General features: G+C 42.0%; 62 protein-coding genes. 33 read left to right on the top strand and 29 right to left on the bottom strand.

Going from position 1 to position 57,671, the window contains the following annotated elements:
• Positions 1-66 precede the first annotated feature (66 nt).
• From FFM78_RS02880 to FFM78_RS02870, 3 genes are all read left to right on the top strand, one after another.
• Positions 67-657 carry a GNAT family N-acetyltransferase gene (locus FFM78_RS02880; RefSeq protein WP_137636930.1) on the top strand — a complete coding sequence of 197 codons (591 nt, stop codon included), beginning with the start codon at positions 67-69 and terminating at the stop codon, positions 655-657.
• A gap of 118 nt (positions 658-775) precedes the next feature.
• Positions 776-1,831 (top strand): LLM class flavin-dependent oxidoreductase, encoded by a 1,056-nt coding sequence (locus FFM78_RS02875; RefSeq protein WP_137636929.1) that lies wholly within the window; start codon positions 776-778, stop codon positions 1,829-1,831.
• Positions 1,828-2,505 carry an NADPH-dependent F420 reductase gene (locus FFM78_RS02870; protein WP_137636928.1) on the top strand — a complete coding sequence of 226 codons (678 nt, stop codon included), beginning with the start codon at positions 1,828-1,830 and terminating at the stop codon, positions 2,503-2,505. The genes FFM78_RS02875 and FFM78_RS02870 overlap by 4 nt, the downstream gene beginning before the upstream one ends.
• Before the next feature lie 116 nt (positions 2,506-2,621).
• On the opposite strand, the gene FFM78_RS02865 is transcribed toward FFM78_RS02870, so the two are convergent.
• The 5 genes from FFM78_RS02865 to FFM78_RS02835 all read right to left on the bottom strand — a co-directional run bounded on the left by FFM78_RS02865 (position 2,622) and on the right by FFM78_RS02835 (position 9,423).
• On the bottom strand, positions 2,622-4,013 hold the full coding sequence (locus FFM78_RS02865) for an amino acid permease (protein WP_137636927.1): 1,392 nt from the start codon (positions 4,011-4,013) through the stop codon (positions 2,622-2,624).
• An 810-nt stretch (positions 4,014-4,823) separates the two neighbouring features.
• Positions 4,824-5,324 carry a hypothetical protein gene (locus FFM78_RS02855; RefSeq protein WP_137636926.1) on the bottom strand — a complete coding sequence of 167 codons (501 nt, stop codon included), beginning with the start codon at positions 5,322-5,324 and terminating at the stop codon, positions 4,824-4,826.
• A gap of 361 nt (positions 5,325-5,685) precedes the next feature.
• Positions 5,686-6,375, bottom strand: coding sequence for a 2,3-diphosphoglycerate-dependent phosphoglycerate mutase (locus FFM78_RS02850; RefSeq protein WP_137636925.1), 690 nt, complete (start codon positions 6,373-6,375; stop codon positions 5,686-5,688).
• Between the two features lie 326 nt (positions 6,376-6,701).
• On the bottom strand, positions 6,702-7,922 hold the full coding sequence (locus FFM78_RS02840) for a MalY/PatB family protein (protein ID WP_137636923.1): 1,221 nt from the start codon (positions 7,920-7,922) through the stop codon (positions 6,702-6,704).
• Between the two features lie 466 nt (positions 7,923-8,388).
• The gene (locus FFM78_RS02835) at positions 8,389-9,423 is read right to left on the bottom strand and encodes an AI-2E family transporter (RefSeq protein WP_137636922.1); all 1,035 of its coding nucleotides are present in this window, start codon (positions 9,421-9,423) and stop codon (positions 8,389-8,391) included.
• 414 nt (positions 9,424-9,837) lie between these two features.
• Between FFM78_RS02835 and FFM78_RS02830 the strand changes: the two genes are divergently transcribed.
• Both FFM78_RS02830 and FFM78_RS02825 read left to right on the top strand, forming a co-directional pair.
• Positions 9,838-10,125 (top strand): transposase, encoded by a 288-nt coding sequence (locus tag FFM78_RS02830; protein ID WP_003688751.1) that lies wholly within the window; start codon positions 9,838-9,840, stop codon positions 10,123-10,125.
• Positions 10,126-10,148: 23 nt separating this feature from the next.
• Positions 10,149-11,027 (top strand): IS3 family transposase, encoded by an 879-nt coding sequence (locus FFM78_RS02825; RefSeq protein ID WP_010011610.1) that lies wholly within the window; start codon positions 10,149-10,151, stop codon positions 11,025-11,027.
• Here the strand turns inward: FFM78_RS02825 and FFM78_RS02820 are convergent.
• The 3 genes from FFM78_RS02820 to FFM78_RS02810 form a co-directional block, all read right to left on the bottom strand.
• A complete protein-coding gene (locus FFM78_RS02820; protein WP_137636921.1) occupies positions 11,013-11,612 on the bottom strand; it encodes a DUF805 domain-containing protein in 600 nt (199 codons plus the stop codon). The two genes, FFM78_RS02825 and FFM78_RS02820, sit on opposite strands and share 15 nt — an antisense overlap.
• A 62-nt stretch (positions 11,613-11,674) precedes the next feature.
• Positions 11,675-12,295: a hypothetical protein gene (locus FFM78_RS02815; RefSeq protein ID WP_137636920.1), complete on the bottom strand. Its 621-nt coding sequence runs from the start codon at positions 12,293-12,295 to the stop codon at positions 11,675-11,677.
• On the bottom strand, positions 12,292-12,498 hold the full coding sequence (locus tag FFM78_RS02810; protein WP_137636919.1) for a hypothetical protein: 207 nt from the start codon (positions 12,496-12,498) through the stop codon (positions 12,292-12,294). Before FFM78_RS02810 ends, FFM78_RS02815 begins: the two co-directional genes overlap by 4 nt.
• A gap of 621 nt (positions 12,499-13,119) precedes the next feature.
• Between FFM78_RS02810 and FFM78_RS02805 the strand changes: the two genes are divergently transcribed.
• The 4 genes from FFM78_RS02805 (at position 13,120) to FFM78_RS02790 (ending at position 16,787) form a co-directional block, all read left to right on the top strand.
• Positions 13,120-14,229, top strand: coding sequence for a hypothetical protein (locus FFM78_RS02805; RefSeq protein WP_137636918.1), 1,110 nt, complete (start codon positions 13,120-13,122; stop codon positions 14,227-14,229).
• Positions 14,226-14,768: a hypothetical protein gene (locus FFM78_RS02800; RefSeq protein ID WP_137636917.1), complete on the top strand. Its 543-nt coding sequence runs from the start codon at positions 14,226-14,228 to the stop codon at positions 14,766-14,768. Before FFM78_RS02805 ends, FFM78_RS02800 begins: the two co-directional genes overlap by 4 nt.
• A gap of 35 nt (positions 14,769-14,803) precedes the next feature.
• Positions 14,804-15,634 (top strand): 5-bromo-4-chloroindolyl phosphate hydrolysis family protein, encoded by an 831-nt coding sequence (locus FFM78_RS02795; protein WP_137636916.1) that lies wholly within the window; start codon positions 14,804-14,806, stop codon positions 15,632-15,634.
• A gap of 64 nt (positions 15,635-15,698) precedes the next feature.
• Positions 15,699-16,787, top strand: coding sequence for a toxic anion resistance protein (locus FFM78_RS02790; RefSeq protein ID WP_137636915.1), 1,089 nt, complete (start codon positions 15,699-15,701; stop codon positions 16,785-16,787).
• Positions 16,788-17,363: 576 nt separating this feature from the next.
• Here FFM78_RS02790 and FFM78_RS02785 read toward each other — a convergent pair.
• The 7 genes from FFM78_RS02785 to nudC all read right to left on the bottom strand — a co-directional run bounded on the left by FFM78_RS02785 (position 17,364) and on the right by nudC (position 24,689).
• Positions 17,364-18,029 carry a type 1 glutamine amidotransferase gene (locus FFM78_RS02785; protein ID WP_137636914.1) on the bottom strand — a complete coding sequence of 222 codons (666 nt, stop codon included), beginning with the start codon at positions 18,027-18,029 and terminating at the stop codon, positions 17,364-17,366.
• A gap of 228 nt (positions 18,030-18,257) precedes the next feature.
• A complete protein-coding gene (locus FFM78_RS02780; RefSeq protein WP_137636913.1) occupies positions 18,258-19,634 on the bottom strand; it encodes an SLC13 family permease in 1,377 nt (458 codons plus the stop codon).
• A gap of 92 nt (positions 19,635-19,726) precedes the next feature.
• On the bottom strand, positions 19,727-21,199 hold the full coding sequence (locus FFM78_RS02775; RefSeq protein WP_137636912.1) for a UbiD family decarboxylase: 1,473 nt from the start codon (positions 21,197-21,199) through the stop codon (positions 19,727-19,729).
• Positions 21,200-21,348: 149 nt separating this feature from the next.
• Entirely contained in the window at positions 21,349-22,053 is a 705-nt protein-coding gene (locus FFM78_RS02770) for a YczE/YyaS/YitT family protein (RefSeq protein WP_137636911.1), read from the bottom strand.
• The gene (locus tag FFM78_RS02765; RefSeq protein ID WP_137636910.1) at positions 22,046-22,477 is read right to left on the bottom strand and encodes a MarR family winged helix-turn-helix transcriptional regulator; all 432 of its coding nucleotides are present in this window, start codon (positions 22,475-22,477) and stop codon (positions 22,046-22,048) included. The genes FFM78_RS02770 and FFM78_RS02765 overlap by 8 nt, the downstream gene beginning before the upstream one ends.
• Before the next feature lie 128 nt (positions 22,478-22,605).
• The gene (asd, locus tag FFM78_RS02760) at positions 22,606-23,697 is read right to left on the bottom strand and encodes an aspartate-semialdehyde dehydrogenase (protein WP_137636909.1); all 1,092 of its coding nucleotides are present in this window, start codon (positions 23,695-23,697) and stop codon (positions 22,606-22,608) included.
• Positions 23,698-23,840: 143 nt separating this feature from the next.
• On the bottom strand, positions 23,841-24,689 hold the full coding sequence (nudC, locus tag FFM78_RS02755) for an NAD(+) diphosphatase (protein ID WP_137636908.1): 849 nt from the start codon (positions 24,687-24,689) through the stop codon (positions 23,841-23,843).
• Between the two features lie 560 nt (positions 24,690-25,249).
• Between nudC and FFM78_RS13955 the strand changes: the two genes are divergently transcribed.
• From FFM78_RS13955 to FFM78_RS02720, 9 genes are all read left to right on the top strand, one after another.
• Positions 25,250-25,891 (top strand): Cys-Gln thioester bond-forming surface protein, encoded by a 642-nt coding sequence (locus FFM78_RS13955; RefSeq protein WP_223876994.1) that lies wholly within the window; start codon positions 25,250-25,252, stop codon positions 25,889-25,891.
• Between the two features lie 150 nt (positions 25,892-26,041).
• Positions 26,042-27,742, top strand: a complete 1,701-nt coding sequence (locus FFM78_RS13950; RefSeq protein ID WP_223876993.1) for an MSCRAMM family protein — start codon at positions 26,042-26,044, stop codon at positions 27,740-27,742.
• Entirely contained in the window at positions 27,693-29,168 is a 1,476-nt protein-coding gene (locus FFM78_RS13945) for an LPXTG cell wall anchor domain-containing protein (protein WP_223876992.1), read from the top strand. Before FFM78_RS13950 ends, FFM78_RS13945 begins: the two co-directional genes overlap by 50 nt.
• A 28-nt stretch (positions 29,169-29,196) precedes the next feature.
• A complete protein-coding gene (locus tag FFM78_RS02745; RefSeq protein ID WP_137636907.1) occupies positions 29,197-29,469 on the top strand; it encodes a hypothetical protein in 273 nt (90 codons plus the stop codon).
• A gap of 40 nt (positions 29,470-29,509) precedes the next feature.
• Complete coding sequence (locus tag FFM78_RS02740) at positions 29,510-29,758, top strand: hypothetical protein (protein ID WP_137636906.1); 249 nt, start codon at positions 29,510-29,512, stop codon at positions 29,756-29,758.
• A gap of 55 nt (positions 29,759-29,813) precedes the next feature.
• Positions 29,814-30,134: a DUF961 family protein gene (locus FFM78_RS02735; protein WP_137636905.1), complete on the top strand. Its 321-nt coding sequence runs from the start codon at positions 29,814-29,816 to the stop codon at positions 30,132-30,134.
• Positions 30,135-30,169: 35 nt separating this feature from the next.
• On the top strand, positions 30,170-30,553 hold the full coding sequence (locus tag FFM78_RS02730) for a YdcP family protein (RefSeq protein ID WP_137636904.1): 384 nt from the start codon (positions 30,170-30,172) through the stop codon (positions 30,551-30,553).
• 93 nt (positions 30,554-30,646) lie between these two features.
• Complete coding sequence (locus FFM78_RS02725; RefSeq protein ID WP_137636903.1) at positions 30,647-30,907, top strand: hypothetical protein; 261 nt, start codon at positions 30,647-30,649, stop codon at positions 30,905-30,907.
• A gap of 33 nt (positions 30,908-30,940) precedes the next feature.
• Complete coding sequence (locus FFM78_RS02720) at positions 30,941-32,308, top strand: FtsK/SpoIIIE domain-containing protein (RefSeq protein ID WP_137636902.1); 1,368 nt, start codon at positions 30,941-30,943, stop codon at positions 32,306-32,308.
• Between the two features lie 25 nt (positions 32,309-32,333).
• On the opposite strand, the gene FFM78_RS02715 is transcribed toward FFM78_RS02720, so the two are convergent.
• Together FFM78_RS02715 and FFM78_RS02710 are read right to left on the bottom strand one after the other, a co-directional pair.
• Positions 32,334-33,191, bottom strand: a complete 858-nt coding sequence (locus FFM78_RS02715; protein ID WP_137636901.1) for a nucleotidyl transferase AbiEii/AbiGii toxin family protein — start codon at positions 33,189-33,191, stop codon at positions 32,334-32,336.
• Entirely contained in the window at positions 33,188-33,781 is a 594-nt protein-coding gene (locus FFM78_RS02710) for a type IV toxin-antitoxin system AbiEi family antitoxin domain-containing protein (RefSeq protein ID WP_137636900.1), read from the bottom strand. The genes FFM78_RS02715 and FFM78_RS02710 overlap by 4 nt, the downstream gene beginning before the upstream one ends.
• A gap of 470 nt (positions 33,782-34,251) precedes the next feature.
• On the opposite strand from FFM78_RS02710, the gene FFM78_RS02705 reads away from it, so the two are divergent.
• The 12 genes from FFM78_RS02705 to FFM78_RS02655 all read left to right on the top strand — a co-directional run bounded on the left by FFM78_RS02705 (position 34,252) and on the right by FFM78_RS02655 (position 45,517).
• The gene (locus FFM78_RS02705; RefSeq protein ID WP_137636899.1) at positions 34,252-35,457 is read left to right on the top strand and encodes a replication initiation factor domain-containing protein; all 1,206 of its coding nucleotides are present in this window, start codon (positions 34,252-34,254) and stop codon (positions 35,455-35,457) included.
• Positions 35,432-35,755 (top strand): hypothetical protein, encoded by a 324-nt coding sequence (locus tag FFM78_RS02700; RefSeq protein WP_137636898.1) that lies wholly within the window; start codon positions 35,432-35,434, stop codon positions 35,753-35,755. The genes FFM78_RS02705 and FFM78_RS02700 overlap by 26 nt, the downstream gene beginning before the upstream one ends.
• Before the next feature lie 16 nt (positions 35,756-35,771).
• Positions 35,772-36,809: a DNA cytosine methyltransferase gene (locus tag FFM78_RS02695; protein WP_137636897.1), complete on the top strand. Its 1,038-nt coding sequence runs from the start codon at positions 35,772-35,774 to the stop codon at positions 36,807-36,809.
• A gap of 121 nt (positions 36,810-36,930) precedes the next feature.
• A complete protein-coding gene (locus FFM78_RS02690; RefSeq protein WP_003678268.1) occupies positions 36,931-37,152 on the top strand; it encodes a hypothetical protein in 222 nt (73 codons plus the stop codon).
• Positions 37,153-37,177: 25 nt separating this feature from the next.
• Positions 37,178-37,681: an antirestriction protein ArdA gene (locus FFM78_RS02685; RefSeq protein WP_137636896.1), complete on the top strand. Its 504-nt coding sequence runs from the start codon at positions 37,178-37,180 to the stop codon at positions 37,679-37,681.
• Between the two features lie 67 nt (positions 37,682-37,748).
• Positions 37,749-38,129 (top strand): conjugal transfer protein, encoded by a 381-nt coding sequence (locus tag FFM78_RS02680; protein WP_137636895.1) that lies wholly within the window; start codon positions 37,749-37,751, stop codon positions 38,127-38,129.
• Positions 38,126-40,579, top strand: coding sequence for a conjugal transfer ATPase TcpF (gene tcpF / locus FFM78_RS02675; protein ID WP_137636894.1), 2,454 nt, complete (start codon positions 38,126-38,128; stop codon positions 40,577-40,579). The genes FFM78_RS02680 and tcpF overlap by 4 nt, the downstream gene beginning before the upstream one ends.
• Positions 40,580-42,619 (top strand): CD3337/EF1877 family mobilome membrane protein, encoded by a 2,040-nt coding sequence (locus FFM78_RS02670; protein ID WP_137636893.1) that lies wholly within the window; start codon positions 40,580-40,582, stop codon positions 42,617-42,619. It begins immediately after the preceding gene.
• A complete protein-coding gene (locus FFM78_RS02665; protein WP_137636892.1) occupies positions 42,616-43,611 on the top strand; it encodes a bifunctional lytic transglycosylase/C40 family peptidase in 996 nt (331 codons plus the stop codon). The genes FFM78_RS02670 and FFM78_RS02665 overlap by 4 nt, the downstream gene beginning before the upstream one ends.
• A 52-nt stretch (positions 43,612-43,663) precedes the next feature.
• The gene (locus tag FFM78_RS02660) at positions 43,664-44,221 is read left to right on the top strand and encodes a hypothetical protein (RefSeq protein ID WP_223876998.1); all 558 of its coding nucleotides are present in this window, start codon (positions 43,664-43,666) and stop codon (positions 44,219-44,221) included.
• Between the two features lie 26 nt (positions 44,222-44,247).
• Positions 44,248-44,430, top strand: a complete 183-nt coding sequence (locus FFM78_RS13940; RefSeq protein WP_223876991.1) for a hypothetical protein — start codon at positions 44,248-44,250, stop codon at positions 44,428-44,430.
• Positions 44,345-45,517, top strand: coding sequence for a conjugal transfer protein (locus tag FFM78_RS02655; RefSeq protein ID WP_223876990.1), 1,173 nt, complete (start codon positions 44,345-44,347; stop codon positions 45,515-45,517). Before FFM78_RS13940 ends, FFM78_RS02655 begins: the two co-directional genes overlap by 86 nt.
• Before the next feature lie 200 nt (positions 45,518-45,717).
• Here FFM78_RS02655 and FFM78_RS02650 read toward each other — a convergent pair whose 3' ends face one another.
• From FFM78_RS02650 to FFM78_RS02610, 9 genes are all read right to left on the bottom strand, one after another.
• Positions 45,718-46,764 (bottom strand): zinc-binding dehydrogenase, encoded by a 1,047-nt coding sequence (locus FFM78_RS02650; RefSeq protein WP_137636891.1) that lies wholly within the window; start codon positions 46,762-46,764, stop codon positions 45,718-45,720.
• A 175-nt stretch (positions 46,765-46,939) separates the two neighbouring features.
• Complete coding sequence (locus tag FFM78_RS02645; protein WP_137636890.1) at positions 46,940-47,581, bottom strand: NAD(P)H-binding protein; 642 nt, start codon at positions 47,579-47,581, stop codon at positions 46,940-46,942.
• A gap of 18 nt (positions 47,582-47,599) precedes the next feature.
• Entirely contained in the window at positions 47,600-48,616 is a 1,017-nt protein-coding gene (locus tag FFM78_RS02640) for an alpha/beta hydrolase (protein ID WP_223876989.1), read from the bottom strand.
• A gap of 59 nt (positions 48,617-48,675) precedes the next feature.
• A complete protein-coding gene (locus FFM78_RS02635; RefSeq protein ID WP_137636889.1) occupies positions 48,676-49,062 on the bottom strand; it encodes a DUF2255 family protein in 387 nt (128 codons plus the stop codon).
• 12 nt (positions 49,063-49,074) lie between these two features.
• On the bottom strand, positions 49,075-50,034 hold the full coding sequence (locus FFM78_RS02630) for an aldo/keto reductase (protein ID WP_223876988.1): 960 nt from the start codon (positions 50,032-50,034) through the stop codon (positions 49,075-49,077).
• A 111-nt stretch (positions 50,035-50,145) separates the two neighbouring features.
• Positions 50,146-50,442, bottom strand: coding sequence for a YciI family protein (locus tag FFM78_RS02625; protein ID WP_137636888.1), 297 nt, complete (start codon positions 50,440-50,442; stop codon positions 50,146-50,148).
• Positions 50,443-50,454: 12 nt separating this feature from the next.
• Complete coding sequence (locus tag FFM78_RS02620; protein ID WP_137636887.1) at positions 50,455-50,916, bottom strand: MerR family transcriptional regulator; 462 nt, start codon at positions 50,914-50,916, stop codon at positions 50,455-50,457.
• Positions 50,917-51,140: 224 nt separating this feature from the next.
• Positions 51,141-51,956 (bottom strand): oxidoreductase, encoded by an 816-nt coding sequence (locus FFM78_RS02615; RefSeq protein ID WP_137636886.1) that lies wholly within the window; start codon positions 51,954-51,956, stop codon positions 51,141-51,143.
• A gap of 138 nt (positions 51,957-52,094) precedes the next feature.
• On the bottom strand, positions 52,095-52,502 hold the full coding sequence (locus tag FFM78_RS02610) for a MerR family transcriptional regulator (protein ID WP_137636885.1): 408 nt from the start codon (positions 52,500-52,502) through the stop codon (positions 52,095-52,097).
• A 107-nt stretch (positions 52,503-52,609) separates the two neighbouring features.
• Between FFM78_RS02610 and FFM78_RS02605 the strand changes: the two genes are divergently transcribed.
• Complete coding sequence (locus FFM78_RS02605) at positions 52,610-53,368, top strand: SDR family NAD(P)-dependent oxidoreductase (protein ID WP_137636884.1); 759 nt, start codon at positions 52,610-52,612, stop codon at positions 53,366-53,368.
• 47 nt (positions 53,369-53,415) lie between these two features.
• Here FFM78_RS02605 and FFM78_RS02600 read toward each other — a convergent pair whose 3' ends face one another.
• The 3 genes from FFM78_RS02600 to FFM78_RS02590 all read right to left on the bottom strand — a co-directional run bounded on the left by FFM78_RS02600 (position 53,416) and on the right by FFM78_RS02590 (position 56,519).
• Entirely contained in the window at positions 53,416-54,387 is a 972-nt protein-coding gene (locus FFM78_RS02600; protein ID WP_137636883.1) for an AraC family transcriptional regulator, read from the bottom strand.
• Between the two features lie 25 nt (positions 54,388-54,412).
• A complete protein-coding gene (locus FFM78_RS02595) occupies positions 54,413-55,258 on the bottom strand; it encodes an SDR family NAD(P)-dependent oxidoreductase (RefSeq protein ID WP_137636882.1) in 846 nt (281 codons plus the stop codon).
• A 118-nt stretch (positions 55,259-55,376) separates the two neighbouring features.
• Positions 55,377-56,519: a low temperature requirement protein A gene (locus FFM78_RS02590; protein ID WP_137636881.1), complete on the bottom strand. Its 1,143-nt coding sequence runs from the start codon at positions 56,517-56,519 to the stop codon at positions 55,377-55,379.
• Positions 56,520-56,826: 307 nt separating this feature from the next.
• Here FFM78_RS02590 and FFM78_RS02585 point away from each other — a divergent pair, with 307 nt between their 5' ends.
• The gene (locus FFM78_RS02585) at positions 56,827-57,219 is read left to right on the top strand and encodes a sigma factor-like helix-turn-helix DNA-binding protein (protein ID WP_137636880.1); all 393 of its coding nucleotides are present in this window, start codon (positions 56,827-56,829) and stop codon (positions 57,217-57,219) included.
• Positions 57,220-57,298: 79 nt separating this feature from the next.
• Positions 57,299-57,496, top strand: coding sequence for a helix-turn-helix domain-containing protein (locus FFM78_RS02580; protein WP_137636879.1), 198 nt, complete (start codon positions 57,299-57,301; stop codon positions 57,494-57,496).
• Positions 57,497-57,671: the final 175 nt, after the last annotated feature.

Below are 57,671 nucleotides of genomic sequence, written 5' to 3'. Positions count from 1 at the left end.
CTATGCTAATTAAAAAGTTACTCTATTTGACCACAACACTTACCCCAACAGCAAAGGATAATTGTGATGCAAATTAATAAAATTAGCACCATTAAACGTGATCTTCGACCTGATATCAGTGCCATTTTTGTTGAAGGCTTTTATGAATGGCTAAAATTTTTTTCAAAAGACAAAACTAAACTGACGCGGACATTCACCCATATTTTTAATCCTAAAACCTTCTATGCGGCGACCGAAGATAACGTTGTTTTAGGTTTTGCGGCTTGTACCGACGGAAGCGTACCTTCGATTAAATTACAATCACATGAATTTCGCCGCCATTTAGGCTTACTTCGAGGAACAGTTGCCTACCAAATTTTAAAACGTGAATTTGAAGATAAACCATACCCATTCACAATTACGCCAGGAATGGGCACAATCGAATTTGTGGCCACCGCTGGCCGCTCTCGTGGACGCGGTGTGGCCACAAAAATTATTCAGTATATTCATGCCAATACCGACTATACGACTTACGTATTGGAGGTCGCTGATTCAAATCTTAAAGCATTACGCCTTTATGAAAAATTAGGCTACCAAGTATTTAAAAAAATCCCTGAACCGCACGCGAAACGTAGTGGTTTTAATTTTTATCTTTATATGCAGTATACTAAGCGTTAATAATGTTGCCACAAAAATTAAATTATTTCAGTCAAAAAAGATTGCATTCCCAGCGAAAATAGCATATCATTATGCCACTAACTTACTAAAAGTAAGTAATCGAATGGAGGCAAATCTTATGGTCAACGTGGCAAAATTAGAATTTGGAATTGAAACTTTCGGAGATATTGTGGCAAATGAAGATGGCAGTCTAAAATCAGCGGCAGAATCGATCCGCCAAATTATCTACGAAGGTAAAATTGCTGATCAGTACGGAATCAATGTGATCGGTGTCGGTGAACATCATCGACCGGACTACAGTGTTTCTAGCCCAGAAACTGTATTAGCCGCAATCGCTGCAGTAACTAAACAAATCAAATTAGCAACTGCAGTGACCGTTTTAAGTTCTGATGATCCTGTGCGCGTCTATGAACGGTTTGCAACACTTGATGGTTTATCTAACGGGCGCGCGCAAGTGATGCTTGGTCGCGGTTCCTTTACTGAATCTTTCCCCTTATTCGGTTACGACCTAACCGACTATGACGATCTTTTCAACGAAAAATTAGAACTATACGGCCAATTACGCCAAGAAAAACCGGTAACATGGTCGGGCAAATTCCGCGCCGCATTAAAGAATCAAGAAGTATACCCTAAAACAGAACATGGCGAATTAGAAACTTATATCGGTATTGGTGGCTCACCGGAATCAATTATTCGCGCTGCCCGCTCTGGCTATAAAGTGATCCTAGCGATCATTGGTGGCCAAGCTGATCGTTTCAAACCATACCTTGATCTTTACCACGAGGCCGCTAAACAGTTAAACATGCCGGTCTATCCCGTCGCTGTTCATTCACACGGTTTTATTGCGGATAATGGGGCTGAGGCCGTTGAAGTTGCCTTTAAAAATATCAAGGCCAATTTTGATCGGATCGGCCTTACCCGCGGTTGGGCACCAATGAGCCGTGAGCAATTCGACAACGAAACTAAAGTTGGCTCTTTTTACGTTGGCAATCCTGAAACTGTGGCGCAACGTATTGCACGAACCATTGACTTGTTAGACCTTGGCCGTTTTGATTTAGTTTATGGTGCTGGTAATCAAACGGCAGCACAGCGAGAAAGAATGATCGAGCTTTACGCCACAAAAGTCATTCCCCGCGTCAAAGAAATTTTACAGGCGAAGGCGGTGGCTAAATAATGACGATCAAACGTGTCGGTATTTTAGGCGCCGGTAAAGTTGGTATCACGCTTGCCGGTCTAGCATTAAACGCCGGTTATGAAGTACGGATCTCCGGCTCCGGAACAGTTGATAAAATTGCGCTAACGATCAAAATGCTAGTGCCCGGTGTTATTGCCGCTGAAAATGACGAAGTAGTGGCCAACAGTGATATTGTTATTTTGGCGCTGCCTTTAAGTCGTTATAAGAATATCGCGGCCACGTTACTCACGGATAAGCTTGTTATCGACGCCATGAACTACTGGTGGGAAACCGATGGCATTCGCGAGGAGGTTCTGGCGCCTGATTCAACTTCCAGTGAACAAGTCCAGGCTTACTTTAAGGACAGTACGATCGTTAAAACATTCAACCACATGGGCTACCATAACTTGCAAGAAGACGCCCGACCCCAGGGTGATCCCCGCCGCAAAGCTTTGTTTGTCACTGGTAATGACCATACTGCCGTTGATGACGTCGCACATTTTGTTGATACGCTAGGTTTTGATCAAGTGATTCACTATAACATTGCCGCTGGGATCATGACTGAACCCGGTAGTCCTTTGTTTGGTGCTAGTCTCGACTACCAAACGCTAAAACATACCATCGATCATTTTGACCAAACTGAATTCGGCAAAAAAATTACTGCCGCAAAGTAACATTAAAACCAATTAAAAACCGTTATGAATTAAGCGTTAGGTAACAACCAATTAATTCGTAGCGGTTTTTTAGCTTATTTTAAAGTTGTCGTTTATATTCCCGATCAAAGAATAAGTTAGTTTATCTTCGGTTCCCGTCGATGCCGCACTAAATAGACGATGGCAGCCAATAGCAAAACGGCCGCCCCAACGAGTACCGATATTCGCGTATCCGGATTGATGAACATAAATACCACGATCACCAACAACATGACTAATGCAAAATAATTAGTCATTGGATAAAGTGGTAGTTTAAAAGGATGCGTCACCATCATTTTAGCATTGCCCCGTCGAAAACGCAGTTCGGCCAACAAAATGACAAACCACGGCACCATTCCCGGCAAAACTGAAGAACTGAAAACAACGACAAACAGGTTGGCGGTGGACTTGCTATAAATCGAAGCAACGGTATCGACGATAAAGCCTAACAGTATGCCACCGGAAATACCTAAAATGGCCGCATCCGGTACAATTCGTTTAGACAAACGTCCTAGCAACTTAGGAGCATCCCCTTCATGTGCCAGCTTAAACAGCATACGACTGGAAGAATAGATCCCAGAATTAGCACCAGAAAGTGCGGCGGTCAAAACGACAAAATTGATCACTGAAGCGGCGGCAGTAATCCCAACCTTTGCAAAGGTAGAAACAAATGGTGAACCAATGCTACTTAACTGATTCCAGGGATAAATTGTCACGATCACAAAAATAGCCCCAACATAAAAAATCAAGATTCGAAAAAGAACCGATTTAACTGATTTAACAATGGCTTTTTGCGGATTCGCTACTTCTCCGGCCGAAATTCCTAGCAATTCAATGCCTTGATAAGAACCAACAATAATTGACATTGAAAAGAAAAAGCCTTGAACGCCACCCGTAAAGAAACCACCATGCCGCCAAAGATTGCTCAAACCAACGGGCTGGCCGCCATTGCCCCAACCTAGAAAAATAATGGCCAAGCCTAAAACAATCATCATAATGATCGTCACAACTTTGATCATCGCAAACCAAAATTCCAATGACCCATAGGCCTTGGCGCTGGCCAAATTAGCCACAACTAAAAATAAAATGATAATGATACCAGCAATAAAAGCGTTGGTATGCGGCCACCAATACTTCAAATATTCGGTTGCAGCCACCACTTCGGACATCCCCACAACGATGTATTCAAAAACATTCGCCCACTTAGCCAGATAGCCAGCTAACGGGTGCACATATTCGGTCGCATAATCAGCAAACGACCCGGTACCTGGATTAATATAAATCATTTCGCCTAGCGCACGCATAACAATATAAAGGATCAACCCCACAAACATATACGCCAAAATCACTGACGGCCCAGTCCACTTGATCGTTGAAGTCGCGCCCATAAAAAGACCGACGCCGATCGCACCGCCTAAGGAGATCATTTCCATTTGATTAGCTGTCATTGAACGGCGTAATCCCGGCGTCTGTTCTATTTTTTGTTTCATTTTTGCCTCCAGATAAGTTCCGAATTTAGTAAAGCCTTAGCTAAACTTATTAACAGTCTAGTCAAATAACTTATACAGTGCTGATTTTAAATAGTTGAACTAACAAAAAAGTGCAGAATGATTGCACTCATTGATACCCATGATCAACATTTGTTGCTTGGTGGTCACGCTAAACTAGCCAGTAAGTTTATGATAAATAAATTGCGCCAGCAAAACTAGTCGCCAACAACACCTTAAATTTAAATCTATTATGTATATTATGCCGTTAAAGCATAATAATTATCTAAGTCACCGCTCATAACGGCCACAAATGCACATGTTAAATCTATGATAATTCATTCACACTGACTTGCCCAGTGCGACTTGTTTTACTGCTCCCAGCTGGACGACCATCTTCTGGAGCGTTTACTTGATCTTACTGGTAACAAACGCTTCGACAACGCCCATAATACCATAAGCAATAAACGAAAGCGTTGTGGCGTCCTGATTTAACTAGCAATGATCAATTAGACCCTTGACTAAATTTTTGGTTCATATAGATTCGGCCACGGGGTTTACAACCGTGCCGGTTCTACGGCAAAGGAACTGACTGTGCTGAAAAGTATTTCACATTATGACCTGTACAACCAGCCAAAAGCAGTTGCGCCGACAATGAAAAAATTGACTGCCTTTTTCAACCAATATCTGTAACGCCTAGCCGGAGTTATACTATTTTATAAGAATTTTCTGAAAATTAGTTACTATATAAAATAGGCATCTCCCTTTAAAGAGCATGCCTGTTTTTATAAAAACACTAGCTTAATGCATCCATCATATTCCTAGCAAAAAGTATAATAGCCCTAGACCACAGCAACTGATCATTGCTGCATGTAGATGTAAAAATTGCTGACGTTGCTCGGGCGAGCGTAGCTTTACATGATACGCCTCCCGCTGTTCTGCTGTGGCCTGTTGCCACAACTCCTCAATAATATTTGCTCGCCGCATAATCGCCACAAAGAACATAATCGCCAATATAAACAGCAACAACGTGAAAATAGGTCCTGCCACACTATCCGTCAAATAAGCATTGAACAACAAAGCTATATCGATAACTAGCAACAAAAAGCATACCGTAAATACGCGAGTCAATTGATAATAGCGTGCTGACTTATCAGCTAAATAAGCTTGTTTGTGTGACTGATTAACGAACCGTTGGCGCCCAGTCAAGCCTGCTGTTTTAAACATTCGATTAGTTTTAGCATTACGGACTAAGTTGATCACAATATAGATAAAATCAATAAAATATAGAACAAAAACGAGCGTACGCAACATAGACAAAGCCTGCTTTCTCTTTATTAATTGTCACCAAGAAAATTGGTAAGCAAAGACCAGAACAAAATAACGACGTCCAAACTAACCAAAAAGATGACTTGCTGGGGTAAACACTAATTAAGTCATTGTAACATGACATTACATAAAATATTTCACTAATATAGTTAATACTTTATTGGAGAAAACGATAAAGATGACAGATTAAAATAGAACCTATTGCACATAAAAAATTCAACCACGGCAATTCCCCCAGCAAATCGCAGAAAGTTTAATATGCAGTGCTCAAATAACGTTCGTTTGACTAAAGCCACAAAAATAGGCATTCTCCCATAAAAGGAGAATGCCTATTTCATAGCAATTACTAGTTTAATTTCTTCTTGCTAACCACGTTTAACTTAGCGTCCAAGTCGTAAACAACTGGTTCGCCAGTTGCCATTTCAACGTCCATGATGTCAGCATCAGAGATGTTTTCAATGTACTTCGTCAAAGCGCGTAGTGAGTTACCATGAGCGGCGATGATGACGTTTTTGCCGTCTAATAATTTAGGCGCAATTTCGTCTTCCCAGAATGGGATAACCCGTTCCAAAGTAACTTTTAAGTTTTCGCCGCCTGGAATAGCACGTGGGTCTAAGTCAGCATAACGACGATCTTGTGCTGCTGAACCGGCATCACTTGCATCCAACAATGGTGGCAAAGTATCGTACGAACGACGCCAGATATGAACTTGATCGTCACCGTATTTTTCAGCGGTTTCTTTCTTGTTCAAGCCTTGTAATGCGCCGTAATGACGTTCGTTTAAACGCCATGTCTTCATTTCTGGGATCCATAATTGGCCAGCACCTTCCAATGCGTAATGCAAAGTCTTGATGGCACGTGTCAATACTGAAGTGTAAGCTTGATCAAACTCGATGCCTTCTTTTTTCAATAAAGCACCAGCGTTTTGGGCTTGGCGTACGCCTTCTTCGCTTAAATCAACGTCGACCCAACCAGTAAATTGGTTGGACAGGTTCCATTCACTTTGACCGTGACGGATAAAAACTAATTTAGCCATGTGGTGACTACCTCACTTTTAAGTTTATTTCTTATTCATTGTACACTGCTTAGATCAAAAAATCTAATTTGGTAGCGCTTTTTCAATGACCTTTTTCAAAAATAACTTTAATTCGCCCTTAACTTCCCGTAGACTGAAAGTAAAATCAGCTTTTAAGGAGATCGATCTTTTGCGAAAAGTTAGTTATCTTATTTGGACGCTTAGCTTGCTTTACTTCATCATTTACGCCACTAGTGCATCATTACGCGCGGCCATTAACCAAAACGCCAGCCTCTCCATTTTACATGGCGGGCTGGGCGTTATTTTTCTTGGTGGTATTTTTGGTTTTATTCTGTTGCGCTTATGGCGCGTGTTTCATTAATTTTAGTCAAACTGGTAATAATGTTGGCAACAGCGGCGTGGACAAATTTAGGGTCGGTGGCCAGATTCAAACGCACGAAACCAGCATCATTTTTACTGAACCATTGGCCAAAATCAACGGCTAAGTGGCAGTCATCTTGAATAAATTCTTTCGTTAGATCAATGGGAACCACTGCGCGGAGATCCAACCAAGCAAGGTAAGTCCCTTCGAGATCGGCCACTTTGATCGCTGGCACTTTAGCGGCTAATTCATCACGTAAATACTTGTAATTACTTCGAACTACCTCCAGAACCTGATCCAGCCAGTCCCCACCATCACGGTAGGCCGCTTCCGCTGCTACTTGACCTAAGGCACTGACCTCAGTTTGATTGATCTGTTGATGGATCTTATCGTAGCGTTCACGCAATTCTTCACTGGGAATGATCACGTGAGAATTAAGCATTGCGGCCAAATTAAATGATTTTGAAGGTGCCGTCACTACAATCAGGCCGTTGCGGTAACGTCCGTGCGCCACTGTTAATGCGGAAACAAATGGCTGCTGACCGATAATAATATCCTGATGAATTTCATCGGAAACCACCAAAACATGATGGCGATGACAAATTTCCAATAATTGTTTTAACTCGGCTTCGGTCCATACTCGGCCCACAGGATTGTGCGGTGAACATTGAATCAATAATTTGACCTTGTTCGCCACGATCTTCGCTTCAACATCAGCAAAATCAATTTCGTAATGACCAGCCTTATTGATCAGTTCTGAAGTGATCAACTGACGATGATTATCTAAGACAGCATTATGGAATGGGTAATAAACTGGCGTCAAGATCATAACTGCATCTTGCGGTTTAGTGAACGTATTGACTAAACCATAAATAGAGTTGACCACGCCGTTATCGAAACGGAGCCAGTCTTTTTCCAACTTAATGTTGTGTCGTTGTTTCATCCAATTAAAGTACGCTTCATAGTAGGAATCTGGGGTATAGGAGTAACCATATACACCATGATTAACGCGCTCCGTTAAGGCCGTTGTCACCGCTTCAGGGACCTGAAATTCCATATCAGCGACCCACATTGCAATTAAATCCGGATCACCATAACGTTGATCCAACGCATCCCACTTCAATGAGTTGGTACCTGTCCGTTTAACTGCATATTTTTCAATAAATTCCGCTGTTGTTAATTTCATTTTAACGACCATCCTTTCAAAGGCGTGTTTATCAAACCACTCGTGTTTTAGGCATTAGCTACATTTACCGGTAAGAAATCCTGGCAAATGTGACTAAACGGAAAAACAAGCTTTCTTGATAAACACGTTTACGTTTAATCCCATACGAGACAAATAGCGTAATAAAAAAACTCCCGCCTGTACAATTTTGTACTAGGACGAGAGTTTTGCTTTCGTGTTACCACCTAAATTTGCTGTTACTTCGCAATAACAGCCTTTGCCACATCATTAATGTGCTGCAACTTAACGTTTGCAAATCCGGATGTGTAGCCCACTTGGACCCACACCAGCTCAGAGTTCATCTTCATCTAACTTAATTTTACCTGTTTCCACTTGACCAGGCTCGCTGAAAAATCAGTTAAACTACTCTTCTCGTCAACGCTTTTTTATTGATTAGTCATTATCATAGGTCAAATCTCAGCAGAAGTCAATTCTTAGCGCTTTTTAATTTTTTAGCGGAAATTGACTTAACGCCAAGAATGTCCAAGAAGAAAGTGAAAATCGGAATTCCCACGATCAGGCCCCAAGTTCCGAAAAGTCGTTCACCAATCAAAAGGACGACAAACGTATAGAAAATTGGCAATTTAGTTCGGCTTGCCATGAATTGCGGGTTTAAGACGTAGGTTTCTAAAGTGTGGATCAGTAAGATCAACACTAAAATGTAAGCCACGTACTGAATTCCACCAACCGAATAACCGATCAACGCCAACGGAATACACGAAATAATCACACCGGCAACGGGGATCATGCTCAATAAGAAGACCATGATCGCCAAGCTTGGTAACTGTGGCATCCTCATGAAGCCTAGAAAAATTGTCGTCAAAATCGTGTTAGTCAACGCTATAAAAACTTGAGCCTCGATCACCACACCAAAAGTATTAACAAACTTCTGGGCAAAATAATAAATGTCTTGGAAGAACCAGGCGTAGCGGCTAGTGAGAAATAGTCGCGAAAACTTGAACATTCGCTGACTTTCCACGGTAAAAAAGAAGCTGAGAATCAGGGATAAGAAGAAAGTGATGCCCATGGTCCCAATACTAGTCAAATAATTAAGGGCAACCGTAATCCCACCTTTAAATTGATGCATCAAATCAGACGTTTTAATGTAACTGTTAAGCCATTTAAAGACTTGATTAGTATTGTAATCAGGCTTCTGATAGAATTTATACACTGAATCAACCATTTTAACCGTTTGGGCCGCGATGACTGGCAAATATTTAGTAATCGCCGAATACAGTAGAAAGATCGTCAATGCGTAAACGACGACCACGATCAGTGCTGCCGGAATCTTGATCCACCGTTGCACAAATTTCACCAACTGCAACACCAAAAAAGTAAAAATAAACGTTAATAAAATAATGCTCATTATGCTTCGTGCTAAAAAGAGTACCGTTATGATCAGTAATAATACAACAATCCGCCGCAACTCCACGTTTGCCAAAAATTTTTTCCAAAGTGACACCTAACATCACATCCTTACTGGCAATTGTACAAGAAACCGGGCCGGGATGCGAACAGAAATGTTCGTACCTGCATACTTGTATACCGTCATTATTTTACTGGAGCTCATTAATATCAAGTCCGTATCACTTTGATAGCGCAATTAGTAACCCTTTAAAAGTCGTAAAAAAACTAATTATCTAATTGGCATAGATTAAAATGATGGTCGCTAAATATAATAATTGTTCAAATTAACATTCGGCGCTACTTAGTCAAGTACAATGCCAACATAGTTTCAACCAGTGGACGTTCACTTTTAATTACGTCACTCATCCAACTCTGTAGGATCGTTGGTTGGGCCTAGAATAAAAAGTGTACAAGTTAAATAGAGACTCTGATTTAGTATAATTAAGGAAGTAAATTGGAGGATCAAATAATGACGAAGCACAGTTATGACAAGGAATTTAAGGAACAGGCCGTTCAGTATTACTTAGATAACAAGGATCACATGACCATGAATGAAATAAGTAAGAATCTAGGTATTGGGGCTAGTACATTACATAAATGGATTAAGCTGTTTACTGAGACTGGGGAGTTTGGCCGTGGCTCTGGTAATTTTGCCAGCGATAAGGACAAGGAGATTGCACGACTAAAGCGTCAACTTCGTGACGCTGAAGGAGCGATCGAAGTGTTAAAAAAATCAATCGGGATTCTGAGCAAGTAACTACCGAAAAGGTATACCAAGAAATGGACGTTCAGCACGCTTTGGAATCCCACCCTTCCATCAATGGTATGTGTGATTATGTTGGAATCTCAAGAAGTGGTTACTATCAACGAGAAAAGCGTCATAATCACCAATCACCGCGAAAGCTTCGGAAGAAGTTTATTCAAGGTGAAATTAAAGCAATTTGGCTCAAAAGCCTTTGTATTTACGGTGCCGGCAAAATCACCCAAGAACTTCGCTCAAAAGGATATAAGATCGCTGAACGAACTGTTGGTAAGTATATGCGTGAACTTGGCATTCACGCCGTTTACCTAACCCCTTGGACGACTACCACTCGCAATTCTAAGTTTGATAAACAGCTAATAAATATTTTAGACGAGCAGTTCAATCCATTGCGACCAAACGCCGTTTGGTGCATTGACACCACTTATATTCCAGTTCATGACGGATTCGTTTATTTAACCAGTATTATGGACTTGTACTCCCGACGGATCATTGGTTGGGACTTATCTGAAACCTTGGAGGTATCGAATGTCATCCCACTTATTGAAAAGACTAAGCACAGTCGCCATATTAGCAAGCCATTAATCATGCACAGTGATCGTGGTAGTCAGTTTACGTCTGAAGCTTACAATCAAGTTACAGCTAACATGACATTAAGCTATTCAAAGAAAGCTTATCCTTGGGATAATGCCTGCATTGAGTCGTTTCATGCCTTGATTAAGCGTGAATGGATAAATCGGTTTAAAATCCATTCATACTCCGAAGCTAAACGACTAGTTTTTCAGTACATTGAAACGTTTTACAACACAGTTAGAATTCACAGTCACTGTGGATTCAAATCACCAAAGCAACTTGAAGATGAGTATCAAACTCAAATTCAAAATTTAGTCGTGGCATAGGACAAAAAAGTCTCTATTTAAATTGTCTATTTTATTGACAGGGGACCAGGTAGTAGTTGTTGACTCATCGGAACTAGAACTGGGCTGCGAATCTTCAACAAGGCTTGCATCATCATGACTAGTTTGCTGTTCTACTGCCGGTGTAATTTGCCTATGACCAAATAGCTGACTGGGCAAAAACATAATGGTCAAAAAGGCCAGCTCGATCAGCCAACTGAATAAACCATTATGAAATATACTAACCACTATAAGCTTAGCAATATACCACCAAAACGAAAGACCAATATCACGTAATCGCCGGATAGTCAGCGCCAGCTGAGGTAGAAAACAACCAATTCCCCAAATAGCCAGCAGAACAACTGCTATAAAGAAGATTGTTGGGGCCGCCGAATTATTTAAAAATATTGCCACAAAGGAAGCATAAACTAAAGCTCCTAAAATAATGCTGATCAAAAAGTTAATCAACCACGTAATCGTATACACACGTCTACCTGTTATCCCTTTAAATTTAACATAACTGCGCCAAAAGATAGCATATGTCGTTTTGATTTCTTTTAAGGTTAATTTTTGCTTTGTTGACTTCATCACTTACACTTCTTTTCTACTGTATTTAGCCCGGGCAAGCCAAGCACTTTAACTTATCAACTTTAAATATGCTGGTGTTTTTGCCGGAAGAATACACGTGCTAACCAGCTCATACTATTCTTATTCCTAGTGCCAGCAATAGAAAAATTATGCAATAAATGATAGCGCCGGCGTCCCTTTTGAAAATAGAAAACTACACCATCTATTTTTGACTGAACGGGCCAATAAAATGGTTTTGAAAATTGCTGTAGTAGTACTTCAACAAAAACAAAATCAACAGGAAAATTAATCTGAATAAACTTCGCCATTGCCACCGCATCATATCCAGTTGCTTTGCGATCACCCCAGCTACCTTTAGTAGGTTGTTGCGTCAGCTGCTGCCATTGTTGTTGCTGTTTTTTGGACAAGCGGTTTAATGCTTGAGTAAAAGAGGCGCTAAAATCATTTTGGCGAATAATAACGGCCTCTTCAGCATTAATTGGGTAAGCAACTCCGACTTGCAATGTGGCCGGTTTGCGTTGAAACTCAATCAATAAATGCCGCGCAAGAAACGCCCGCCGCCAATCAAAGCCCAATTTAATCAGTAACGCCGCCACCCACAACAGCGAAACTGGCTTGCTGATCAACGCACCTGCTAGCAGGTAAAGCGCACCTAAGTAGCCGCCGATACTAGTTTCGTTCACTCCAGAAAGCCAAAAAATAAAAAGCCTTGAAACAGTATGATAACAGCTATAACTAAAATACCTAACCAGACGATTATCGTTATTAGATCAGCGATAATTGATTCCATATCCAATGCGTGTTTTAACACGTGTGGCTTAGGTAAAACTTGTTCAAGTTGCTTCCGTAAAGTTGGCAGATCAGTTGAAAACTTATTCACTGACATTATTTTTACCCCGTTCCTTTATTTTTCTTAAATATCTGATTAATGAATGATTATCTCTGGAAACGAACCTCTAAAGAATAATAAGCTTCGCTGAGCACAATCGCGTTTACCAATCATATAATCTACGACTAATTTAATCGTTTGCTACCAAATAATTGGTCTAAAAGACCATAACCCCGAGCAAGTACCAAATTCATTATCTAGCTACCTTATCGTTGCTCAGTTAAAACGGTAATGGGCCAGCCAGATAATCTTCCTCTTCTTACATAAAGCGTTAATAATTTTTATATTATAATACCGCAAAACACTTTCACTTACACTAGCAAATAATTCATTTTTCTGTTCATTAATTCAAAAAATTAGCTATTTTATTTCCGCTTAAGTCCAAATAATTGGAAAAATAAGGTTATTCTTTCTAAATTTTTGCCGTGTTTACCAAAGTTAATATCAGTTATAACTGTCACCAACAAACTGAAGCGGTGATCACCGCTAAATCAGTCTCATTTAAGTGCTAATTGCCTAAGTATTTTTTTACAATCGCCATTTAATTTGGTAATATTTCATTAATAGAAAACTAATATTTAAAAATCAGTAACAAAATATTGGCCGAGGAGCATTTAAATGAATACGCGTTTATCCTATCAACCAGACAGTTACAAAGCTTATATAACTCGCTGGAACTTGCTTTGTCTATTGGGTATGTTGTTTGGCAGTTGGATCATTGACCTTAGCCTGCTACATGCTTATAATCTCCTACAATTATTACTGGCGATTCTTTTTTTCTGGACTCTGCTGGGCATTGTTTTAATTCGCATTTTTTGGGTGCATCATAGTTTAGCACAAGCTAATTATCAAATTGCTGCAATCAACCAACAACAAACTGGGGTCTGGCTACACCTAAATACCCAGGAAATTTATGTTGCCCTAACTTGGCTTACTATTAGTGAGGCCCCTAAGGTTGTGACCCTTCGCTTTAAACACGCCTTGCGCTTTGATCATCACGGTCAACCACATCCGCTGCCCGACGGAAAACTGGTTTTAGCCCGACGCTTATTTGCGGATACTGATTTAGAATCTTTTATTGCCGCACTATACACGATCAAGCGGGGAAAAACAGTTGCCATCAATAAGAAATACTCGCCGCAGCCAGCCCGGCCAATTATTCACCTACCAAAACGCACCTGGTTTGGCTTAGGTGGTACTATCTTACTCAGCCTGCTACTAATTACGTTACAAGCCAATCACGTCAGTCAAAAAAGGCAGGCTCGTGAAAATGCCCGCTATATTCAAGTAAATTATCAGCCCGGAAAAAGAATTCATGCTCATAATATGAATGTCACCATCAACAATGCCTATCGGGCCACCAGTGAGAACAATCATGCTGTTGTTATTTTAAATTGTCGCGTTGCCGCTACCAATGATCAAGATTATTCATTGATAGGTAGCGACGATTTTGAGCTTTATAAAAAATGGTCTTTACGTGCTAAAAACAATGAAGATAGTTACGATAGCGGTGTCGGTCATAGTTATGCTGCAATCTTAATTGACCATAAACCAAAGCAAGTTATCAATACCCTGGATGCCGGCTTTGATTTAACGGAAATGCCATCTGAGTCGCTGACCTTCAACATTGTGTTGAAGTTACCACAAACAAACAAATTCGACTTCTTTTTCAATGACGCTGACTTAGTGGTCCACATGAAAAAATCAGACTTGGCGGTGATCAAATGAAACGCGCACTTATTTATTTTCTGAGTGGATGCCTGCTTTTATTATTACTTGTTCGTCCAGCACATGCAGCACGAACACAAACTTTTAACGGCAATCCCATCGAGATCAAAGCTAATGGTACTCACTACCGTGTATTAGGCTATGATATTGCGTCAACACCATTACCAAAATTTGCTTATGACGATCATGAAGAAGTTGAACGCTACTTAATTGTTCACATGCAGGCCATTCGTGGCGACCAACAAGAATATACTGATACCATTCGCGCCTATAATTTTGAAATTTGGAATGGACCTAATCACGTTTATCCCAGCGATGCCAAATTAAGCACCAAAAAATATCCCCAACTTACTAAACAATTATTAACCGAAGCAACCGAAGCAAAATTTAAAATCAAACCTGGGCAAACCCGTAACTTCGATACTATCTTTGTTATCAATCCTGTAAATTCAATTAAATTATCATTTGATGATGACGAACACAGTCAATACGTCTGGCTGCATCACGTGACATCAAAAAACAATGTTACTGCGGATTAGTACCACTACATTAAAGAAAGAGGGCCACATTACAGATGCCGAATCCCGTTCAGGCGCCACGTCGTCTCAGTCTTTGGTTTTTGACGATTGGTACCGCCATTTTAACCATCGTGGCAACTTTAAGCCCAGCATATAGTTTGCAGTTTTATTTTTTGACCATCTTGATACTACAGTTATTTTTTAACGGTCGCAGAGCCTGGCTGCTGTACGCGCCATTGCTGACCCTAGTCGCTATTCCATTAAATATTCTTGCTAGTGGCACAGCGGACGCGCGGATTTATAGCGAGCTTAATATTCTCAGCATGCTTGGTCTATTACTACTCGGCGGGCTTAGCGAAGTGATCATCAAACTAGTTCAGCAACGGCAAGTCAAAACATATGCCCCGCAAATTAACCAAGCCAGCGATGAGGGGCAATTATTTTTTAGTGATGCCGCCTTACATGCTGCTGGTTTAAGTGACCCAGAAAGTAACTTCTTTAAAAAACAAGTTCGTAAGCACTATCAACAGGTACAGCTGCTAGCTGATTTGCAACCACAGGCTCAAGTACTAATTCCTAACTTTAATGCCGATTTAGCACTCATACAGCAACTTTTTCGCGAATTAGTCAACGCACCACAACAAATGCTAAAAATTGATGACTTTTTATACCAGCATTTACCTGACTACGTCAATCTAGTGGACGGATTACTCAACATGGCAAATAATTCTGTCCAAACCGCGGCCGACAAAGCAATGTTGGCCGCCACAAAAGAAAAATTGGCCACCTTCCACGAGTTATTTGCTGCTGATTATCTTTTAGTCACGGAAACTGAGCGACAGCATTTACAACAAGACTTAACGACATCAACCAGCAAGAGATCTTAATTTTGGTACGATCAATATTGAAGGCCAACATTTTACTTGTTGATTACGAAAGGAATCGATTAACATGTTAGAACCTAAAGAAAATAGTTCGCTGCTTACACCCGATTACGCTACCACGATCAAGGCCAAGCTATCACCACAAGAATTACAACAGGCCGCTACTTATGCAGCTAGCTTACAAGTTGAACGGCAAAATACAGTTCTGACCTATGGCAAAACGGCACAGCAAGAATTATCTAACCTTAATAATAACGTTTTAGCACAAGTTAAAAGTAAAGATCTTGGTGAAATTGGCACCAGTCTGCACAACCTAGTTAACAGCTTAAATGAAGCCGATCCCGACAAATTAACCGCACCCCGCCTATTACGTTTTTTTACTAAATTACGTACCTCAATTTTTGAAATGACAGCAAAATACCAAGAAGTGAGCAGTCAAATTGAGCGCGCAGCAAGCCAATTAGAAACCCAAGAACAAACGCTACTTGATGATAACGATCTACTTGATCAAATGTACGCCGCCAACATGGATTTCTACCAAAAACTAAATGTTTTGATCGTCGGGGCACAATTAAAAAGTGCTGAACTGGCAACAGAATTAACCAAACTGCAAAAAAATAGCGCCGCTACTGACCAAATGACGGCACAACATATTCAAGACATAATTGCACTCCAAGATAGATTGAGCAAACGTAGCGCAGATCTTTTTTTAACTCGGGAGATTACGATCCAGCAGGCACCACAAATTCGCCTCATCCAAAATACGAATGCAATTTTGGCAGAAAAGATCCAGTCTTCACTGACCACTGCCATCCCATTATGGAAAAATCAAGTCATGATCACGTTAACTTTGTTAAATCAAAAAAATGCGGTTACCGCGCAAAATGCGGTTGCCGATGCTACCAACGACTTATTAAAGAAAAATAGTACACTATTAAAGCAGTCAACCTTAGATGTCGCACAAGCCAGTCAACGCGGCGTAGTCGATATTGCGACATTACGTGAGACCCAAGCCAACTTATTGCAAACTATTGAAGAGGCACTAAAAATTCAGCAAGATGGGCATAATAAGCGCCAAGCGTTAGAACAAGATCTACAAACAATGGAACAAGAGTTACAGACGAAATTAAGTGCCACACCAGATAATAAACGGTAAGTCTATGTAAAAACAATTATTTTACTTACCAGTTACAGCCGAATTAGACAAAACAGAACGGCTTTTTTTAAGCCTGACGTCAATACTAGCAACCATTTCAAGAACTAACATTAACGCATATTCAAATTGAACCACTAATTCCCAGCAATACTGCTGACTTAAGATTAATTACACGTCTACCCGGTGAGCTGACTATTACTTTTCCCAATAAAAGCTTCAATTAGATAATTTTCTTGATTATCACTTACCTGACTGTTTTGGTCTGGTGCAAGGATTAGATTAGTGATAACCCGGCTAAACCACTTTTGATCACAGCACAATAAGAATGGGTTAACTTATCTAAAGCACTTTCGAAGGACTAGCCACTGATCACGGAAAATAAGCGGCAACACCTATAGTAGTATTTAACAACGACTGAACACAACTGATCCTAAAAGCTATCAGCTTATAGCATAATTGACCATAGACTGCCAAATAAACTTATTTTGATTAAATAATTAAGCTGCAGCTTTCACACTGCGCTTTTTATTTACAAAATTTGCTATAAAAATAAATTCAAGCCAGAAACAGCATAAATTAAACCTGACTGATCCGATCCAATAGCTGGAACAAAACGCGCTGATTTTCTGCAGGAACCGGAAAATCAAGTATGGCCTGTGGTGTTTGGTTAAGCGCGGACCCAACGGTATATTGGCCATCGTTGACCACGATCTCACGCACATTTTCGGCTAAAGTTTCCAAATGAAATTGCAGGCCTACCACGTTTTGTTGATAAATAAAGCCTTGATTGGCGAACAGCCGGCTGGCAAACAAGCGCTGGGCGTTTTGTGGCAACGTAAATGTTTCTTGGTGCCAATGCAACACCGTCAATTTTGCCGGTAATGACAACATTGTAGCTTGTAAATAAATTGGTGCCCAGCCGACTTCTTTCGTAGCCGCTGACTTAATTTCACCACCTAAGGCCTTACTAATTTGTTGGGCCCCAAAACAAACACCAAAAATCGGAACCTGACGGGCCAATAATTGTTGAAGCAACCGCCGTTCCGCAGCGATCCATGGTAAATTGTCGTTCACACTTTGCGGTCCGCCTAGTAGAACTAACATGTCAGTTGTCGCCGCTGACGGTAAAATACCAAATTGATCCGGATGATAAATATATAATTGATGCTGCCGCCGGTGCGCCCAAATTCTTATCGCACCAGGGCCTTCATTAGATGTATGTTGTAAAACATTGATTCGCATCGCTTCATCCCCTAACTTAAGTTTCAGCTTACGCCAAAGTTGCCACGCTGACAATTGATTTTCAGCACGGCAAAGGAAAAATAATTATCTTCAGGTAGGGCTTGATTCTAACGAAAATAATAATCAGGAAACAAACAAACTAGATCAACTTTTATCCGCCAAAAATACGGATACCGCTCGCGAAAACGAAAATAAAAAATGTTGCTGATTTTTATTCAGCAACATTTTTTACATTAAACCCATCAAGTGGAACCATGCAGTCATCACTAAAGCCACAATAAACATGACACCAGTCAGTGGAATACCTAAACGCATGACCTCTTTTTGCGTATAGCCGCCGGTATCCGGCTCGTTCCCAACTAAAATAGCCAAATTATGGAATGGCAAAATATAGTGTAGATTAACCACAGAAAAAACGAGCAGCGAAACGGCTAAGGGACTAACGCCTAGATGAACCGTTGCCGCAACCAAGGCTGGAATCGTTACCCCCATAACCGCGATCACTGAACCCATAAACATGTGAATGAAAATAGCAAACACAGTGATGATCAAAGCCAATAAGAAAATATTATGTGGTAATGAAGACGGTAAAATAACTTTGGCGATCCAGTGGTTCATACCTGACTGACTGCCAACATCACCAATTGCAATCGCTGAAGTTAGGAAAACAAGAACATTCACGGGGACGCCACTCCAGGATTCAGCAGTCAAAACTTCGCCGATCACCGGCATACTCATCAATAACGCCACTAATAATGTGATCCAACCAACATCAATACCGGTAACCCCACTGGTCAGCCAAAGAACAATGGCAATGGCTAACCAAATGATCGTCCGCACTTCTTTTTCAGTTAATTTACCTAATGCCTTTTGTTTAGCCCGTAAAACGGTAAAATCGATGTTAACCGGCTGCGAAGGCTTAAACAATAACATAAACAACAACATCGTAATGATCGCCGCAATGATCATCGGTACTCCCATATATAAGAAGTACTGGACAAACGTTGTTTTAACGCCAGAATCAGCCACTGCCAATGGATTTAACGTTGAATCACCAGTTAGAAAAACGCCGGATAACGGACAAGCTGCTGCGAAAACCGCCAAACCAATTTTAGCACGATCTTCTTTTGGCATATGGGCACTTTCAGCAACGACACCCATTACTGACATGATCAGAAAAGCGCGTGGCCATGGATGCGGGATCAATAAAGCTAGAATCAAGGTCAAGACAAAAATTGAAATGATGATGCCGTTCCATGAACGCACAAATTTGATAATAAACGAATAAGCAATTCGCTCACCAAACCCGGAATCACGCACCGCACCAGCGATCAAGTATGCGCCAATGACAAGCCACATAATTGAGCCCGTCCATGACGACGAAAATACTTGTACAGGTGTCGCTACATTTAAAATAATCAGTAGCATCAGGTAGACACCACCAACATAGGCAGGTTGAGCAATTTGCAGCGCCCACCAAACAACAGTCATCAGTGTTAAGGCTAAATCTAATTGGCCATTATGTGATAGTCCTTGCAACGGTAAAAAATAAATCAGCACAAAAACAACGATACCGCTAATAAAGCCGATCATTCGTTTCTTCACAACAAAATTCCTCCGATATTCTGCCAAAATTTGGCAATATAAAACCGCAAGCCGCAGCGCAATGTTCACTACGAACTTCCGGCTAAATTAAGCTATTTCAGATATTTTCCCCAATCTTTGACTTCCATAAATTGTGCTCGTTCAAATTGAGTTTTCATATCGAACGGTACCGTGCCATCGATCACTAATTTAGATGACATCCCGCGGAAACGAATTGATTTCGGATCATATTGCGGTCGTTCCGATGGATCCAAGGGATGGTTACGCATGCCCGGCAAAACCATTAAATCTTGATCAGCCTGGAAACGTGTATTCATCGTCCAAATAACATCATTCATGTCAAAAATATCCACATCTTCATCCACTAAAATAACGGTTTTCAATTCTTTAAAAGCAGAAAAAGCAAGTAAAGCCGCTTGTCGTTGAATACCTTCATCGGCCTCATTTTCCTTATGGATCTGTAAAATCGTCATCAGCTTACCACCGCCTGCTGGTGGATTGTAGACATTTAAAACTTTACCAGGAATCGCGCGGTCCACAAGTTGCAAAATACTGGCTTCAGTCGGAATACCGGCCATACTAACGTGTTCTTCGCTAGGACCAATCACTGACTGCATGATCGGGTTATCTTTACGGTGGGTCACTGCCGTTACTTTGATGACTTGTAACGCTGGATTAGCATCACCATCGTAGCCAGGAAACTCCGGCATGGCTTTACCAGTATGTGTATTAATATCTTCCTGAATGCGCTCATTAGGCATAATATAGCCTTCTAACGTGTATTCAGAGCGGGCAATGGCCTTTTCGTCTACAGTAACGCCTTGAACTAAATCGACAGGTTGCTGCCGGATCGCCCCGGCAACGCCTAGTTCGTTATAGCCAAATGGTGTGGTCGGTGGTTCAAAGGTAGCCCCAATAGTAATGGCTGGATCCAACCCGATATTGATCGTGATCGGCATCGGTTTATTAGCCTTTTCATATTCTTCAGCAAAGGCACCGATATGCCGACCACCAGGCATGATGTAAATACCGATTTTATCCTTATCCTCTAAAACCATCCGGTGGATCGTCACATCGCTTTTAGATTTGTCCATGTTCGAACCTAAAACGACCCCCACAGTAATGTACGGACCCGCATCTTGCGGTGTATTGGTCGGTGCCGCAACTAATTTACGAATATCAAAATCAGCATCCGTTGCCCGCTGGATCACCTCATGTGCCGGTGCCTCTGCTTCGGTAACCATTTGTGGCCAAACTGGATTAGATACGGATTCATTTAAGAATTGCCCCAAAGTCTTGTAATCATGATGGAACATTGCTCCGACTCGTTTACGACTAGCCATCAAGCCAATCAATACTCTTGTTTGAGCAAAGCCCTTAACATTATTGAACATCATTGCAGGACCCTCTTGTGTCGGCCGTTGAACAGTACCACCAGCACCAATATACCGGTAAACGCCGGATAATTCAGCTTCTGGGTCAACCGCAACATCAGTTTCATGGTATTGACCAGGTAATTGTTTTAATTCAGCCAAAACACTTCTTAGATCATATTTATCAGCCATATTTATAGTCCTTTCTACATTCAGGTTTACATATACAGTATAAAAGCCGGTGCAGTACGCTTCAAATCAGATTTGGCGTGGTATTATGCCTAAATGGAATAATAAAAAAAGAGCAGCGCCACTGCTGGCATTGCTCTGTCTATAAAAATTCATTTACTTTGTTTCACCGATGTTGCCACAACTTCACCGTCTTCTGTAACACCACTGACCCAAATTTTTAACTTAGGTAAATGCGTTTCGATCAAACCGACGATTCGTCCAGAAAGCAAGGCGGACAAAACTGTCCCTTCACGCACACCGATCAGTTGACGTCCAAAACCAAAGCTAAGCAGTAACGCTAAAAGCACCATGCTGACATCAACGCGAACTTTCATTCTGCCAAAGGCCATTTTTTTACGAAAAGCAAAAGCCGCCGTGATCCCTTCCCCGGCCATCATTAAGGTTCGCGAGTTCACTTCAAAAAATACCCCGGTAGCCAACAAAACAATACTTAGCAAGGTCAATAGCAACTGTAACAAATAATTAGACGTAGTCAAAAAATGCAGCAAACGTACGAAGGTATCGATCATAACGCCAAAAAAAGCTGACGGTATGATCTGAATCACATTGTGCCAATCAAAATAATGGCCTAAAACGATCCATTCCAAAATAATTAACAGTACCATGTAGACGATCGTCCATTGGCCAATTGTCAGCGGTGTTAGCTCACTGAGTACATTCGGTACACTAGAGATCGGCGACGTCCCTAATAACGCAATTTTGGCCATCGCCACACTAGCTGCCATCAAAGCAATACCGAAGATCAAGCAGGCAAAATGTTTGGTTGTACCGCCGACACCCCATGTATTATTCATGCTGCTCTCCTGCCAACGCTTGCCGAACTAATTTTAATTGTTGCGCTAAAGCAGCCCCATCAATTTCTGGATGTTGTTCGAACAAATTAGACCACCACCGATCCATAATGATCTTTAATTGTTGCGCTAACTGTTGGCCTGCCGGCGTTAAAGTAATCATTTTCGCACGTCGATCTTGCGCATGAACTGCTCGTTGGACCCAACCCTTATCCACAAGAACACGTAGATCACGAGCCAACAAACTAGGATCCATCGTCACATCTTGCGCAATTTGCTGTTGAGTTAATGCCGGGTGATCATAAATATACATCAACAGATCACTTTGAGTCGCCCGAACATCTAATTCAGCGATCGCTTGTTTAAAATCACGCTTAGATTGTCGATAAACACCGGCAATATATTTACTAAATTCAAATAATTCCACCTAAACATCCCCATTTCATTAAATTAATGGACTTATCCATTAAAGTTCTTTTTAAAGTGTTTGTCAACTAAACCAAAAAAGCAATCTGTTAATAAACAGATTGCTTAATCAAATAAATTATTGAATCGTTATTTTTTAGTAATATAACCTTGCGCCTTTAATAACTCGGCACATAGTACCGCGCCACCGGCAGCACCACGTAAAGTATTATGCGATAAACCAACAAATTTCCAATCAAAAATCTTATCTGGACGTAAACGCCCGATTGAAACACCCATGCCGTGTTCGAAATTAACATCATAACGAACTTGGGGCCGAAAATCATCGGTCATATATTGGATAAATTGCTGAGGTGCACTGGGTAAACCTAATTTCTGTGGTTCGCCGCTATAATTCTCTAAAGCCGCGATCAATTCTTCCTTAGTTGGCTTTTGTTTGAAATTAACAAAAGCCGCGGCAGTATGACCGTATAGAACCGGAACCCGCAAACATTGACTAGTGATCGTCGGTGTGGTTGCTGAGACGATTGCTTTCTTAGCCGCATCAACATGACCCCAAATTTTAAGCGGTTCATCTTCGGATTTGGCCTCTTCCCCTGGAATATAGGGAATTACGTTACCAACAATTTCGGGTGCGTCTTGTAAAGTCTTACCCGCACCAGAAATCGCCTGGTACGTTGTTGCGATCACCTGTGTGGGCTCAAATTGTTGCCAAGCCGATAAAGCCGGCGTGTAACTTTGAATCGAACAATTCGGTTTAACCGCAATAAAACCGCGCTTAGTACCTAGACGTTGCCGCTGATACTTAATAACCTCAGAGTGATCAGGATTGATCTCTGGAACGATCATTGGCACATCAGGTGTCCAGCGGTGAGCACTGTTGTTAGAAACAACCGGTGTTTCCGTTTTTGCGTAATCTTCTTCAATTTTACGAATCTCGTCTTTAGACATACTAACGGCAGAGAATACAAAATCAACCTGTGCCGCAATTTTAGCAATTTCTTTTACATCTAAAACAGGCAGATCTTTAACGTTAGCAGGGATCGGCTCTTCTAACTTCCAACGACCAGCAACCGATTCAGCGTACGTTTTACCCGCACTATGTGCACTAGCGGCGACAACCACGATTTCAAACCACGGGTGGTCGGCTAATAATGTAACATAACGTTGGCCTACCATTCCAGTAGCACCGAGTACACCAACTTTTAACTTTTCACTCATATCTTCAACCTCACTTTTTTACATTACATGAGTAATGATATAGTCAAACCACATGAAAAATCAATGAAAACTTTTTAATAATTAGTACATTTTATCAAGAAAGCCTTTTCTTGACCCGTCAACACTGTTTTGTCACCGCATAATTACTTAATTTCACCATTACGAAAAGCGCCGATCATGTCCCAAGTTAGACTCAAGGTAGTATCATCGATGGGAATCTTGTCCCGATCAAACCATTTGGCCACCGATAGCTCGGCCTCGTCAGAATGATATTCTTCAGTAGTATAAGTATCAGCGGCACTCACATCGGCAAAAAAGCCCATCAAGATCGATTGTGAAAAGGCCCATGGCTGGCTTTGATAATAATGAATATGGTTGACTTCCAGGCCCGTTTCTTCAAAAACTTCACGTCGGATCGTATCCTCTAAAGTCTCACCGATTTCAACAAAGCCTGCAATTAAGGCATACCGATCGTAGCCCGCAGCATACTTGGTCAATAATAATTGATTGGCCCGCTTTACGCCTACAATAATTGCTGGCGAAATACGCGGATAAATTTCCGCACCACAAGCTGGACAAATTAAATTTCGTTCCTTAGTGCCTTTAACCAGTGGCCGGCCACAACGACCACAAAAATGATTTTGTAAATACCAGTTAGCTAAATGCGCCGCAGTGGCAGTGGCAAAGGCTAGCCACTTTGGAACCAGGTTGCGCAAAACGTTTAGACTTTGATAACTGAAATCCACTTTTTCATTTAATTTAACGTCCAATAGAAAGAAACTGTGCCCCTCAATGGAAAGTAAATAATTAGGCTGACTAAAATCAGCAGAATAATTGCTTCTTAACTCACTAAAAGTTGGCGTTTGCATGCCGTCAGTTTTAGTTGTCATTAAAATTTTACCACCGTTTAAAATAATCATATAATCTGTGGCTTGTAACGGTTTGGGAATATATTGTGTATCTAAAATATACGGTTGAATATTTTGAAACATTTTCACTTCACTCCTCAGTTAACATGTTCGTACTATAGCACGCAATTCATCAATAGCCAACTAAACTGACGATTCATTACTAAAGTCAAATAAAAAAACACTCATCCAAGGATAAGTGTTTTCGTAAAACGCTGATAGAAAAACGATATTAACGTTTTGAGAACTGTGAAGCCTTACGCGCTTTCTTCAAGCCTGGCTTTAAATACTCGTAGGTTAATAAGTTTACATAGCGTTCAAAAAACCCGTTAAATTAACGTTTATGAATTTCAGAATTCTAGATCTTTCTTATTGTTTCAACCGTTTTACCCCAAATTGGGGTACACTTCGGAGGAACGTAAGGCTTCAAACCTAGAAATCAATTCACGAATCATTAACATTAATTGCGATTGTTCGTTCAACTACTTTCTAATGGTAGAAACACAACCAACAACTGCTTATCAACTCGGGTTTCAATTCCACATACACGTTCATAACCTCCTGTTCAGTAGACCAAAATCAAAATTGGTCTACTTTTTATTTGCACTAAAATTCTTCAACAAATATTTAAGGAGGTGCTGTCATTGCAAACAGCAACCCGTAAAGTTTCTGTCTGGTTAGCCTTGCTGACCTTGTTCACTTCAATTTTTATGACTCCGATCACAAGTGCTTTTGCGGCCGACATGACCAATATTAAAGCAGGCGATTGGATATCCTCTTGGCAGCTAAATCTGTTGAATGGTCTCCACTGGACAGACAACGGTATTTACAAAAAGGTGGTTGATGGTCAGGTTGCCTTTTGTGTTGAACATGGGATCGATATTGAAAATTCTGGTTCAGGTTGGACACCCACTAACTATTCAGCAGCAGAAAAAGATAAATTAGCTTCAATAGCCTATTTTGCTTATCAACAGAACCCAACTGACGCTAATTATGGGCTTGCACAAATCATGATCTGGGAGGAACTAAATAGTGAACTATTGACCACCAATTACCCAGATTATCAGGCAAAAAAAGCGGCTGTGTTGAAAAAAGTGACTACATTCAATACTAAGCCGTCATTCAATGATCAAAATATTACCTTAAACGTTGGTGATTCAGTCACTTTAACCGACACTAACGATACTTTAGCTTCATACATTGAACAAACTGCTAATACCGCTAATTTGAACATCACAAAATCTGGCAATAAATTAACTTTGACCGCTACAGCCAATTCCAAGTAATCTGGTAAAGTTTCCTTTGCTAAAGCTAAAGCAGCTAACATTGGGACCTCATTACTCTATGGCAAAGGCAATCAACAAAAACTCGCCTATTTCAAACTGCCAAATGGTAACAACTTCGATCTCAATATCAAAGTCAATCTCAATGGTAACTTGAAAGCTAAGAAAGTTGACGCGGATACCAATAAGGCTCTGCCAGGTGCGAAACTCAAATTTGAGTACAATGGTCAAACCAAAGAAGTCACCACTGGCACTGATGGTTACGCCGCTTTAAACGACATCAAGGCCGGTACCCAAGTCAAAGTTTCTGAAGTAACGGCACCCAATGGTTACGTCAATAAAGGTGAAATCAAGACGGCCACGATCGCACCTAATCAAACTATCGAAGTCGTTCTTGGCAACAAAGAACAACTTGGTAATGTGAATCTAACGAAGATTGGTCGTCAATTTGGCACCAATATGTTTAACAAGTACTATTCATTAAATGGCGCGATGTACGGTATTTATTCAACTGATGGTAAAAAAGTTGGAACGATCACCACTGATAGCACCGGCAAAGGCACGCTACAAAATCTGAAACTTGGCAATTACTACGCCGTTGAAGAAAAGGCCCCAGCCGGTTATATCCTTAACAACGAGAAAGTACCCTTTGAGTTGAAATATGCTGGTCAAAATGTCGCGGTCACTGCCACTGCGGTTAAAGCGACCGATGATGAACAATTCGGTACTGCCACTTTGATCAAGGAAGATGCTAAAACTGGTCAAACACCACAAGGCGCAGCTTCTCTTAATGGTGCTATCTATGAGTTGTATCGAACTTCAAATGATGAACTAATTGATACCGTTACAATTAAAAACAATCAAGCGAGTGTCGCTAATCTAAAGTTGGATGACTACTACTGGATCGAAAAAACAGCACCAACTGGCTACATTAAAGATACAGAAAAACATGCATTCAAACTGGCATACGCCGGTCAAAATGCTAAAACGGCCACCGTATCAACAACCGTTAAAGAACAAGTCATTACCGGTGGTTTCGACTTAATCAAAATTGGTAACTATGATTGGCACACCGCACTTTCTAGTCATTTAACTGGTAAAGAAAACAAGTCTAATCCACTGGCTAATGTTGAGTTTATAGTCACTAGCAACACAACGAATAAAATCGTCACAACGGGAACAACCGATAAAGAAGGTTACCTCAAATTTACTGATCTACCCTATGACACTTATACCGTGACGGAAACAAAAACACCAGAAGGCTATAAGACCGCCGATCCATTTAAAGTCACGATTCATCAACAAAACGAGACCCATCATTATTCAGTCGTCAATAATGTATTGGAAGAACGATTGAAAGTGGTCAAAGCTGACGCCGAATCCGGCAAAACAATTCCGCGTGCCAACGCTGGCTTTAAAATTAAATCACTACAAACTGGTAAATATGTTTCCATGCCTAATCTCAATCATGATGGGACAACTGATACTTTTATGACTAATGAAGAGGGCTACTTGACCACAACTGAGGCGCTCCCCTATGGTCAATATGAATTAGTCGAAACACAAGCACCCTTAGGCTACGTTCTTGCCAAAGACCCAGCTGAATTTTCGATCACTGGCAAAGATAGTGATGGTATTGTGACCGTCAAATTTACGGATAAGTCGCAAAAAGGCATTGTCACTTTGAATAAGACTGGTGCCACGCCAGTTGAGGTGACTAAACAGTCAACTAAGTACGGTGAACAATATGGTTTTAACTATGACTACACCCCACTGACCGGTGCCAAGTTTGAATTTACTGCCCGTGAAAATATCACCACCGCTGATGGTACCGTCCACGCCAAAAAAGGGTGAAACTGTCGCCACGGCCACGACTGACGCTGATGGGCAAATCAAAACACCACAACTTTATCTCGGTAAATACTCAGTTAAAGAAGTCGCCGCACCAAATGGCTTCATTCTTAACGACAAGCCAATTGATTTTGAATTGAAATACGCTGGTCAAAATGTTGAGGTCACTTCAACTTCGCTCAAAGCGACTAACGATTTCCAGAAATTGAACGTGACTGTTAACAAACAGGCAGAACAGATCAAGAGTTGGGATAAGGACAAACCCACAATTGAAAATAAAGCCGCTAATGGTCAAGTCTTCGGACTGTTCAGTAAAGCTGGCTACACCAGTGGTGACATCAATGTTCCGGCAAAAGCATTAGTCGCAACTGCGACTGTCAAAGATGGTAAAGCAACATTTACCGACATTCAATTACCAGAAGGTAGTTATTATGTACAAGAACTAGATGCCGGTGAAGCTTATCAGCTTGATGACCAAACTTATGATTTTGAATTTAAGACAATTGACAACACCGCAACTAAAAATTTCACGATCAATGATGATAAGGACGCACCAATTCTAAACAAACTACACTTCAACGAATTTGCCTTTAAGAAAATCAACGAAACCGCTAAGTTAGTTGAAAATAAAGGTTATCAGTTCACTTTTGATGGTAACGCCAAAGGTGCGGTGTTTGAATTACTAGATAAGGATAAGAAAGTCATTCAAACCACTACAATTGATGACAAGTCGATTGGTGCTTTCAAGAATGTACCGGTTGGCACCTTCTATTTACGGGAAAAGACGCCTTCCGCGACTAATCTTGTTTTGACTAAGGATTTAACTAAAATCGTTTCAACCAAAGCTGGTATCACTGCCTACAATGCTAAGGGTCAATTAATTAGTCAGGATAAAAAACAAGCAGCTGAAAAAGCAACAACCGAGACTAAGTCCACTTCTGAATCGCCAGCAATTAGTTTCACGCTACAAAATAGTTTAATCAAAGGTACTGGTGAATTAACCAAGACTGATGTCATCGATGGTAAAGTCTTGCCAAACACTGGTATCAAGATTCTTGATCAAGATGGCAAAACAGTTGTATCAGGTCGAACTAATGACAAGGGCATTTTCAGTTTTGCCAACCTGCCTGCTGGCAAATATCAGTTTGTGGAGTATGACGCACCAAAAGGTTATAAGATCAATGAAACGCCTGTTGATTTTGAGATTACTAAAGATGGTGAAATTGTCAAAGCACAAATGAAAGATGAAGCCGTTGATACACCAATACTTCGCCTACCGCAAACCGGTGAAGAACGTAATCAATTATTAAGTATTGTTGGTGTGATTCTACTATTAATTACTGGCTTAATTGTGTGGTGGATGCATCATTCAAAAAAATCTAGTGATGACTTGTACGACGATGATGAAGATGATACTTGGAACGATTAATCGTTTCACTATATGAAAGGATGATTGTATGCCAGAATTACAGACTGATCCAATTTTTAACTTGTCCGAATTCCATCATGATTTCAAAAAATTCATTAATCCTATGTTTCCGACCTCACCCACTGAAAAAGAAATTCTAAAGAACATTAAACACCAAGTTCAGACTACGCCAGAAATATCAGTCAATTTTCCGATTTCCAAGGATGAATGTATTTTAGGCGTGAATATGTCCTTTACGTTCGGCTCAGGGTTCATTGAACATAAGCTTTTTCTAAGCTATCGCGGTGTTTTTCTCGAATAAGTGGTATCAGAATCACTGTTATTACAATTTAGGAGGTCAAATGATTTACGTATCTTCCATTAAAATGTCGTCCAGTGGCAAGCCAAATGTTTTGCTTGAAGGTGAGATCATTCTGAATCACAGTCTGATCATCAAACAAGTACAACTCATTCAAGGACACCATCGTCTGTTCTTAAACTTTCCCCAAGTTCGCAATCAGCGGCTTATTTATCCCCTCAATACTGATCTATATCAATATTTACTCAACCAAGTCATCGAATATTATGCACATTCTAAGTCAGATAGTTAAATTATCTGGCTTTTAGTTTACCCAAAATTCAAAAAATGAAAGCGAGGACCCAATTATGGATCTTAAATATGTAATTCCCGAAGTACGCGAAACTTTCGGTCAGCTCACCTTTGCCGGTAATTTTAGTGAAACTCGCGAAGGCTCCGGTGCCAATCGTAAAGTTGTTTCGCGCACTTATGACCTTTATTCCGATGTACAACGCGCTGACAACATTCAAGTAACGATCCCAGTGGCGGCCGGTGAAAAAAACGACACGCTCGAACCATTTGATCGGGTTCAATTAATTAATCCACGCATCGCCGCAGTTGGTTATCGAATTGGCGAAGCAGCATTTGTAAATTATACCTGCTTAGCTGACGACTTCATCAAAATTTAGCTACTCCTCAAAAACAAAGAAAGAAGGAACTTTATATGCGATTACCAGAAGGCATCAAGTTAGATACATCAAAAACGTTCGGTAAATTATTATTCTCCGCCCAACGCCGAGAACGATTTATCGAAGACGATGAAGGCAACCAAACAACTAATGTTCGCTCACGTACCTTTGATTTAAAGAGTACGGTACAAGGTCAAATGGTCCAGGTCTCTATTCCAGCCGAAGCCGGGACTAAGAATTTTGAATATGACCAAGAAGTAGCACTAGTTGATCCTGAGATCGACACTGTCGCCAATGCAGATTTCCGTGGTGTGACTGTTTCTTGGTATCTCAAAGCAACTGATATTGTCCCAGTCAAAAACAGCCAATCCAAAACTAGTCCAGTAACCACCGAGAAAAATAGTAATGACAAAAAATAATCATCATAGGCTTTCATCCCAACGCTCCCCGCCGTCTTTATGACGGTTTAAGAATTTCTTAGTAGCCACAAAAAAGATGTTAGGAGATTTTTTATGAATGTACTTGTCTGTATTAATGAAATCGGCTTTATGGATGATTTTGTAGCGAACATCAAGGAAAGCTCCGTTAATGAAGCCGAGCGAAAGCTCCAAGAAGCTCATGAAATTGCGATTGAATCACCCGATTCTGGTTTTAGTTTAACTGCTCTATCAGAAGTGACTAAAGATGGTGTTGCTAAAGAATTTACCTTCAAGAGTATGCAGGCCGAAGAAGGTCTAACAATGATTTATATTGGCGTAGCTGATGCCGCCTAGTTGATCCTAAAGCAATTGAAATGAGGTGATAATTTGAAAGCAATTTTTCGGTATCGTGGCACTCAAATTCATCCACGTGATCAGAACCTAGTTTTTCAAACGCTGTTAAGCATGGTTCTATTCATCTGGCTGCCACTGACTATTTTTCTTTATCTACCGTTACTATCTAAAATCAATCTTAAAACCGTTTCATGGCCGACAATTCATAGTCTCCCCTGGTCATTTAGCGGATTGATTATCAGTTCCATCATTACATTTCTAGCTTCATTAACGATCATCTTATTGGTCTTAATCAGATTTCCTGACCAATACCGCAAATTGATGCATCGACAAAAAATTGCGCGAATGTTCATGACCAATAATTGGTACGAGAGTGAAACAAGACAAAATGATGGTTTTTTCAAAGACTTAGACTTTGGCAGTTCAAAAGAACGCATTTCACGGTTCCCACGAGTTTACTACCGTTTAAAAAATGGTCTGATCCATGTACAAGTGGAAATTGTGATGAGTCCTTATCAAGATCAACTGATCCATTTAGAAAAGAAACTTGAATCTGGCTTATACTGTGAGATCGTTGATAAAATTCTCCATGATTCATTTGTGGAATATACCCTACTATATGATACGATTGGCAATCGAATCTCGATTGAACATGTGAAATGCCAAAACGGTGCCGTCAATCTAATGAACAATGTTGCTTGGGAATATGATGTTTTGCCCCATATGCTAATCGCTGGTGGTACTGGTGGTGGGAAAACCTATTTTATTCTCACCTTGATCCAAGCATTGATTCGTGACGGCAATCAGTTGACCATTCTTGATCCAAAAAATTCTGACCTAGCCGATTTAACCGATGTCATTCCAGATGTTCACTATGAACAAGACGATATGATCGCCGCCGTAGGTCGATTTTATCAAGAAATGATGGAACGGAATAAAGAGATGAAAAAAATGGCCGGCTACCAAACAGGCAATAACTATGCCGCGCTCGGACTTCCCGCCCATTTTCTAGTTTTTGATGAGTATGTGGCTTTCATGGATATGATCGGACGTGAAGCGGTACAAGTCATGAGTAAGCTTAAACAAATCGTTATGCTTGGCCGTCAATCAGGCTTCTTTCTGATCTTAGCCTGCCAGCGCCCTGATGCAAAATATCTAGGTGACGGCATTCGTGATCAATTTATGTTCCGTGCCGCACTCGGTCGCATGTCGGACCTTGGTTATACCATGATGTTTGGTGAAACCGACAAAGATTTCTTCTTAAAACCCATCAAAGGTCGTGGTTATGTGGATACTGGTATTGGCGTGATTAGTGAGTTTTACACGCCGTTAGTACCGAAGGGTTATGATTTTCTGGGTGAGATTGAAGCTGCCTATCAGAGCAATAACAAAACACTGTAATCGCTTATTCCGGTAGTTATCTAAGTTACTCCATGCCTGATTTACGGACTAAATCAATCGCTGCATCACACGTAGCTCCAAAATCAATCCCGTGCGCATATTCATTGGGCTTTTGATAAGCAAGCCATAATTTTTGAAGACTTGGACTTGTTTTGAGAGCCGTTAATGCTGAAATATAGGTGCCTAATTGATTAGTTGTTTCTCTTTTTGCTGAAGTTGCTTGTATTGCCTTTTTTAATACATCAAACTTTATTTCAGTCTTATTTTGATGATTGAGCAAATATAAATCGTAGAAATCTTTCAATCGTGTATTAGCATCAGCCCGGCTAACTATCGTCTCCAACTTTTCAGCAATGATGGTTTCAACTGTGTACGCCATAATTTGAACAGTCCGATCCTCAAGAATCATTTTGTGTCCATATTGGATGGCGCGCTCGGTAATCACATCTCCAGTTGATATATCAATCTTAACATCAACTCGTGTGGTATAGATTTGTGCACGGATATGAATCCGGTAACCGGAATACTCATCATCCTCCCTAATTTCACCAATCCTTACAATAGATAGTTTGATGATATCTTCTGGTAATTCAATATCACAAATTTCTTGAAACACACTTTTCATTTTATCTTCCGTCACTGGTAAACCAACAATTGAAGTATCAATATCCCGTGTTGAGCGAGTGTCGGTGCCAATTAGCGATGCAATCAAGAAGCCACCTTTTAGTACGAGATTATTTTGGTAAGGTGAATTAGAGATTCGATCAATCAGGTCATCCAAAACAATCTCCTGCAACATGATTTGTGGTGTGATTTTTCTTTCCTTTGCTAACTTTCTGATTCTAGCCAAAAATTGCTTCTGGTCAATAAATTCAAGTTTCACAGTAGGACCTCCATATACGTTCTAATCTCTTCTTCTACTTTAAATGTTCTTGCGTACGCCATTAACTGGCGGAGATTTTTTCCTTTCTGATGGGCGTAACTATTCATTGCTTGTTTAATCGTCTCGGCATCGGACCTATCTCGTGTTCGCAGGATATCACACAAGGTGCGCTCAACATCGTAAACCTTAACTAGGTGTCCACCAGGAGTTTTAGTTGTCGTTATGCCAATTTCATAAAGCTCCTTTTTTTGTCGATAAATCTTGATTGGTGCATCGGTTTTAGTACTGTACGCGTATGGCAACGGAAAGTTCATTTCGTAGGTGCTTGGTGTCCGGTCGATCATTCCATAGAGAAAAAGCGCCGTATCTTTGAAGAAAACACCTTTTGAAAGGCTATATTGTATCGCAGCAATATCGTCACCAAACTCAAGTGGATCAATATAAACACCTGGTGCCAATCTTTCAAGCTGCCCATGAGCATACATGTTGCGCAGCACTCTAGGTGAGATACCCATTGAACTAGCGGTTTTAGATGTAATTTGACCACCATTCTTGTTCAAGTACTCAATGATTTCATCTTGTTGGCTCATTTATTTCACCTCAATCCAAAAGTCCGTTTTCTACTCAGATTATAACATATAGTGAGTAAAAAGCGGATAAAGCGATTCATAGTTTATTGAATTGTCTGTTAGCTATATTCTTGCAGCTCAAATACTAAAATCGGTTCACTTTCAATAACATTTTTTACGGCACTAAGATTTTGCTGGATTGATTCAAATAGCTAACATAACTTTAATGGACTTGCCCAACATCACAATAATGCTAGCGCTAACTCGCCCCGCCGTGCTGTGCAGCGCGAAAAGCGCGAGCGGAGGCGGCGGTCGGCGCAAGCCGGCCGCATCAACCCCCGGTATGTAACACGGGGGTAGAAAACTGATACGTCACGGCCGAAAATAACGTAGAAACGTTGCCATAATTACAACTTAATAGTTTCACCTAAAGACGACCAGCTTGTGTAAGGTCGCCTTTTTATATTCCAAAAAAGAAAGGAGCTGATTCTATGCCGATTTGGCGTGAACAAATACGGACTAAGCGTAAGCAACTGAATATCACGCAAACAACTTTAGCTCGACGCATCGGAATTACAGTGAGACACGTCCAACGTTTAGAAAACGGGACGCGCAGTCCAAGTAGTTCTTTACAAATGCAAATTGACTATGTATTAGCTCACTGGGGTGAAGATCCAGAATTAACACTCAATTTTGATTATGTGCGGATTCGCTTCCCCACTCATGATGTGGAGACCTTGATTGAAAAGGTACTCAATTTAAAAATAGACTTCATGCTATTCAATGATTGGGGCCTGTACGGTTATTCCTCTAGCTACGTTTTCAGTAATATCCAAGTGATGAGTTCAACACCAACTGAAAAGATCGGCACGTTGCTGGAACTTAAAGGCCAAGGTTGTCGTGAGTTTGAAGGAATCTTATTAGCTCATGATGAAACTTGGTTCGATTTCTTTAGACGGTGTCTAGAACTTAAAGCCGTTTTTAAACGACTAGATTTAGCCATCAATGACCATGCAGGTATTCTCAGCATCCCTGAACTCATTACCAAGTGTGAAAAGAACGAATGTATTTCAGTAATGCGGCGATTTGAAGGCTTAAAGTCCGGTGCCATGACTGACGAACAAGCAGAAGATCATGGTGCGAGTTTATATGTCGGTTCGATGAAAAGCGATATTTATTTCTGTATCTATGAAAAGGAAGCGGAACAGCAACATAAATTTGGTGCAGACTATCAAGCCGTTGGCATCAAAAATCGCTTTGAGATACGTTTGAAAAATGATCGCGCCAAGATAGCCATTGAAGATTTACTTGCCTATCGTGATGTTGAGCGAACCGCTTTTGGCATTATTACTCGCTATATTCGTTTTGTTAATCGGGGCAAAAATAAAGACCGGGCTAAATGGCCGCTTAATCCAACCTGGGCAGCTTTTTGCGGCAAAGGCCGGCAGCCGCTACGACTGACCCTTGACCCTGAACCTTTTGATCTACGGCGTACTCGCGCTTGGATAAAAAAACAAGTTGCCCCAACCCTTAAAGTTCTGCTTAACATTGACGGCTATAACGGTAATAACAGCACAATAGCCATGATCAAAAACACTGAATTAAAACAAAAGCATCAAACAATACTTGAACAACAAACCCTTGGCATTAGTGAAGTTGGAGGTGATTATTTTGAAAACGACCAAGGAACTGAATAAACCACTTGCTACCTTTCCTGCTGGCATCAAAGACTATATTTTCAATGTTTATTACTACCGATTACAATTAGTCGGTGTTATCGAAGATCCTAAATTTCTGCAATTACATGAACTAGATAAGTATCTAACGCCAACCAGCTATATTGATTGGCGTTTTTCTGTACATTGGCCGGCACCGATTTTAGACGTGTACGGCAAGCCACTTAAAAATGAAGAGTTATTGCAATTGCTTTATCAGGTCTCGGCTAAAACTGGTTGGCCGTTACTGACCATCAAATCTTCCCGCAAATATTTTTGAACTTTGAGGTATCATCATGAAATTTTTAGACCTATTTTCAGGCATTGGTGGTTTTAGGCTTGGTATGGAACAAGCCGGGCACACCTGTGTTGGCTATTGCGAAATAGATAAATTTTCGCGTAAAAGCTATGAAGCAATCTTTGATACTAAAGGAGAATGGACCGCTCATGACATCACAACAGTTAGAATTGCTGAACTTCCAACCGCAGATATTTGGTGCTTCGGATTTCCATGCCAAGACATCAGCCTTGCTGGAAAATTGCAAGGATTCACCGCAGGCCATCGTTCAAGTCTGTTCTTCACAGTTACAAACCTTATTAAGCAACTACCCGATAACCGCCGACCCACAATTCTATTTATTGAGAACGTTAAAAACCTTCTTAGTATTAACGGCGGACTTGACTTCCTTAGAGTGCAAATTGAATTGGACCAATTGGGGTATGACGTTGAATGGTCAGTTCTCGATTCTGCCACCCTCGTTCCCCAACACCGCGAGCGTCTATTCATTATCGGACATCTTAGAACAAAACGTCAGCGACAAGTATTTCCTATCCCAGACAATGGAACAACGGCTACTAAAGGACTAGCTCAAGTCAATCCAAATGTGACGCATCAATATGAACGAGTTTATGACCCGGATGGTATCGCACCAACTTTGGTCGCCACTTCTGGCATTAGAACAAAGATCATCACGCCACCCCAAAAATCACTCAAGGTATCAGACGCCACTCATCGTGGTTACACTAATGCGCATAGTGGTGATGGCATCAGTCTAACCTATCCCACTAGTCAAACTCGACGCGGCCGCGTTGCTCATAAAAAAGCGCACACTTTACTAACTGATGGCAGTGAAGCAGTCGTTGATCCAGAATTACGCATACGCCGTTTAACGCCACTCGAATACTGGCGTCTGCAAGGTTTTCCTGATGAAGTGTTTTATAAAGCCAAGGACTCTGGCCTATCTGACGCACAACTGTATAAGCAAGCCGGTAATAGTGTGACGGTGCCGATTATCAAAGCTATTGCATCGCGGTTTCAATTATTGAGTGATTAACATAAATAAATCATCTAAGAATGGTCGTGCGTTACCCTGTCAAAAAGCGTGCAATCTATAAAGGAGTTTTCCATAACAATCATAAACTGACTATATTTTCTAAATGAAAGGATGAATTTCTATGAACTTCGGACAAAATCTCTTCAACTGGTTCACTAGCAACGCCCAGTCTTTAGTGCTGATGGCAATTGCCGTGATCGGTGTTTTCTTAGGCTTTAAACGCGAATTTTCTAAACTGATCGGCTTTCTGATCATTGCTTTGATCGCCGTTGGGTTGGTATTTAATACCGCCGGCGTCAAAGATGTGCTATTGAACTTATTCAATCGTGTTGTTGGCGCCTAATTACTGTCAGAAAAGAGGGAGCTAAATGGAAACGGTACGCGTTTTTATCGTCAACTTAGGTTATTACAATCAAGGCAAGACCACAGGTAAATGGTTCACCCCACCGTTATACCCTGATGCCATTGCCGAACAGCTGGAATTGAAAAATGACAGTGAAGAGTACGCGATCCATGATTACGAAGCACCTTTTGAAATTGATCGTTTTGATTCAATAGATGAAATCAATCGTAAGTATGCTGCTTTAGAACGGCTTGAAGAATACGATTTTGGTGCTGACGTTAGTGCCTTGATCGGCGAATGGTTCCGTGATATTGAAGAACTGGCTGAAAACGCTGAGAATATCATTATCTATAAAGGTGTGTCTGACATGGCCGAGCTAGCTCAAGATGCTGTAGAATCTGGTGCCGTTTTCGGTGACCTGCCAGATCAAGTCATTGCCTACCTCGACTTTGAAGCACTGGGTCGTGATATGGAAATTGAAGGTAACTATTTGATTACCAACAGCGCTATTTATGAATACACAAACTAAATTTCTACTCGGGGGCTGATCTAGCAAATGGATCAGTCCTCTTTACCCCAATGAAAGGAGGTCACTTATGAAAAAGATTCGTAGTTACACCAGCATTTGGTCGGTAGAAAAAGTGCTCTATGCGATCAACGATGTTAATCTACCGTTCCCCGTCACGTTTACCCAAATGACTTGGTTCATCGTTGCGTTATTTTTGGTCATGTTACTGGGTGATGTGCCACCGCTGAGTTTTATTGACGGCGCGTTCCTGAAATATCTCGGTATTCCGGCGGCCATTACTTGGGTCATGAGTCAAAAGACTTTTGATAATAAGCGGCCACTAGGCTTTCTACGCTCAGTGATCACTTATTTTACCGCCCAGAAGATCACGTTTGCCGGACGGCCAGTCAAACCCGTTAAAGCCCATGCCCTTGACCATATCACCCACGTAAGGAGGTTCGACCAGTGAAGTTTCCCATAAAATATATCGAAGACAATCTAGTGTTTAATCGTGATGGCGAATGCTTCGCCTATTACGAACTCGTCCCCTATAACTATTCCTTTCTCTCACCTGATCAAAAAGCGGAAGTCCACGAAAATTTCCGTCAGTTGATCTCACAAAACCGTGACGGTAAACTGCATCTCTTACAACTGGCCACGGAATCCAGTATTAATGACACAATGCGCCGTTCCAAGACCACAGTCAAAGGTAATTTAAAAAGTATTGCCGATACGCACATTGACGGTCAGGCCGCCACGTTGATCGACAATATTGGCGATAATCAAGTTGATTATCGTTTTTTTATTGGTTTCAAACTGTTGCTAAATGATCGTGAGCTATCCGCTAAAGGTGTTTGGCATGATATTATGCTTGGCATTCAGGACTTTCTCCACGAATTCAACGAAAAATATACCGGTGATTTCATGGTGATGAATAACAGTGAAGTTGATCGATTTCGTAAAGTCGCCCGGTTTCTCTCCGATAAAGTTAGTCGCCGCTTCAAAATTCGACCGCTGATCAAAGATGATTTTGGTTACTTGTTAGAACATCTTTATGGTATGTCAGGGCAAGATTATGAAGACTACCAATACCACCTGCCACGACAAAAAGATGATCAAGATACGGTGATCAAAAAATATGATTTGATCAAACCGACCCGTTCATTGATCGAACAAAAGCAACGTTACTTGATCATCACTCACGGCTTTACTGAATCCTATGTCACCTATATGGCCTTGTCCGATATTGTGGGTGAATTAGATTTTCCCGGTAGTGAGATTTTCTACTTCCAGCAACAACAATTCGATTTTCCCATTGATACCTCACTAAATGTGGAAATTGTGACCAACAAAAAGGCGCTGACCAAGGTACGCAATAAAAAGAAAGAGCTGAAAGATTTAGATAATCACGCCTATGAATCTAATAATGAAACCACTCGCGGTGTCGCCGATGCCCTTGATTCCGTTGACGACTTGGAAGCTGAGCTTGATCAAACCAAAGACGCCATGTACAAAATTTCCTATGTAATCCGCGTTAGTGGAAAAAGCTATGATGAAATGAAAAAGCGCGCTGATCAAGTTCTTGATTTCTATGATTCGTTGAATATCAAATTGGTTCGGCCTTTCGGCGATATGCTCGGTTTACACAGCGAGTTCATGCCCGCTTCAAAGCGCTACATGAACGATTATATCCAGTACGTCACCAGTGATTTCATTGCTTCATTAGGCTTTGGTGCTACCCAAGCCTTAGGTGAACGTGAGGGTATTTATGTGGGCTACAACGTGGATACCGGCCGTAATGTTTTCATCAAACCTGATCTAGCCGCGCAAGGTTTAAAGGGAACAGTGACCAATGCTCTTTCGGCCGCTTTCCTTGGTTCACTGGGTGGCGGCAAGTCATTTTCCAATAACTTACTCGTTTACTACGCCGTCCTCTATGGCTCGCAAGCTTTAATTCTTGACCCAAAATCGGAACGAACCGACTGGGCAAAAAACTTAGACTTCATGCAAGATGACATCAATATTGTTAATTTAACTAGTGAAGAAGCTAATCGCGGTTTACTCGATCCTTACATCATTCTTAGCAATCCGAAAGATTCCGAAAGTTTAGCGGTGGATACACTCACCTTTTTGACCGGGATCTCTAGCCGTGACGCCGAACGATTTCCTACTTTACGCAAAGCAATTCGCAACGTCACCCTTGATCCGCAACTAGGATTATTGAAAGTGATCACCGAACTGCGCCGCGAAGGGACTCCGATTGCCAACAATATCGCTGATCATATTGAATCGTTCACCGACTATGATTTTGCTGCCTTACTCTTTTCAGATGGTTCCACCCGCCGTTCGATCGCCTTGGACCGCAAAATCAATATCATTCAAATTGCCGACTTGGTCTTACCTGATGCCGACAAAACCCAAGACGAATACATCACCGCGGAAATGTTATCCGTCGCCATGTTGATGATCATCTCGACTTTCGCCATCGACTTTATTCATGCCGATCGTTCGCAATTTAAAATTGTGGATCTCGATGAGGCTTGGGCATTCTTGAACGTCGCACAAGGTAAAGCTCTATCCATGAAGTTGATCCGTGAAGGTCGCTCAATGAACGCTGGCGTTTACCTGGTCACCCAAAATGCCAATGATCTTTTAGACGAAAAGATGAAAAATAATATCGGTATGAAATTTGCCTTTCGCTCGACCGATATCAATGAAATCAAAAACACGCTCACTTTCTTTGGCTTGGATGCCGAAGATGAAAGCAATCAACACCGCTTACGTTCACTAGATAATGGTGAATGCTTATTTCAAGATATTTGGGGTCATGTCGGCGTGTTGCACTTTGATTATATTTTTGAACACCTGTACAAAGCCTTCGACACTCGCCCACCAGCGCAGATAACTGGAGGTGAGTAAATGTCGCCCCGTAAAAAACGACTTTTATTACTGATTGGCCTGGTACTAGTCGTGGTGCTAGTGAGTGCTACTTTGCTCCAAAGCGTCCACGCTGCTGGCTTAGTTGATGAAACTGTCAATAATAAACACGAATTTTCCAAATATCCGGTCAACAACTATCAACTGGACTATTTCGTTGATTCATCATGGGATTGGTTGCCATGGAACTGGGGTGATGGCATTGGCAAGTCAGTCATGTACGCCATTTATGCCATCACCAACTTTCTGTGGTTGATCTCCGTCTACCTTTCCTACGCCACTGGCTACCTGATTCAACAAGCTTATTCATTGGACTTCATCAAAGATACCACCGATGCCATCGGTAAAAATATGCAGCTACTTGCTGGCGTTTCTAAAAACGGCTTTAGCGCTGATGGCTTTTATCCCGGTATGCTTTTGTTACTGGTATTAGTGCTCGGTGTGTATGTCGCCTATACCGGCTTGGTCAAACGCGAATCTTCCAAAGCCATCTCAGCGGTGGTCAATTTTGTGGTGATCTTTATTTTGTCGGCTAGCTTTGTTGCTTACTCACCCGATTATATTGGTAAGATCAATCAATTTTCTGCCGACATGAGTACCTCAGCCTTAAACACGGGGTCTAAAATGATCATGCAAAATAAGCAATCCACCTCAAAAAACGGTGTTGATGCGATCCGCGAAACGTTATTTAACATTCAAGTCAAGCAACCGTGGACGTTATTACAGTTCGGTGATTCCAATATTAAAGAAGTGGGTGAAGACCGCGTCAATAAGCTCGTTAAAACTGATCCGTTCAAAAATAAAGGTAAAGACCGAACAGAGATCGTCAAAGCCGAAATTGAAGATAAAGAAAACGACAATCTATCCGCCGTCAAAACCATTCAACGTCTAGGCGTGACCACCTTTGTCAGTATCTTTGATATCGCGATCACCATCTTTGTCTTCTTTCTAACGGCGATGATGTTATTTAGTCAGATCCTCTTCATCATCTACGCCATTTTCTTGCCGATCAGTTGTCTCTTAGCCATGATTCCGGGCTTTAATGGCCTAATGAAAACGGCGGTTTTACGCCTATTCAATACGATTATGATGCGGGCTGGTGTCACCATCGTCTTAACATTGACATTCTGCCTTTCCACCATGATCTACGGCCTATCGACCACCACCCCATTCTTCCTAGTTGCCTTTCTCCAGATTGTCATCTTTGCCGGTATCTGGATGAAGCTGGGCGATTTAATGGGTATGATGCAGCTTAAAAGTTCTGATTCCCAAGCTGGTGCCAGTCGCCTGCGCCGCAGTGGTAGTCGTTTAATCCGGCAAGTCATGGGTAATGCCGCAATGGGTGGTATGCTCGCCCGCGATTTAAAACCACGATCGCAACCACAGACTGAAACTGATACTGACACAAACGGTAAAGGTAAGCCAAAACGCCCCCAACCAAATAAACGCGATGCCACCAGTAGTAAAATGACCCGCGCCGGTAAAAAAGTCGGTGCCGCATTAGACACCAAAAAGAAAATGGCCGCAACCGCCAAACGGACTAAGGAACAGTTAAAGGACTTACCAACCAATACTAAATACGGCCTACATCAAGGTAAGGCAACCGCAAAAAAAGGCATTGATGATTTCAAAAATGGGTTGAAAAATCAACGTCAAGACAATCAATCAGAACGTGAACTGGCTGCAAAGAAACACCGTGAAGAAATGCAACGACGTAAACTGGTGGTTGATCCACCTAAGAATCCACGACAACCATCTAATTCTGATCCGATCAAGAAAAAGCCGACTGCTTCACCGGTCACGCAATCCAAGCCACGCGATCCAAGTACGACTAAATTAGCCAATCCGAAAGACCCAACCAAAGCGCCAACGCCGCGCACAAGACAATCGTTCACCACAGAACCTAAAGCAGGCACAAAACGGCAATTTAAACCGACAACTGGCAAGCCACTGAATCTCGTTGTTAAACAAAACGCCATGCGCCGTAAATTGCCGACCAAGCCGCGACCAAAGCACAAATGACAAAAAAATGGCTAGCCTTAGCCGTCTTACCGATCATACTCATTAGCTTGTTGTTCTTTTCAGTGGCAATGACGGCTGATGACGATGACAGTGGTGATACGACCGCTTTAGTCGTTGATTCAATGAATCTTTCCGCAGAAGTACTCAAATACAAAAGCACCGTTGAAAAGTATTGTAAGGAGTTTGGTATTCCTGATCAAGTAACGGTGATCCTTGCGATTATGCAAGTTGAATCTGGCGGTAAAGGCAGCGATGTGATGCAATCTAGCGAATCGCTGGGTCAAGCGCCTGGTAGTTTATCGCCGGATGCTTCGATCAAACAAGGAGTGAAATACTTTGCCAGTTTGATCAAGTCCATGAAAGCAACCAAAACCGATTTAAATACGGCCATTCAAAGTTACAACTTCGGTGGCGCGTTTATTAATTACGTGGCTACTCATGGCAAGAAATATTCGCTACAAATAGCCAGTGATTTCGCCAAAGAAAAAGCTGGTGGCAAAAAAGTCACTTACACCAATCCAGTCTCTGATGAAGGCTGGCGCTACGCCTATGGCAATATGTTCTACGTGAGTTTAGTCAGCCAGTATCTTAGCCCGACTGTAGCTAATTTTAGCGATAAAACGGTTAAAGCAATTATGACCGAAGCCCTTAAATATCAAGGCACACCCTACGTTTTTGGTGGCTCTACCCCGACCACTGGGTTTGATTGTTCTGGGCTAACTAGTTGGGCCTATGCAAAAGCTGGCATTAAACTTCCGCGTACCGCCCAAGCGCAATATGACGCAACGCAACACATCAGCATCAAAAGTGCGAAAGCCGGTGACTTAGTCTTTTTCAAAGGCACTTACGCCACTTCCGATTACATTACCCACGTTGGCATTTATGTCGGTAATATGCGTATGTACAATGCCGGCGATCCACTTGGTTACGCGAATCTAAATACAGCTTACTGGCAAGTACACCTTGTCGGGGCTGGTCGGATCAAGAAATGAGGTGATTTTCCTGACTAGTTTAAATGAAGATGGTTTTAGCTATGATCACTGGATGGACCTGTTGACCAATGCCATCGACCACACCTTAGTAGAAAGTCGGATCGACTTGAACTACGGCGACAATCGCCTGTTACGTAACAAACAACTCGATCACGCTTCGACCGAATGGGAACGCATCAAGTTTTTTGAACAACATGAACCTAACGTTGATGACTTGGTCAAAACAATTGATTACTTTGTCGCTGAATTACCACAATTTGAATATGGTAAACGCCGTGAATTTCGCTTGGCTCTGGAACATGAACAAAATGTCAAAGCTTGGTTAGGCAACACTAAGTTTCGTGAAGCCGACCGCCAATACATTTTGGATCGAGAATTACACCTTGCCGAAGAATTTTTCACCAGTGACGACAAATATGATATTTATAGTGATTTAGACTATCGCGGCTACACCCAAGTCCGTCTACGCCAGTTATTTGACCGCTTTCGCAATGACTATCCCGAATTTTATCAGTGTTATGAACTGGACCACAACCATCAAAAAAATAATCACCTTGCCATCTTGCAACAAAATAGTGTGGCTAATCTCGCCACTAAACTTAAATGGTAAATCTGATCCACAAGGAGGAACACGACATGGCCCGTCAAGATTATGAAGACTACGACTATGATTACGATGACTACGAAGATCCCCGTGATCATCGCTATACGGAACACCCGCGACCACGATATCATGAAGATTACGAAGATCGGCCACCGCAGCGAATACAAGAACGGGACGACCGCAACTATCGCCGACCACCGAATGAATCGCGATGAGCGTTACCCACCTCATGACTATGAGCAACGTGAACCACGACCACCCTATGATCGAGAAACTGAACGCGACCCACGGTATGAATACAACGAACGTCCGGCCAAGCATCAAGTCGCTTCACATAAGAAAGCCCGTCCCAAGCGCCCGCGTAAAAAAATCAAACGACAACGGCCACCAAAACGCCAACCGAAACCGGCGAAAGAAAAAAAGCCCCGCAAGTTAAAGCAACCTCGCGTTGGCATTCGACGAAAAACGACTTGGTTCTGTTGGTTGATCTTGATCGCTAGTGTTAGTTTTGGCGTCTACAAGAATTTCACCGCGATCAATAAACACACGGTACATGAACGTGAAGTAGTGAAAGTTAAGCTGACTGATACCAATGCGATTGAAGCATTCGTCACCGACTTCGCCAAAGTCTATTATACGTGGGAACCTAACCATGAGAAATTAGAAACCCGCCAAAAGGACCTTAGTAAATTCATGCTAAATGGATTGATAACCTTGAATGCCGATGCGCTACGTTCTGATATTCCGACCACTTCCACCGTGTCTGATATTCGGATTTGGAAAGTTGAAGCTAAGAAGAATCAAGTCAATAAAGTGTTATTCACAGTTAATCAGCAGATCAAAAATAGTCAAAAAGAAGATGCCCCCAAAGCAATCGAGTCCACCTACTCATTGAACGTTATGAAGAATAAAGATGGCGATATGATAATTGTCACTAACCCAACGATCGCGGCAGCCCCAACTAAAGCTAAAGCAACTGAAAAACAACTTCAGACTGATAGCTCGATTGATGCCGAAACCACTAGCAGCATTACTAAGTTTCTAACCACTTTCTTCACCCTTTATCCAAGCGGCACCGCCAATGAATTGAAATATTATGTCGATGGCGGAACGAAACCACTAAATAAAGACTACCGTTTTGCGGAATTGGTCAATCCCACCTTCCATCGTCAAGGCGACAACATTCGAGTTGACGCGACCGTCAAGTTCCTCGATAGTGAAACCGATATGACCCAATATTCACAATACTCCCTTATTTTAGAAAAGACAGGTACAAACTGGACCATTAAGTCTGGTCTGTAGGAAACAAAAACACGACACTCATTTGAATGTCGTGTATACATAAGATAATTTAATGTTATTAGAATGTGTCTTAAAAGCCAATAAACCTATTCCATTACTGAGATTTCAACGCTTTTGAATTTGAAGACACAACCTAGACACAATTTTTTCTGACCACTGATAATTTATATCATCAATTACTATTTCAACACACATTAAAATTAGTCGGCAACGACAACCATTGATTTAATCGTTTTACGTTCCTGCATATCTTGGTATGCTTGGTTGATGTTATCCAAGCTATATGTTTCGGTGAAAACTCGGCCAGGGTTAATTTCGCCATCCAGAACGGCTTTAAGCAATAGTTGCTTATCGTAAGTCGTCACTGAAGCAGAACCACCAGCTACCGAAATGTTTTGTGCAAAGGTTGATCCTAAGGCATGGTTATTATAGTGTGGTACACCAACATAACCAATCCGGCCACCGTTGTGGAGTACGCCTAGTGCCTGATCAATGGCAGATTCTGTACCCACACATTCAAGTGCAGCATCAGCGCCACCACCAAGAATCTCACGAACTTTAGCAATTCCTTCTTCACCACGTTCAGCGACAACAGCGGTAGCACCCGACTGCAACGCCATCTGCTGACGATCTTCATGACGACTCATCAGTACAATCTGTGAGGCACCACGCAGTTTTGCAGCAATCACCGCACACTGACCAACGGCACCATCACCAATGACAACGACTTTATCACCCTTTTGAACATTAGCACAACGCGCCGCATGGTAACCGGTTGGCATCACATCCGCTAAGGTTGTAAGCGATTTGATCATTCCTTCTGTATAGTCACCAGGCTGTCCAGGAACCTTAACCAACGCCCAGTTGGCATACTGGAAACGAATATATTCTGATTGGAAACCATTAGACCAGTTGGTTGCACCTTGATGACGATCGCAAGTTCCGTCAAATCCGGCACGACAGGCATCGCATTCACCACAACCGTGAGTAAATGGTGCAATTACAAAGTCACCGGGCTTTACTGTTGTAATAGCCGAACCGATTTCTTCAACGATCCCGATGGCTTCATGCCCATCGTTTGTAGAATGGGGTTGCTTATTATCACCATGCGCATAAGCCCACAGATCAGAGCCACAAACACAGGCGCGTACAACTTTGATAATCACATCATCATCAGCTTGTAGACTTGGTTTGTCAATATCTTGAACAGTAACTAAACCAGCCTTTTCAAAAATTGCAGATTTCATAATTTCCATACCCAGAACGTCGAATAAACATTAATCCCAATTATACGGCGTTCAATTCCTTTCAAATTTGATAGATTAACCTAATACCTAATTTAACACAAAATTTGTCAATAACGTATCTATTCATGATTTTATATCTCATCAACTGAATACAAACGAACTTTATTGTGCATACCTACATCCAGCTCGGCTTGTCGCCGTCAGTATTGGGCTTGTTCAAACCAACACTTTCGTTGCGGTGCGTATCTGGCTGTGTCAAAACGTTGAAAACAAAGTCAGCGACACTTTTACGGGAAACTTCGGTGCCCTTAAATAGTTCATCAACTTGAGTGGTTTCATAATCTACTTCATCATTATTAGTCAACCAAGCTGGGCGAACTTCTGTGTAGGTCAATCCTGAATCCGCCACTAATTTAGCAGCAGCACGGAACCCAGGTAAATAATCGTAAATTGCTTGTTCATTCCATTCGCCATATTTACCAGGAACTTCGTGATGAGCACCCAATGAACTAATATAGACCAACCGCTGCTTTCCTGTCTGGTGCATAGCTTTGATCACACTTTCAATTTGTTCAGCCAGGTTAACACCCCCTAAGTTGGAATAAACTACATCAGCCGGTGCCATAGATACGATCAATTGATCCGTTGCTAGAACATCCCCATCAACTAGTTGCACTCGTGGATTATCCTGGTATTGCTTCAAGCGTTCCGCCTTACGCAAAAAAAGGATTAATTCATTATCCGTTTCTTTTAACAATTTTTCGGTCACTAATTGGGCCATGGCGCCATAAGCACCAACGATCATAATTTTAGTCAATTGATTGCCTCCTATAATTTAAGCTAAATTCTGACTGAAGAATTCTCGTAGTCGATCAAAAGGAATCATGTCTTTGCGATCATACAAGTCAACGTGATTCGCACCAGGCACTACGATCAACTCTTTAGGTTCCGCCGCCGCTTGATAGACATCTTCGGACCAATACAATGAGTGCGCTTTTTCGCCGGCGATCAAAAGCACTGGCCGCGGTGAAATTGCTTTAATATTCGTCATCAGCGGAAAACTAAAGAACGATTGCGGTGTCGTTGCCGTCCACGCTGAAGTTGAATTGATCGAGCGCGGATGGTAGCCACGTTTGGTTTTATAATAGTCATAGAAAACCTTCAAGATTGGATTAGGATTTTCCGGTAATTCATCCGGTAAACCATGGGAATCAGTCAGCGGTTCATCATTTTCATCAAATAAGATTTCGTGGGGGCCAGTTTCATACTGCCCAGCCGCCGCATCTTGCCAACGCCGTTCGCCAAGATAATTACGAATCTTTAGTTTTTCTGCATCCGTATAACTATCGCGATAGCCTTGACTAATACTGCGCGACATATCGTACATTGAAGCTGTCGCTACCGCTTTGATTCGCGTGTCGGTCGCCGCTGCCGTTAGCGCCATGCCGCTTAAGCCGCAAATTGCCTGGGCTCCGATGCGCTCGCGGTCAACATACGGCAATAAACCAAGGAAATCGACGGCGGCACTATAGTCTTCGGTGAACATTTCCGGTGAAGCAACATTTCTGACTGCCCCGCCACTTTCACCGGTGTAAGATGGATCAAACGCGATCGCAACAAAGCCCCAGCGCGCAAATTCTTGCGCATAAAGACCTGATGACTGTTCCTTGACCGCACCAAAAGGACCGCTGACCACGATTGCCGCTGATTTTTTAGTCGCGTAACCGACGGGCAAATAGAGATCACCAACAATATCGATGCCAAAACGATTTTTAAAGGTCGCTTTTTTAACTTCGATTTCCGGATAAATCTCAAAAATACGGGTATCGTCTTTAAAATCACTAATTTCCATAATTGCCTCCTAGAAAACGTTTTACTAAAGCATAAAACTGACTATCGCATTAACGCAACTTATTTGTCCTGGACTGGGGTCACGCGCACCGTCGCGCTGATTGGCCCAGTAGCTAACATCGGCGGTAAATACGGACTGCCCTGGTATTTAGCTTGATACGCAGCATCGATCTGCTGATTCAAGGCTGCATCAGCAGCGGCTGCGGCAAATTGAACTTGGTAATCCTGACCGGCTAGTGAAATTTTGCCGGCTTGTTGCCTGATCGCGGCCTGATACCACCGTGAGCGTTGCCCATTCCAAGCACGAATATAGAGTTGATCGGCGACCACCACTGACCAGATCCAAGTCGGTGTGCCATAGGTTTTACCATCCGCATAATATGGTGAAACGTGAAAATCATCGGCCGTTTTAAAAGCGGCTAATTGCTGCGCTGTCCATCCTGTCATCAAATGACCTCCCTACTGCATATCTTTTTCCCATTCACGAATCGTCGCAACGCCAGTTTTGGCGGCTAATGCTTCCAGCGCCGTCACTTCGGCTGCCGTTAACTCGATGTTAGCTGCATTAGCCGCATCTTCAACGTGCTTAACTTTAGTCACACCCACGATCGGTACGGTGCCTTTACTAATTGCCCAAGCCGTAGCAATTTGGGCGACTGTTGCGCCATGTGCTGTCGCTACAGTCCGCATTTCAGCGATCAAATCACCTAATTCAGCTAATTGACCATTATACGACTGTGCACGGGCACTACCAGCTGGAAATGGATGTGCGGCATCATATTTACCGGAAAGCGCGCCTTGTTCTAACACCATGTATGAGAAGAACGTGATATCGTTTTCACGGCAATAATCGATGATCCCAGCATTTTCCGAAGAACGATTTAACAAACTTAAATGGTTCTGGACCGCGGCTAATTTTAAGCCCGCCGCTTCTAGAATGCTTTGCGCCTGTTTGATCTCAGCTAAATTATGATTGGAAACGCCAATATATTTGACTTGACCACTTTTAGCTAACGGTACTAACTGTGGCGTCCAACGCTGCACATCGGCAGGGTTATGGATCCAATAAATATCCGCATAATCAGTGCCCAACCGTTCCATACTAGCCGTAAACATATGGGTTGCGGCTTCAGCGGTGCCATCAGCGATCTGTGGGGTAAATTTCGTTGATAATAATAGCTCACGCCGCTCAGTGCCGCGAGCGAGATCACCTAAGATCTTTTCCGAAGCACCCATGCCGTAAACCGCTGCGGTATCCCATAAATTTAGCCCTTCCTGCAAGGCTTTTTCAAAAACCGGCTTAAAATCGGCTTCCGTATAATCATTGCCAAAATAACCATTACCGTCAGTGGCGTCGCCCCAGGCCCATGCGCCCATAGCGATTTTTGGCATTTTTAATTCAGTTTGCATTGTTGTCATTTTGATTGCTCCTTATTTTAGAGTATGTTTGAAAAAGTGGAAAAAGCTGCTTTTTCAAACACGTTTAGGCTAAATTAGCGGTAAAAACTAATCTAGCAAATTTTCCAAAGCCTATTTAGCTTGATAATCAGTGATATTCGCCGCAATTTTCAGCGCGGTAAATTCATTGACCGCATAATTGGCCAAATCTGGATAGTAGGCATCTTCAGCCAAAATACGATCCAATTCAGCCCGATCCGCTGCTTGCGCCACGATCACACCTGCCCGTTGATACGTTTGCGATGGCCCTAGCAATAAGAAATTACCTTGGTCAAAATAGCGCTGGAACCATGCTTGGTGTTGCGCCAAATGGGCTGCTGCTTCTGGTGCCGTTACGGCTTCTTTGATCGTCACATTGATTAAATACATCCCTGATACCTCCTAAAATGATTCATCTTTATCCTGTAGTTCTTGTTTCTTCTTATTGTCCGCCGCAATTTCGGCTGCGATTTGATATTCTTCAAAATAACTTTTATTGGCTTTGATCGCCCCACTTTTATACAAGGAAATTTTATGCCGCAAACGATCGATCGACCGTTGCAAACTGGCTTGTTGCGCCACTAATTCCTGTTCTTGCTCTTCCAACAGCGCTTGCCGTGCCGCTAGGGTACTATCACCAGTACGGACCATTTCCGCGTAATCATACAGTGCCTCGACCGGCACGCCGGAATGCCGTAAACAGACGATCATTTCGATCCAACCTTGAATACCGTCATCATAGTATCGATTGCCATTTTTTTGGCGTGGTACTGGCGGCAGTAAGCCGATGCGCTCATAGTAACGTACCGTATTGGCATTAATACCATATTTTTCACTCACTTGTGTGATCGTTAAACGACTCAATTGCTGACCTCCTCACATTTCTCCATCAGTATATTGGTTTGAGTGAACTACAAGTCAAGCCCTTTGTTCAATTTTTTAATTTCAATAAACTTAGTTTAAAATCAAAAGCAATAAATAACCAATACTTATGCTTTATGATCAGCTATAACTATTATGCATTGATCAATTCAGTAAAACGCAAAAAATCGGGCAATACCGTTTTACGGCGCTGCTCGATTCTCTTATTAATTTGCCATTAACATAATGCGATCGAACCACCGTGTCGGTAATATCGTATGCAAGCAGACCATTGATTTAGCCACCATCCCCGGTAAGTAGCGCGTTTTCGGCCGTGGACTGTTGACTGCTTTGGCAACAGTCTTGGCGATCGTACTAGGATCTGCGACCATCATTGGATTGTTAAACTGCTTGCGTAAAGCAGTCACTGATTTTTTAGTTTGCGCCGCGTAAGCCGTGCCCTGGCCAGCTTTTTCCAAATGGTCCGCCGCGATGCCGCCCCATTCAGACTTGATACCACCTGGTTCAATGATCGATACATTGATGCCGAAATCCTTTAATTCCAAACGTAAGGCATCGCTTAGCGCTTCGACGGCGTATTTACTGGCATGATACCAATCACCAAAATGGCTAGTGACGCGGCCGCCAACGGAAGAAATGTTGATGATCAAGCCGGAATGCTGTTGCCGCATCGTTGGTAATACCGCTTTGGTCACACTGGCCACACCAAAAACATTGACGTCAAATTGGTATTTAGCTTCATTCAGTGGGACCACTTCTACCGGCCCATAGGAACCATAACCGGCATTATTGATCAACACATCGATACGGCCAGCTTGGTCGATCACCTGCTTGACTGCAGCTTGGACTGACGCTTCATCGGTGACGTCCATCGATACCGGTATGGCGCCGAATTTCTTGATCGCCGCTAACTTTTCGGCGCGCCGGGCAGCACCGTAAACTTGATTGCCTTGTTGAGCCAATAATTTAGCCGTGGTATAGCCGATGCCACTGCTGGCACCCGTGATCAGAATAACTTTCATTGCGTATCGCCACCTCTTTGAATAACTCCATTATATGAAGTATGATTGCAAAAAGGCATAGCTTAGCGTGCCAGTTTATTGACAATTTATGCCAAAAATTACTAAAGAAGCGACCACCGGTTAGCGTGATCGCTAAATTTATGCCCGATGTTGCTGCTCTAATTCCTTCAAATGATCCATCAGCGCCTTATTCTGCGGATCAGCGTAAAAATCGATCTTAGTCTCAATTAATTCCAAGTTGGCCTGTAAGTCGGCGATCTGCTGTAATACAGCTTGCTTGTGTTGGCGCAACATGGCTTGCCGCGCCGCTCCGGTGTCGCTACCTTGGCGCGCTAAGTCACTGTAAGCTTTGATGTCTTTCAACGCCATCCCAGTATTTTTCAAGCAACAAACTAGGCGCAGCCAATCCACATCGACCTCATCAAATTGGCGGTTACCCGCTTGATTACGGCGGACAAACGGCAAAATACCTGCTTTATCATAGTAACGGATCGTGTAAGCCGACAAACCAAATTTGGCGGCAACTTCAGTGATCGTATAAGTCATTTAAAAAAGTCCTTTCAATTGCTTGACTTAGAGTTAACTCTAAGTGATAAACTCATTTTAACCTGAAGTACCCATTCAGTCAAAAACCAAAAAAGAAGGTCTGTTAAATGACAAACAAAATTGCTCTGGTTACCGGTGGTAGTCGTGGCCTTGGCCGCAGCACTGCATTCGCTCTCGCCCAAAAAGGTTTAGCCGTCGTGATCACTTATCATTCTCAACAAGAACAAGCTGCCGCAGTTGTGGCCCAAATCGAGCAAAATGGTGGTCAAGCCGCTGCCTTACAACTGGATACCGGCGTCACCGCCTCGTTCGCCGCTTTTGCCGAACAACTAACTGCCGTTTTAACTGAAAAATGGCAGCGTCAAAACTTTGATTTTCTCGTCAACAACGCCGGTTTTGGTTTAGAAGCAGGCTTTGCTGAAACCACCGAAGCCCAATTTGATAGCTTAATGAACGTTCATTTCAAAGGTGTTTACTTCCTAACGCAAACTTTATTACCACTACTGGCCGATCAAGGCGGTATCGTCAACGTATCCTCCGGCTTGACTCGTTTCACCACCCCCGGTGGCAGTGCTTACGCCGCAATGAAAGGCGCAATCGAAGTTCTCAGCCGCTATTTGGCTAAAGAACTCGGCCCACGGGGTATTCGGGTCAACACCGTAGCCCCAGGGTTAATGGCAACTGACTTTGGCGGTGGCGCCGCTAAAGACAACGATCAACTCCGTGGCTTTATCGGTAGCGCAACTACCCTAGGCCGAATCGGTGAAGCTGAAGACGTCAGTGGTGTGATCGCCGCACTTTGTACCGACGAGCTTAAATGGGTCGACGCCCAACGGATCGAAGCTTCCGGCGGTATGTTTTTATAGGTACTAAAAAAGACCAGCAGATGCTGGCCTTTTTTAGTGCCCTGAGCTCAACTGATTGCCGCCCGATACTCAGTGATCGTTTGCCCGGTCCAATTTTTAAACGCCCGTGAAAATGATGCTTGATCCTTATAACCAACTAAACACGAAATCTCTTCAGTAGCTAATTCGTTAGCGTTAAGGTAATTGACTGCCAACAAGCGCTGTACTTTTTGCACCAATTGCGCGTACGTCGTATTTTGCTCACTCAATTTGCGTTGCATCGTGCGCACGCTGACCCCTAGTGAATGTGCCACCGACTCACGAGAAAAATGATCACTGGGAATCGCTGAAAATAGGGCCTTTTCCACATGATTGATGAAGGAATTTTCCGCGTTAAGTTGCGCTAAACGCTTCTTTAATTCCGGCTCCAAGTAGTCCCACATCACATTATTCTGAGTCACAAACGGCCGCAACACGTCGGCTTTGTTAAAGGTGACCACATTGGTGGCCGCCAGCTGTGGTTGTACACCCACAAAATCGACTAATTTAGGACTATATGCATACGGCGCCGTAACCGCCACAGGCTTGATTGGTTCACCGGTGCCGGTGCGGATCAAACTGATCAACGCCATTTGCTCGTTCAATAGCGTAAACCGCGCCATTTGTGAACCGGGCAGATCAAAACTTAAATGCAACGAAAGCGTCGTCGCTTGTTCTGTGATCGTGATCACCAACGGACAGATCAATTTTTTATACACCGCAAAGCGCTGAAAACAAGTTAAGGCATTTTGCGCACACAAAGCCACAAAAAAAGGTGGCATAAACGCTTTATAGTTTTCGACTTGACTGAACGCTAATAATTGATCATCGGTGATCTCGCTGTCCAATTCGAACAAAAATTTATTGTAGTCCGCTGGTGATAATTGTAGTTCTTCCCGCCATAAAACGTTGGGAATCGCCGCTTTTTGCAAAATATCATCTAGCGACAAGCCGATACCCTTAACAAAATCCTGAAATTGCTTGCTAATTGCGATTTTCACTTGATCATTCCTTCTTTAAACACCCTTACTTAAAAGTCGGATAGCGTTCACCAATCATTTCTTCACTTTGCGTCCATAATGAACGCGCAATATCTTTGTCGTAAGCCAGTTTATGTGCCTTGGCAATTTTACGTTTGTAATAATACTCACCAGGTTGCCAATCCTTGCCCGGGGTGGTCGTGGCCAACCAGATTGCTGTATCGGCGCCCTTTTCTGGCGGGATCATCCCCATTAATTTTTGAACAAAGGTGTGGTACATCACGTGCATCATCCCAGGTGATTCAGCACCAAAATTAGTTACCACGTTGCCGGGATGAAAGGCCACCATCGAAACCCCTTTTTGGCCATAACGACGATTAAACTCTTTGGCAAATAAAATAACTTCCAATTTAGCGTTGCCGTACGCCCGCGTCCGACTATATTTAGTTTCCAAATTCAGATCATTAATGTCAAGTTTACTCAAGCCACTATTACCGATGCTGGACGTATTAATGATCGTTGCCTGGCTAGCAATCAAGGTATCCAGCAAAATATCCGTCAATAAAAAGTGGGCCAAATAATTGATCTGAAACGTCTTTTCAAAACCATCAACGGTGACTTCACGCTTGCCATAAACGCCCCCAGCGTTATTGAATAGCACATCGATCTGCGGATATTTTGCGTGCAACTGATTACCCAACGCCCGCACTTCAGCAAGCTTGGTGAAATCCGCAATGTAGTAAGGCACCTTTAATGCCGTCCCTACTGCTTTCGTTTTTTGCGGTGAGCGACCAACGATCACCACTTGTGCGCCCTGTTCCTTCAATAACCGCGCGGCTGCTTTACCGATCCCATCACTACCACCAGTAATGATCACTGTTTTTTCTGTCATAAGCTCCCTGCTTTCTTGATCAGTTTAAGTTCATTATACCTAACCAAGCGAGCAAATGTAATAGCTTTAGGTGCCAAACCTTTTGCATTCTGTGCCAAACAACCCATTTAAGCGTCACTTACGCCATATTCAGCAACCAACCGGATACACCGATCGTGAATAGCACCAAGTCGGCAACGACCAAGCCTACCATTAACGGCAATGCTAGCAACACCAACAGTACAAGTGCACCCAATGGAAATAATAGCGCCGTCTGCCACCGCAACGGTGCTGGATTAAACACCCGCATCCTTAACATCACGAACAAGATGCACAACAACAAAATCGTCACGATCAAATAACCACTATAGAAAACGCGCTCAGGTTCTTCAAACAACTGGGCAATAAAAAATGATTGCAAGGTCAAACAGGCAATGAAGAAACGGTGCAGCCCACGAAAAAACGACAATGGTCCATACGACTGCGCCTCGATCCGTAGCTGTTCCATGAAGGTATAATAAACCGACCACATGCCGATCACACTGAGCAACAATAACAAAAACAACCCATAGTCTGCCAATTGATGAATATGCTCACCATGTTCAATCAAACCAGCTAACGATTCACCAAGTACGATCATCGTGAATAACCCGTACCGCTCCATGATCGCTGGCGTGATCGTAAACGGAATTCCGCGCTGTTTAAATTCTGTGGTGAAATTATTGCGCTCGCCCATCACCGTACTAATAAAAATCACTAAAGCGATAAAAATCAGCAACCGCTGCACCGTTAAACTAGGTATAAAAATACTACCAACAAAAATCAGCTCTCCAACGGTATAGGCAATCAAAAACGGTTTGGTCGTGATACCATGCGCTGGATCAGCAACCATCGTCGAAAAAAATAAATACATGTAGATCAACTGATTAAACGTATAAGCAATAATAAAACCAGTATAGTGCCCCGCAAAATAAGCCGGTGTGAAAGCCGCCGTAAAACTGATCGCAACAATTTGTAACAACGCAAAAAAAGTGTTACGTAGGTTATTTTCACCATGCAGATCAAAAAATAGCACCATATTAGTCCAAGTATTAAAAATAAAGAGAAACAGAATCCAAAACGAAATGAACCCATCCAGACTAAAATGCGTACTCAAATTTTCCACAAAGCCGTGAATGATGACCACATAAACTAAGTCAGAAAAAAGCTCTAGCCAAGATATTTTGCGATTCTGAATCATATCAGTGATCATTCGGGGCGTGCCCCACCAAGAATTTTTCATAAGTAAATTACTCCTGTTAGTATATCCATTTTAATTAAATTTATTATACCTGACAGATTTAGTCAAAAATAGCTTACTTTAACAAAAACTTTTTTCGGTATCTTTTTTAACATTTTACATTTATTTACCTCAGACATTGTTAAATTAGATCATTTTAATACTATTATTATTTTTTATTTGTAGGCAAAAATTGAAAGCCTATTAACCCCATCTAATGCCAATGCTCAAAATATTTTATTTTATTGACAAAATACGGTTTCATTATTATCTATTTTCTTGTATTTGTTTGGTAAAAGGAGGAATTGTTGTGTCTGATCAAGATGTCAAACAAGCATTTTCACATTATGCCAAGCTGTCACTCGTGAATAGGACCCGTTCACTCTATTCTCAGGAGCAACATCAGGTCCCTAAAGTACCACTAAACGAGGAAACAGTTGAGTACCCGATCGATGAAGGACCACCAATTATTAAACTACTTACAGCAGACCAAGCTGTTCACTTTGAGGAATACCTCATTAACGAACGCTTGATCATTGCAATAGCCAGATTAACCGATGCTCAAAAGAAATTGCTTTATTATAAATACATCGAACAACTTTCAGATAAAACAATCGGCCAGATCCTCCATGTCAGCAGTCAAGCGATTTCTAAACAGCATCGCAAGGTGTTAAGCAAAATCGGTTCTACGTTCTTCGACTAGTTTAACCATCAGGATTCGATCTCCTCCATCTCTCCCAGAATTAGACGACCCAAATCTAACTCTAGGAGAGCGAATTGCAATGAATTATACCGAAACGATTTACGCAGCTCAGCATGGTGATCCATCTGCCATGACACAGCTGATAAAGGAATTTCAGCCATTAATTATTAGCATCACTTGTCGAGGGCATTCAAATTTTGACGAGGATCGTTACCAGATACTAACCGAACAATTCATTCGCACAGTCTACAAATTCAATTTAGAACGATATTTGTAGGCAAGTCAGAAGGCAAATTAATCTTTTTTTGATTAATTTGCTTTTTTGGTTTCATTTCTCACCCTTTATTTGTATGTACGCGTGGTGCTAGTTCGTCATAAAATCAAAAAAGCCTAAATTGTATACCAATATCGTCAATTCAATCTTTAATTGAAAACCAAATAGACTACGGGTG

It is taken from the genome of Loigolactobacillus binensis (assembly GCF_005405165.1).
Taxonomy (GTDB): Bacteria; Bacillota; Bacilli; order Lactobacillales; family Lactobacillaceae; genus Loigolactobacillus; species Loigolactobacillus binensis.
Note: the sequence above shows the minus strand (reverse complement) of the source record. Positions and strands in the feature narration are given on the sequence as shown.

Bases quoted from the DNA above. Each gene is read 5' to 3' on its own strand.
- FFM78_RS02660 (WP_223876998.1), top strand. From the start codon at position 43,664: ATGGACCTGTTGACCAATGCCATCGACCACACCTTAGTAGAAAGTCGG.
- FFM78_RS02685 (WP_137636896.1), top strand. From the start codon at position 37,178: ATGGAAACGGTACGCGTTTTTATCGTCAACTTAGGTTATTACAATCAA.
- FFM78_RS02590 (WP_137636881.1), bottom strand. From the start codon at position 56,519: ATGAAAAATTCTTGGTGGGGCACGCCCCGAATGATCACTGATATGATT.
- FFM78_RS02740 (WP_137636906.1), top strand. From the start codon at position 29,510: ATGATTTACGTATCTTCCATTAAAATGTCGTCCAGTGGCAAGCCAAAT.
- FFM78_RS02810 (WP_137636919.1), bottom strand. From the start codon at position 12,498: ATGTCAGTGAATAAGTTTTCAACTGATCTGCCAACTTTACGGAAGCAA.
- FFM78_RS02800 (WP_137636917.1), top strand. From the start codon at position 14,226: ATGAAACGCGCACTTATTTATTTTCTGAGTGGATGCCTGCTTTTATTA.
- FFM78_RS02655 (WP_223876990.1), top strand. From the start codon at position 44,345: ATGAAGATTACGAAGATCGGCCACCGCAGCGAATACAAGAACGGGACG.
- FFM78_RS02725 (WP_137636903.1), top strand. From the start codon at position 30,647: ATGAATGTACTTGTCTGTATTAATGAAATCGGCTTTATGGATGATTTT.
- FFM78_RS02610 (WP_137636885.1), bottom strand. From the start codon at position 52,502: ATGACTTATACGATCACTGAAGTTGCCGCCAAATTTGGTTTGTCGGCT.
- FFM78_RS02785 (WP_137636914.1), bottom strand. From the start codon at position 18,029: ATGCGAATCAATGTTTTACAACATACATCTAATGAAGGCCCTGGTGCG.
- asd (WP_137636909.1), bottom strand. From the start codon at position 23,697: ATGAGTGAAAAGTTAAAAGTTGGTGTACTCGGTGCTACTGGAATGGTA.
- FFM78_RS02770 (WP_137636911.1), bottom strand. From the start codon at position 22,053: ATGAATAATACATGGGGTGTCGGCGGTACAACCAAACATTTTGCCTGC.
- FFM78_RS02825 (WP_010011610.1), top strand. From the start codon at position 10,149: ATGGACGTTCAGCACGCTTTGGAATCCCACCCTTCCATCAATGGTATG.
- FFM78_RS02805 (WP_137636918.1), top strand. From the start codon at position 13,120: ATGAATACGCGTTTATCCTATCAACCAGACAGTTACAAAGCTTATATA.
- FFM78_RS02775 (WP_137636912.1), bottom strand. From the start codon at position 21,199: ATGGCTGATAAATATGATCTAAGAAGTGTTTTGGCTGAATTAAAACAA.
- FFM78_RS02695 (WP_137636897.1), top strand. From the start codon at position 35,772: ATGAAATTTTTAGACCTATTTTCAGGCATTGGTGGTTTTAGGCTTGGT.
- FFM78_RS02595 (WP_137636882.1), bottom strand. From the start codon at position 55,258: ATGACAGAAAAAACAGTGATCATTACTGGTGGTAGTGATGGGATCGGT.
- FFM78_RS02875 (WP_137636929.1), top strand. From the start codon at position 776: ATGGTCAACGTGGCAAAATTAGAATTTGGAATTGAAACTTTCGGAGAT.
- FFM78_RS02670 (WP_137636893.1), top strand. From the start codon at position 40,580: ATGTCGCCCCGTAAAAAACGACTTTTATTACTGATTGGCCTGGTACTA.
- FFM78_RS02605 (WP_137636884.1), top strand. From the start codon at position 52,610: ATGACAAACAAAATTGCTCTGGTTACCGGTGGTAGTCGTGGCCTTGGC.
- FFM78_RS02850 (WP_137636925.1), bottom strand. From the start codon at position 6,375: ATGGCTAAATTAGTTTTTATCCGTCACGGTCAAAGTGAATGGAACCTG.
- FFM78_RS02665 (WP_137636892.1), top strand. From the start codon at position 42,616: ATGACAAAAAAATGGCTAGCCTTAGCCGTCTTACCGATCATACTCATT.
- FFM78_RS02830 (WP_003688751.1), top strand. From the start codon at position 9,838: ATGACGAAGCACAGTTATGACAAGGAATTTAAGGAACAGGCCGTTCAG.
- FFM78_RS02710 (WP_137636900.1), bottom strand. From the start codon at position 33,781: ATGAGCCAACAAGATGAAATCATTGAGTACTTGAACAAGAATGGTGGT.
- FFM78_RS02795 (WP_137636916.1), top strand. From the start codon at position 14,804: ATGCCGAATCCCGTTCAGGCGCCACGTCGTCTCAGTCTTTGGTTTTTG.
- FFM78_RS02640 (WP_223876989.1), bottom strand. From the start codon at position 48,616: ATGGAAATTAGTGATTTTAAAGACGATACCCGTATTTTTGAGATTTAT.
- FFM78_RS02580 (WP_137636879.1), top strand. From the start codon at position 57,299: ATGAATTATACCGAAACGATTTACGCAGCTCAGCATGGTGATCCATCT.
- FFM78_RS02625 (WP_137636888.1), bottom strand. From the start codon at position 50,442: ATGTATTTAATCAATGTGACGATCAAAGAAGCCGTAACGGCACCAGAA.
- FFM78_RS02635 (WP_137636889.1), bottom strand. From the start codon at position 49,062: ATGACAGGATGGACAGCGCAGCAATTAGCCGCTTTTAAAACGGCCGAT.
- FFM78_RS02690 (WP_003678268.1), top strand. From the start codon at position 36,931: ATGAACTTCGGACAAAATCTCTTCAACTGGTTCACTAGCAACGCCCAG.
- FFM78_RS02745 (WP_137636907.1), top strand. From the start codon at position 29,197: ATGCCAGAATTACAGACTGATCCAATTTTTAACTTGTCCGAATTCCAT.
- FFM78_RS02730 (WP_137636904.1), top strand. From the start codon at position 30,170: ATGCGATTACCAGAAGGCATCAAGTTAGATACATCAAAAACGTTCGGT.
- FFM78_RS02865 (WP_137636927.1), bottom strand. From the start codon at position 4,013: ATGAAACAAAAAATAGAACAGACGCCGGGATTACGCCGTTCAATGACA.
- FFM78_RS02880 (WP_137636930.1), top strand. From the start codon at position 67: ATGCAAATTAATAAAATTAGCACCATTAAACGTGATCTTCGACCTGAT.
- FFM78_RS02840 (WP_137636923.1), bottom strand. From the start codon at position 7,922: ATGAAATTAACAACAGCGGAATTTATTGAAAAATATGCAGTTAAACGG.
- FFM78_RS02790 (WP_137636915.1), top strand. From the start codon at position 15,699: ATGTTAGAACCTAAAGAAAATAGTTCGCTGCTTACACCCGATTACGCT.
- FFM78_RS02680 (WP_137636895.1), top strand. From the start codon at position 37,749: ATGAAAAAGATTCGTAGTTACACCAGCATTTGGTCGGTAGAAAAAGTG.
- FFM78_RS02705 (WP_137636899.1), top strand. From the start codon at position 34,252: ATGCCGATTTGGCGTGAACAAATACGGACTAAGCGTAAGCAACTGAAT.
- FFM78_RS02855 (WP_137636926.1), bottom strand. From the start codon at position 5,324: ATGTTGCGTACGCTCGTTTTTGTTCTATATTTTATTGATTTTATCTAT.
- FFM78_RS02735 (WP_137636905.1), top strand. From the start codon at position 29,814: ATGGATCTTAAATATGTAATTCCCGAAGTACGCGAAACTTTCGGTCAG.
- FFM78_RS02630 (WP_223876988.1), bottom strand. From the start codon at position 50,034: ATGACAACAATGCAAACTGAATTAAAAATGCCAAAAATCGCTATGGGC.
- nudC (WP_137636908.1), bottom strand. From the start codon at position 24,689: ATGTTTCAAAATATTCAACCGTATATTTTAGATACACAATATATTCCC.
- FFM78_RS02650 (WP_137636891.1), bottom strand. From the start codon at position 46,764: ATGAAATCTGCAATTTTTGAAAAGGCTGGTTTAGTTACTGTTCAAGAT.
- FFM78_RS13940 (WP_223876991.1), top strand. From the start codon at position 44,248: ATGGCCCGTCAAGATTATGAAGACTACGACTATGATTACGATGACTAC.
- FFM78_RS02820 (WP_137636921.1), bottom strand. From the start codon at position 11,612: ATGAAGTCAACAAAGCAAAAATTAACCTTAAAAGAAATCAAAACGACA.
- FFM78_RS02615 (WP_137636886.1), bottom strand. From the start codon at position 51,956: ATGAAAGTTATTCTGATCACGGGTGCCAGCAGTGGCATCGGCTATACC.